This is a genomic window from Propionivibrio dicarboxylicus, from assembly GCF_900099695.1.
GTDB lineage: Bacteria > Pseudomonadota > Gammaproteobacteria > Burkholderiales > Rhodocyclaceae > Propionivibrio > Propionivibrio dicarboxylicus.
Genome location: NZ_FNCY01000014.1, coordinates 57672 through 115342, shown reverse-complemented (window position 1 = coordinate 115342; position 57671 = coordinate 57672). Strand labels below are relative to the sequence as shown.

55 protein-coding genes (1 of these 55 only partly in view) are annotated in these 57671 nt (G+C 57.5%); 21 read left to right on the top strand and 34 right to left on the bottom strand.

Annotation, left to right across the window (positions count from 1 at the left end):
* The 16 genes from BLR25_RS15330 to BLR25_RS15255 all read left to right on the top strand — a co-directional run.
* On the top strand, positions 1-235 hold the 3' end of the coding sequence (locus BLR25_RS15330) for a cytochrome C assembly family protein (protein ID WP_091938772.1). The gene continues 602 nt to the left of window position 1, outside the view; 235 of the gene's 837 nt are visible here — the last part of the coding sequence; its start codon lies beyond the left edge, outside the window; it ends in the stop codon at positions 233-235.
* A gap of 59 nt (positions 236-294) precedes the next feature.
* Positions 295-2010, top strand: coding sequence for a type IV-A pilus assembly ATPase PilB (gene pilB, locus BLR25_RS15325; RefSeq protein WP_091938771.1), 1716 nt, complete (start codon positions 295-297; stop codon positions 2008-2010).
* A 19-nt stretch (positions 2011-2029) separates the two neighbouring features.
* On the top strand, positions 2030-3262 hold the full coding sequence (locus tag BLR25_RS15320; protein WP_091938770.1) for a type II secretion system F family protein: 1233 nt from the start codon (positions 2030-2032) through the stop codon (positions 3260-3262).
* Positions 3262-4128, top strand: a complete 867-nt coding sequence (locus BLR25_RS15315) for a prepilin peptidase (protein ID WP_091938769.1) — start codon at positions 3262-3264, stop codon at positions 4126-4128. Before BLR25_RS15320 ends, BLR25_RS15315 begins: the two co-directional genes overlap by 1 nt.
* Before the next feature lie 105 nt (positions 4129-4233).
* On the top strand, positions 4234-4491 hold the full coding sequence (locus BLR25_RS15310) for an FmdB family zinc ribbon protein (RefSeq protein ID WP_091938768.1): 258 nt from the start codon (positions 4234-4236) through the stop codon (positions 4489-4491).
* Positions 4491-5090 carry a DUF502 domain-containing protein gene (locus tag BLR25_RS15305; protein ID WP_091938789.1) on the top strand — a complete coding sequence of 200 codons (600 nt, stop codon included), beginning with the start codon at positions 4491-4493 and terminating at the stop codon, positions 5088-5090. Before BLR25_RS15310 ends, BLR25_RS15305 begins: the two co-directional genes overlap by 1 nt.
* A 48-nt stretch (positions 5091-5138) precedes the next feature.
* Positions 5139-6932, top strand: a complete 1794-nt coding sequence (gene aspS, locus BLR25_RS15300) for an aspartate--tRNA ligase (RefSeq protein ID WP_091938767.1) — start codon at positions 5139-5141, stop codon at positions 6930-6932.
* 7 nt (positions 6933-6939) lie between these two features.
* Positions 6940-7353, top strand: coding sequence for a guanyl-specific ribonuclease (locus BLR25_RS15295; RefSeq protein ID WP_091938766.1), 414 nt, complete (start codon positions 6940-6942; stop codon positions 7351-7353).
* Entirely contained in the window at positions 7350-7742 is a 393-nt protein-coding gene (locus BLR25_RS15290) for a barstar family protein (RefSeq protein WP_091938765.1), read from the top strand. Before BLR25_RS15295 ends, BLR25_RS15290 begins: the two co-directional genes overlap by 4 nt.
* Before the next feature lie 2 nt (positions 7743-7744).
* Positions 7745-8191 carry a dihydroneopterin triphosphate diphosphatase gene (gene nudB / locus BLR25_RS15285; protein WP_091938764.1) on the top strand — a complete coding sequence of 149 codons (447 nt, stop codon included), beginning with the start codon at positions 7745-7747 and terminating at the stop codon, positions 8189-8191.
* A gap of 92 nt (positions 8192-8283) precedes the next feature.
* Positions 8284-9171 carry an acetylglutamate kinase gene (gene argB / locus BLR25_RS15280; protein WP_091938763.1) on the top strand — a complete coding sequence of 296 codons (888 nt, stop codon included), beginning with the start codon at positions 8284-8286 and terminating at the stop codon, positions 9169-9171.
* Between the two features lie 3 nt (positions 9172-9174).
* Positions 9175-9867 carry a pyrimidine 5'-nucleotidase gene (locus BLR25_RS15275; RefSeq protein ID WP_245715582.1) on the top strand — a complete coding sequence of 231 codons (693 nt, stop codon included), beginning with the start codon at positions 9175-9177 and terminating at the stop codon, positions 9865-9867.
* 108 nt (positions 9868-9975) lie between these two features.
* The gene (gene slmA / locus BLR25_RS15270; RefSeq protein WP_091938762.1) at positions 9976-10572 is read left to right on the top strand and encodes a nucleoid occlusion factor SlmA; all 597 of its coding nucleotides are present in this window, start codon (positions 9976-9978) and stop codon (positions 10570-10572) included.
* Positions 10573-10668: 96 nt separating this feature from the next.
* Entirely contained in the window at positions 10669-11763 is a 1095-nt protein-coding gene (locus BLR25_RS15265) for an acyltransferase family protein (protein ID WP_091938761.1), read from the top strand.
* 160 nt (positions 11764-11923) lie between these two features.
* Complete coding sequence (locus BLR25_RS15260) at positions 11924-12367, top strand: hypothetical protein (protein WP_091938760.1); 444 nt, start codon at positions 11924-11926, stop codon at positions 12365-12367.
* Between the two features lie 3 nt (positions 12368-12370).
* On the top strand, positions 12371-13168 hold the full coding sequence (locus BLR25_RS15255; protein ID WP_091938759.1) for a hypothetical protein: 798 nt from the start codon (positions 12371-12373) through the stop codon (positions 13166-13168).
* Between the two features lies 1 nt (position 13169).
* Here BLR25_RS15255 and hemB read toward each other — a convergent pair whose 3' ends face one another.
* Together hemB and yihA are read right to left on the bottom strand one after the other, a co-directional pair.
* Positions 13170-14189 (bottom strand): porphobilinogen synthase, encoded by a 1020-nt coding sequence (gene hemB / locus BLR25_RS15250; RefSeq protein WP_091938758.1) that lies wholly within the window; start codon positions 14187-14189, stop codon positions 13170-13172.
* 169 nt (positions 14190-14358) lie between these two features.
* Entirely contained in the window at positions 14359-15090 is a 732-nt protein-coding gene (gene yihA / locus BLR25_RS15245; protein WP_091938757.1) for a ribosome biogenesis GTP-binding protein YihA/YsxC, read from the bottom strand.
* 104 nt (positions 15091-15194) lie between these two features.
* On the opposite strand from yihA, the gene BLR25_RS15240 reads away from it, so the two are divergent.
* Together BLR25_RS15240 and BLR25_RS15235 are read left to right on the top strand one after the other, a co-directional pair.
* The gene (locus BLR25_RS15240; protein ID WP_091938756.1) at positions 15195-15827 is read left to right on the top strand and encodes a c-type cytochrome; all 633 of its coding nucleotides are present in this window, start codon (positions 15195-15197) and stop codon (positions 15825-15827) included.
* 31 nt (positions 15828-15858) lie between these two features.
* Positions 15859-16290, top strand: a complete 432-nt coding sequence (locus BLR25_RS15235; protein WP_091938755.1) for a CBS domain-containing protein — start codon at positions 15859-15861, stop codon at positions 16288-16290.
* Between the two features lie 74 nt (positions 16291-16364).
* On the opposite strand, the gene gpmI is transcribed toward BLR25_RS15235, so the two are convergent.
* Genes gpmI through bioB form a run of 3 tightly spaced genes read right to left on the bottom strand, consistent with a single transcriptional unit; the run spans position 16365 to position 19946 of the window.
* Complete coding sequence (gene gpmI / locus BLR25_RS15230) at positions 16365-17999, bottom strand: 2,3-bisphosphoglycerate-independent phosphoglycerate mutase (RefSeq protein ID WP_091938787.1); 1635 nt, start codon at positions 17997-17999, stop codon at positions 16365-16367.
* A gap of 60 nt (positions 18000-18059) precedes the next feature.
* Positions 18060-18956, bottom strand: a complete 897-nt coding sequence (bioC, locus tag BLR25_RS15225) for a malonyl-ACP O-methyltransferase BioC (RefSeq protein WP_091938754.1) — start codon at positions 18954-18956, stop codon at positions 18060-18062.
* 9 nt (positions 18957-18965) lie between these two features.
* The gene (gene bioB, locus BLR25_RS15220) at positions 18966-19946 is read right to left on the bottom strand and encodes a biotin synthase BioB (RefSeq protein ID WP_091938753.1); all 981 of its coding nucleotides are present in this window, start codon (positions 19944-19946) and stop codon (positions 18966-18968) included.
* 94 nt (positions 19947-20040) lie between these two features.
* On the opposite strand from bioB, the gene BLR25_RS15215 reads away from it, so the two are divergent.
* Together BLR25_RS15215 and BLR25_RS15210 are read left to right on the top strand one after the other, a co-directional pair.
* Positions 20041-20754 (top strand): ComFC family protein, encoded by a 714-nt coding sequence (locus BLR25_RS15215; RefSeq protein WP_091938752.1) that lies wholly within the window; start codon positions 20041-20043, stop codon positions 20752-20754.
* A 90-nt stretch (positions 20755-20844) separates the two neighbouring features.
* Positions 20845-23448: a PEP/pyruvate-binding domain-containing protein gene (locus BLR25_RS15210; RefSeq protein ID WP_091938751.1), complete on the top strand. Its 2604-nt coding sequence runs from the start codon at positions 20845-20847 to the stop codon at positions 23446-23448.
* 70 nt (positions 23449-23518) lie between these two features.
* Here the strand turns inward: BLR25_RS15210 and gdhA are convergent, their stop codons facing one another.
* From gdhA to BLR25_RS15085, 24 genes are all read right to left on the bottom strand, one after another.
* Positions 23519-24856: an NADP-specific glutamate dehydrogenase gene (gdhA, locus tag BLR25_RS15205; protein ID WP_091938750.1), complete on the bottom strand. Its 1338-nt coding sequence runs from the start codon at positions 24854-24856 to the stop codon at positions 23519-23521.
* A gap of 1066 nt (positions 24857-25922) precedes the next feature.
* Entirely contained in the window at positions 25923-26936 is a 1014-nt protein-coding gene (locus tag BLR25_RS15200) for a tetratricopeptide repeat protein (protein WP_176785925.1), read from the bottom strand.
* 147 nt (positions 26937-27083) lie between these two features.
* Entirely contained in the window at positions 27084-27917 is an 834-nt protein-coding gene (locus tag BLR25_RS15190; protein WP_091938747.1) for an ExeA family protein, read from the bottom strand.
* Positions 27918-27933: 16 nt separating this feature from the next.
* Complete coding sequence (mshL, locus tag BLR25_RS15185; RefSeq protein ID WP_245715580.1) at positions 27934-29679, bottom strand: pilus (MSHA type) biogenesis protein MshL; 1746 nt, start codon at positions 29677-29679, stop codon at positions 27934-27936.
* A 14-nt stretch (positions 29680-29693) separates the two neighbouring features.
* Complete coding sequence (locus BLR25_RS15180) at positions 29694-30110, bottom strand: hypothetical protein (RefSeq protein ID WP_091938745.1); 417 nt, start codon at positions 30108-30110, stop codon at positions 29694-29696.
* Positions 30095-30814, bottom strand: coding sequence for a type II secretion system protein GspM (gspM, locus tag BLR25_RS15175; protein ID WP_091938744.1), 720 nt, complete (start codon positions 30812-30814; stop codon positions 30095-30097). The genes BLR25_RS15180 and gspM overlap by 16 nt, the downstream gene beginning before the upstream one ends.
* On the bottom strand, positions 30811-31503 hold the full coding sequence (locus BLR25_RS15170; protein WP_091938743.1) for a hypothetical protein: 693 nt from the start codon (positions 31501-31503) through the stop codon (positions 30811-30813). The genes gspM and BLR25_RS15170 overlap by 4 nt, the downstream gene beginning before the upstream one ends.
* A complete protein-coding gene (locus BLR25_RS15165) occupies positions 31500-32375 on the bottom strand; it encodes a type IV pilus biogenesis protein PilM (RefSeq protein ID WP_091938742.1) in 876 nt (291 codons plus the stop codon). The genes BLR25_RS15170 and BLR25_RS15165 overlap by 4 nt, the downstream gene beginning before the upstream one ends.
* A 702-nt stretch (positions 32376-33077) precedes the next feature.
* Positions 33078-37865, bottom strand: a complete 4788-nt coding sequence (locus BLR25_RS15160) for a DUF6701 domain-containing protein (protein ID WP_143009882.1) — start codon at positions 37863-37865, stop codon at positions 33078-33080.
* 277 nt (positions 37866-38142) lie between these two features.
* Positions 38143-38619 carry a hypothetical protein gene (locus BLR25_RS15155; protein WP_091938740.1) on the bottom strand — a complete coding sequence of 159 codons (477 nt, stop codon included), beginning with the start codon at positions 38617-38619 and terminating at the stop codon, positions 38143-38145.
* A complete protein-coding gene (locus tag BLR25_RS15150) occupies positions 38616-39497 on the bottom strand; it encodes a type II secretion system protein (RefSeq protein WP_091938739.1) in 882 nt (293 codons plus the stop codon). Before BLR25_RS15150 ends, BLR25_RS15155 begins: the two co-directional genes overlap by 4 nt.
* Positions 39494-40054 (bottom strand): type IV pilus modification PilV family protein, encoded by a 561-nt coding sequence (locus BLR25_RS15145; protein ID WP_176785923.1) that lies wholly within the window; start codon positions 40052-40054, stop codon positions 39494-39496. Before BLR25_RS15145 ends, BLR25_RS15150 begins: the two co-directional genes overlap by 4 nt.
* Positions 40051-40536, bottom strand: coding sequence for a GspH/FimT family pseudopilin (locus BLR25_RS15140; protein ID WP_091938737.1), 486 nt, complete (start codon positions 40534-40536; stop codon positions 40051-40053). Before BLR25_RS15140 ends, BLR25_RS15145 begins: the two co-directional genes overlap by 4 nt.
* Entirely contained in the window at positions 40537-45333 is a 4797-nt protein-coding gene (locus BLR25_RS15135) for a DUF6701 domain-containing protein (RefSeq protein WP_091938736.1), read from the bottom strand. It abuts the gene before it with no gap.
* A gap of 3 nt (positions 45334-45336) precedes the next feature.
* The gene (locus tag BLR25_RS15130) at positions 45337-46053 is read right to left on the bottom strand and encodes a class I SAM-dependent methyltransferase (protein WP_091938735.1); all 717 of its coding nucleotides are present in this window, start codon (positions 46051-46053) and stop codon (positions 45337-45339) included.
* Positions 46053-48356, bottom strand: a complete 2304-nt coding sequence (locus tag BLR25_RS15125; RefSeq protein ID WP_176785922.1) for an O-linked N-acetylglucosamine transferase, SPINDLY family protein — start codon at positions 48354-48356, stop codon at positions 46053-46055. Before BLR25_RS15125 ends, BLR25_RS15130 begins: the two co-directional genes overlap by 1 nt.
* 167 nt (positions 48357-48523) lie before the next feature.
* Positions 48524-48934, bottom strand: coding sequence for a type II secretion system protein (locus BLR25_RS21815; protein ID WP_091938786.1), 411 nt, complete (start codon positions 48932-48934; stop codon positions 48524-48526).
* A gap of 239 nt (positions 48935-49173) precedes the next feature.
* Positions 49174-49578 (bottom strand): type II secretion system protein, encoded by a 405-nt coding sequence (locus BLR25_RS21810; protein WP_091938733.1) that lies wholly within the window; start codon positions 49576-49578, stop codon positions 49174-49176.
* A gap of 9 nt (positions 49579-49587) precedes the next feature.
* Positions 49588-49899 (bottom strand): hypothetical protein, encoded by a 312-nt coding sequence (locus BLR25_RS15110; RefSeq protein ID WP_091938732.1) that lies wholly within the window; start codon positions 49897-49899, stop codon positions 49588-49590.
* 76 nt (positions 49900-49975) lie between these two features.
* Positions 49976-50380, bottom strand: coding sequence for a type II secretion system protein (locus BLR25_RS15105; RefSeq protein ID WP_091938731.1), 405 nt, complete (start codon positions 50378-50380; stop codon positions 49976-49978).
* A gap of 46 nt (positions 50381-50426) precedes the next feature.
* Entirely contained in the window at positions 50427-51086 is a 660-nt protein-coding gene (locus tag BLR25_RS21805) for a type II secretion system protein (RefSeq protein WP_281245591.1), read from the bottom strand.
* Positions 51074-51523, bottom strand: coding sequence for a hypothetical protein (locus tag BLR25_RS15095; protein ID WP_091938729.1), 450 nt, complete (start codon positions 51521-51523; stop codon positions 51074-51076). Before BLR25_RS15095 ends, BLR25_RS21805 begins: the two co-directional genes overlap by 13 nt.
* Before the next feature lie 14 nt (positions 51524-51537).
* Entirely contained in the window at positions 51538-52764 is a 1227-nt protein-coding gene (locus BLR25_RS15090; RefSeq protein ID WP_091938728.1) for a type II secretion system F family protein, read from the bottom strand.
* Positions 52765-52766: 2 nt separating this feature from the next.
* On the bottom strand, positions 52767-54473 hold the full coding sequence (locus BLR25_RS15085) for a GspE/PulE family protein (protein WP_091938727.1): 1707 nt from the start codon (positions 54471-54473) through the stop codon (positions 52767-52769).
* A gap of 92 nt (positions 54474-54565) precedes the next feature.
* Between BLR25_RS15085 and BLR25_RS15080 the strand changes: the two genes are divergently transcribed.
* A complete protein-coding gene (locus BLR25_RS15080) occupies positions 54566-55030 on the top strand; it encodes a tRNA (cytidine(34)-2'-O)-methyltransferase (protein ID WP_091938726.1) in 465 nt (154 codons plus the stop codon).
* Here the strand turns inward: BLR25_RS15080 and BLR25_RS15075 are convergent.
* The 5 genes from BLR25_RS15075 to BLR25_RS15055 are packed head-to-tail and all read right to left on the bottom strand — an operon-like array spanning position 55027 to position 57659.
* A complete protein-coding gene (locus BLR25_RS15075; RefSeq protein ID WP_091938725.1) occupies positions 55027-56025 on the bottom strand; it encodes an NAD(P)H-dependent glycerol-3-phosphate dehydrogenase in 999 nt (332 codons plus the stop codon). The two genes, BLR25_RS15080 and BLR25_RS15075, sit on opposite strands and share 4 nt — an antisense overlap.
* A gap of 3 nt (positions 56026-56028) precedes the next feature.
* On the bottom strand, positions 56029-56460 hold the full coding sequence (locus BLR25_RS15070) for an SH3 domain-containing protein (RefSeq protein WP_091938724.1): 432 nt from the start codon (positions 56458-56460) through the stop codon (positions 56029-56031).
* Between the two features lie 30 nt (positions 56461-56490).
* Positions 56491-56946, bottom strand: coding sequence for a protein-export chaperone SecB (gene secB / locus BLR25_RS15065; protein WP_091938723.1), 456 nt, complete (start codon positions 56944-56946; stop codon positions 56491-56493).
* 45 nt (positions 56947-56991) lie between these two features.
* On the bottom strand, positions 56992-57267 hold the full coding sequence (grxC, locus tag BLR25_RS15060) for a glutaredoxin 3 (RefSeq protein ID WP_091938722.1): 276 nt from the start codon (positions 57265-57267) through the stop codon (positions 56992-56994).
* A complete protein-coding gene (locus tag BLR25_RS15055) occupies positions 57264-57659 on the bottom strand; it encodes a rhodanese-like domain-containing protein (RefSeq protein WP_218122766.1) in 396 nt (131 codons plus the stop codon). The genes grxC and BLR25_RS15055 overlap by 4 nt, the downstream gene beginning before the upstream one ends.
* Positions 57660-57671: the final 12 nt, after the last annotated feature.

Here is a 57671-nt window from a genome sequence, read left to right as displayed (position 1 = left end):
CGGAAGCGGCATTCTGTTTTCGGAAACCATATTCGGACAGGCTGTACGGATCGATCACAAGACGGTGTTCGCATTTGCCTCTTGGGCGGTCTTCGCAGCATTGTTGACGGGGCGCCACATCTACGGTTGGCGCGGACGGATGGCCTTGCGTTGGACGATGACCGGCTTCCTGTTTCTGCTGCTCGCTTACGTTGGCAGCCGCTTCGTCATCGAAGTCCTACTCGGAAGGCTATGAGAGAGCATGCCTTCTTGGGTCAGGCACCCCGCTCAGCGGTTGCTCCGACATAGACGCTCATGGCTGCCACCTCCGCCCCTCTGGCACTCAGCGGACTCGCCCGGGCGCTCATCCAGGCCGCTCGCCTCAAAGAGTCCGATGCCGAAATGATCGCAGCGCAGACAGCGGCAAGCAGGACTTCCTTCGTCGAACAGTTGCTCGCCTCCGGCAAGATCGGCGCTGCCGACTTGGCGCGCTTCGCTTCGGAAACCTTCGGCTATCCGCTGCTTGATCTTGGCGCCTACGACGAAGCCCATGTTCCGAAGTCTGCGATCGATCGAAAGCTGATCGCCAGCCATCGAGTCGTCCCACTGCATAAACGCGGCAACCGATTGTCAGTCGCCATCGCCGACCCGACCAACCTGCGTGCGCTCGACGAAATTCGATTCCAGACGGGTTCCGCCGTCGACCCGATCGTCGTTCGCGAAGACCAGTTGGCGCCGCTCGTCGCAAAATTTTCGGAGACAGCCGACGAAGCGCTGAAGAGCCTTGCCGGCGACGATATCAATCTCGAATTCGAAGAAGAGGCCGCCGCGCAAAAACGCGAGGAGGTGCCGACACAGGAGGTCGATGACGCACCGGTCGTCAAGTTCATCCAGAAGATGCTGCTTGACGCAATCAACGACGGGGCATCCGACATTCACTTCGAACCGTACGAAAAAAATTATCGCATCCGCTTCCGCGTCGACGGCGTCCTGCGTGAAATCGCAGCTCCGCCTCTCGTCATCAAGGAAAAGATCGCCTCACGTATCAAGGTTATTTCACGCCTGAACATTGCGGAAAAACGGGTCCCGCAAGACGGGCGCATGCGACTTGCGCTGTCGAAAAGCCGGGCCATCGACTTCCGTGTCAGCACACTTCCGACGATGTACGGAGAAAAGATCGTTCTGCGCATCCTTGACCCCAGCAGTGCAACGCTGGGCATCGAAGCGCTCGGCTACGACGCTGATCAGAAAGCGCTATTGCTGGACGCCATCCAGCGACCGTACGGCATGGTGCTCGTCACCGGCCCCACCGGCTCCGGGAAAACGGTATCGCTCTACACCTGCCTGAATCTTCTCAACAAACCCGGCATCAACATCTCCACCGCCGAAGATCCGGCCGAAATCCCGTTGCCAGGAATCAATCAGGTCAATATCGACGACCGGCAGGGACTCACCTTTCCTGTCGCGCTCAAAGCTTTCCTGAGACAGGATCCAGACATCATCATGGTCGGAGAAATCCGTGATCTGGAAACCGCCGAAATTGCGATTAAGGCCGCTCAAACGGGCCACATGGTGCTGTCGACGCTGCATACCAATGACGCTCCTTCGACCTTGACCCGCCTGATGAACATGGGCATCCCGACCTTCAACATCGCGTCGAGCATCCTGCTGATCACCGCACAACGCCTGGTGCGAAGACTCTGCACTTGCAAACAGGCCATTGAAGTCCCCACCGAAACCCTGCTCGACGCCGGATTCAGCAAAGCGGATCTCGACGGAAGCTGGACGCTTTACGGTCCCGGCGCGTGCGATCGCTGCAAAGGCAGCGGCTACAAGGGGCGCGTCGGCATCTACCAGGTAATGCCCGTCACCGAAGACATTCAGCGACTGATCATGTCGAGCGCCACTGCGCTGGACATCGCCGAACAGGCACGCCGGGAAGGCGTCAATGACCTGCGCCGTTCCGGCCTGCTCAAAGTCAAACAAGGACTGACCTCGCTCGAGGAAGTTCTCGGCAGTACCAACGTCTGATTCGCAAGGAAGAACACGTATGGCAACCGCATCGAGACCCTCCAGAAAACCGCCGGAACTCAAGGAAAGTACTTTCCTTTGGGTCGGAAAGAACAAGGCCGGAAAGGAAGTTCGCGGCGAAATCCAGGCCCCCAGCGAAACCGTCGTCAACGCGACGCTGCGGCGCCAGGGCATCCTTGTCACCCGCATTTCGCGCCAGCGCTTTCGTCGCGGCGGGAAAGTCACCGAAAAGGACGTGTCGCTGTTTACCCGACAATTGGCAACGATGATGAAATCCGGCGTCCCCTTGTTGCAGACCTTCGACATCGTCGGGCGCGGACATGACAACCCCGCGGTCGGCAAGCTTCTGCTCGACATCAAGACCGACGTCGAAACAGGCAGCTCGCTCTCGCAAGCTTTTCGCAAGTTCCCTCTGCTTTTCGACGCGCTTTACTGCAATCTCGTGGCCGCCGGAGAACAGGCCGGCATTCTGGAAACGCTCCTTGACCGTCTGGCCACGTACAAGGAAAAGATGATTGCGATCAAATCGAAGATAAAGTCGGCAATGTTCTACCCAATAGCAGTCCTCATCGTCGCCTTCATCATTACTGCCGTCATCATGATCTTCGTCATTCCGGCGTTCAAGGATGTATTCAAGAGCTTCGGCGCCGACCTGCCGGCTCCGACGCTATTTGTCATCGCCTTGTCGGATTACTTCGTCAGCTACTGGTGGGCGATCTTCGGTTCGATCGGCGGCGGCCTCTTCGCCTTTTTCTACACGTGGCAACGTTCGGAAGCCATGCAGATCGCACTCGACAGAATATTCCTGCGATTGCCTGTCTTTGGCGACATCATCCGCAAATCCGTCATCGCACGCTGGACCCGGACGCTCTCGACGATGTTTGCCGCGGGGGTTCCCCTGGTCGAATCGCTGGACTCGGTCGGCGGAGCAGCCGGCAATTACGTGTACAAGATCGCGACGCGACAAATCCAGGGAGAGGTCAGCACCGGCATCAGTCTGACCTCGGCCATGCAAAACACGCAACTCTTCCCCAACATGGTCGTGCAGATGGTGGCCATCGGCGAAGAGTCCGGATCGCTCGACTCGATGCTAAGCAAGGTCGCCGATTTTTTCGAGGCGGAAGTCGATGATGCCGTCGACGCGCTCTCGAGCCTAATGGAGCCCATGATCATGGTCATACTGGGAACGCTCATCGGCGGCATGGTGGTCGCCATGTACCTGCCAATCTTCAAAATCGGCGGAGTCGTTTGATGGATCTCCAGCCTCTGGCAACATTGCTCGCGATTCCCTGGGTGTTGGTAACAAGCAGCGCACTGCTGGGTCTGCTCGTCGGTAGCTTCCTCAATGTCGTGATTCATCGCCTGCCCAAGATGATGGAACACGAATGGCTATGCCAGTGCGCCGAATTCAGGGGAGAACCCGTGCCCACCAACGAGTCCGTCTCCCTCGTTTCGCCGCGTTCGCGCTGCCCGCAGTGCGGCCATGCGATCAGCGCGCTCGAAAACATCCCGCTCCTGAGCTGGGTGTTTCTAGGCGGCAAATGCGCAGGCTGCAACGCGCCGATTTCGCCCCGCTACCCGCTCGTCGAGGCAATTACAGGCATCATTTCGGCATCTGCCGCGGCCTACTTCGGCTTCGGCTGGGCACTCGCTGGCGCCCTGCTGCTGTGCTGGAGTCTGATCGCGCTCACTTTCATCGATGCAGAAACCCAACTTCTACCAGACTCGATCACGCTGCCTTTGCTGTGGGCAGGTCTCGGCTTTAACCTGAGCGGCACATTTACCGACCTTCCCTCTGCAGTCATCGGCGCCATGGCGGGCTATCTCGCCCTGTGGTCCGTCTACTGGGCCTTCAAGCTTGTGACCGGCAAAGAAGGCATGGGCTATGGCGACTTCAAGCTACTGGCCGCGCTTGGTGCCTGGCTCGGCTGGCAAATGCTGCCGCTGATCATTCTCTTGTCATCGTTGGTCGGCGCGATCGTCGGCGTCGCGCTGATCGTACTGGCCAGGCGAGGCCGTCAGGTTCCCATCCCCTTCGGCCCGTATCTCGCCACCGCAGGCCTGATCGCCCTCATCTGGGGGAAGATGCTCACGCAAGCGTATCTGCGCATGATCTAATCTCTTGAATCCAAGGCGATAAGCCCCATCTTGGCACGGCGAACCTCCCGAACGGAAATCGCGTTTCGGGTATAATCAACCGTTTTGCAGTTTAAGAGACTCATCATGCCGATTTACGCCTATCGTTGCGATTCATGCGGATTTGAAAAGGACCATTTGCAGAAAATGTCGGATCCGGTGCTGACGGAATGCCCTGAGTGCAACCAGGACACCTATAAGCGACAGCTGACTGCGGCTGGATTCCAACTCAAAGGGCAAGGCTGGTATGCGACCGACTTCAAAGGATCGGGCAAACCGGCCAAGAAGGAGCCCGCGCCTGCCTGCCAAAGCTGCCCGGGAGCCGAGGCGTGCGCAAGCAACTGATCCGGCGTTATTTCATCACCGGACTACTGATCTGGGTGCCAGTCGCGATCACCACCTGGGTGGTTTCGCTAATCGCCGGCACCGCGGATCGAACCCTGCTTTTGTTGCCGGAGTCGCTGCGTCCTCACGCGCTGCTTGGCTACGACATCCCCGGCATCGGCATCGCTGTCACATTACTCGTCATTTTCATTACCGGCGTGCTGGCGGCCAATTTCATCGGCCAACGACTTGTCCGCTGGTGGGAAAGCCTGCTGAACCGAATTCCGGTCGTCAATAAAATCTACGGAGCAGTCAAGCAAGTCTCGGACACGCTGTTTTCGTCCTCGGGCGAAGCTTTCCGCAAGGCCTTGCTGGTCCGCTATCCGCATCATGATTCCTGGACGATCGGTTTTCTGACCGGAACCCCCGGTGGCGATGTCGCCAACCACCTGACCGGCGACTACATCAGCGTCTATGTTCCCACCACCCCTAACCCGACCTCCGGTTTCTTCCTGATGATGCGCCGAAGCGACGTCATCGAACTCGACATGGACGTCGATGAAGCACTCAAATACATCATTTCGATGGGCGTCGTTGCTCCGACCCCACGAATCAGGTGACAATCGCGTCTTTGCCATTCCCTTTTCTCTTTCCGACACTGAACCAGCATGCGAACCCATTACTGCGGACAACTCTCTTCACAAACCATCGGACAGGAAGTCACCCTGTGCGGCTGGGCGCATCGGCGCCGTGACCACGGCGGCGTCATCTTCATCGATCTGCGCGACCGTGAAGGTCTTGCTCAAGTCGTTTGCGACCCCGACCGCCCGGAGATGTTCAAGGTCGCCGAGTCGATCCGCAACGAATTCTGCTTGAAAATTGTCGGCAAGGTCCGGGCACGTCCGGCCGGTTCGACGAATGCCAACATCGCCAGCGGTGAAGTTGAAATCCTCTGCCAGAATATCGAGGTGCTCAACCCGTCGGTCACGCCGCCGTTCCAACTCGACGACGAGAATCTTTCGGAAAACGTCCGACTGCAGCACCGCGTTCTCGACCTGCGTCGCCCGCAGATGCAGAAGAACATGATGCTTCGCTACAAGACGGCGATGGCTTTCCGGCGCTATCTCGACAATGCCGGTTTCATCGACATCGAAACGCCGATGCTGACCAAGAGCACGCCCGAAGGCGCACGCGATTACCTTGTCCCGTCGCGCGTCAATGCCGGCCAGTTTTTCGCGCTCCCGCAGTCGCCCCAGCTTTTCAAGCAGTTGCTGATGATTGCCGGCTTTGACCGTTATTACCAGATCACCAAGTGCTTCCGTGACGAGGACCTGCGCGCCGACCGCCAACCGGAATTCACCCAGGTCGATATCGAGACTTCGTTCCTCAACGAGGCCGAGATCACCGGCATCATGGAAAATCTGATCCGGACCGTCTTCAAGGAAGCGATCGACGTCGACCTGCCCAACCCGTTCCCGCGCATTTCCTACTCGGAAGCCATGCAGCGCTATGGTTCGGACAAGCCGGACCTGCGTGTCACGCTTGAACTCACCGAAGTCACCGATGCGGTCAAGGATGTGCCGTTCAAGGTCTTCGCCAACGTCGCCAACAGTGAGAATGGCCGCGTCGCTGCTTTGCGCATCCCCGGCGGAAACAGCCTGACCCGCGGTGAGATCGACGCTTACGCAAGTTTCGTGGGCATTTACGGCGCCAAGGGCCTGGCCTACATCAAGGTCAACGACGTTACCCAGATCAACGAAAGCGGCCTCCAGTCGCCGATCGTCAAGAACCTCAATGAAGCGGCGCTGAAGGCGATCATCGAGCGCACCGGCGCCCAAAGCGGCGACCTGATCTTCTTCTGCGCGGACAAGGCCAAGGTCGTCAACGATGCGCTCGGCGCCTTGCGTATCAAGATCGGCCACGAAAAGGGCTTCGTCAACGGCAGCGCCTGGGAACCGCTGTGGGTCGTCGACTTCCCGATGTTCGAATACGACGAGGAAAACAAGCGCTGGGCCGCGTGCCACCACCCCTTCACGAGCCCCAAGGACGAACACGTCGGCCTGCTCGCAACCGATCCCGGCAAATGTCTGGCCAAGGCATACGACCTTGCCGTCAATGGCTGGGAAATGGGCGGCGGATCGGTCCGTATCCACCGCGCCGACGTTCAGGAACAAGTGTTCTCGGCCCTCGGCATCGACGAAGAGGAAGCCAAGATCAAGTTCGGCTTCCTGCTCGACGCGCTCAAGTATGGTGCGCCACCGCACGGTGGCATCGCCTTCGGCCTAGACCGCATTGTCACCATGATGACCGGCGCCGAATCGATTCGCGACGTCATCGCGTTCCCGAAGACGCAACGGGCTCAATGCCTACTGACCGACGCGCCGAGCGAAGTGGACGAAAAGCAATTGCGTGAGTTGCACATTCGCCTGCGTCAGAAGGTCGAGCCGCAAGTCAAAGCCTAGGCGCGCCGTGGCACGCCTCGCCGCACACCTCCGGATCGCGCTGTTATTCGCGCTGGCCGGGTTGTGCGGCTTTTTTGCGCCGGCACACTCACGCGAAGCGGCTCCCGGCACCGCCGTCGTCCGCGCCGCGCTATCCGAACTCCCACCTGAAGCGGCGCAAACGCTGGAACGCATCCGTCGCGGCGGCCCGTTCCCGTATCCCGACAAAGATGGCAGCGTTTTCGGCAATTTCGAGAAGCGACTCCCGGCACGGGCACGCGGCTACTACCAGGAATTTACCGTCCCGACACCCGGCAGCCGGGATCGCGGCGCCCGACGCATCATCGCGGGCACTGGAAGAACCGGCAGCGCCGCCACTTGCGACGAGTACTATTACAGCCACGACCACTACCGCAGTTTTGTCTGGATTCGAGAGCCATGACCCAGACCTCTTCACCGGCCGGAATCTTCCGCCTGAATCGCAACGACCTTCCCGCCCTGAAAGCCGCCGCAACCGAATTGGGGCAGGCATTCTTCGTCGTCGATCTGAGTCGGGCACGCAATGTCCCCGGCTTCATCAAGGCGATGCAGCGGGACCTCGCTTTCCCCGAGTGGTTCGGCGGCAACCTTGACGCGCTGCTCGATTGCCTTACCGACCTTTCCTGGCACCCGGCGCCAGGCTACATCATCGTACTCAGTGAGAGCGACGCCCTCAAAGCGATGCCAACCAGCCTTGCCGCACTCAACGAGGTACTCTCCTGCGCTGTTGACGCGTGGAACAAACGCGGCATCGCCTTCAGGATCTTTTATCTTCAGGATGCTGCTGCCTGATCATGCCTCCGTTCAAACGCCCGATCTCCGTACTCGTCGTCATCCACACGCCGGCGCTTGATGTGCTGCTGCTTGAGCGGGCAGGCCATCCGGGCTACTGGCAGTCGGTCACGGGCAGCCAGGAAGAAGGCGAGACGCTGATTGAAACAGCCTGCCGCGAAGTCGCCGAAGAGACTGGCATTATCGTTTCGCCGGCCGATATCAGCGACTGGGGGATCAGCAACACTTTCGAGATTTTTGCCGAATGGCGCCACCGCTATGCGCCTGGCGTCACCCAAAATGTCGAGCACGTTTTCTCGCTTCTGGTCCCGGGGACGCAGGCGATACGCATCGCCCCCGACGAGCACCTCGCCTACTGCTGGCGTCCGTGGCGCGATGCGGCCGAGCAATGCTTCTCCTGGACCAACCGGGAGGCGATATTGCAACTTCCGGAAAAGCTCGCCACCTAGCGGTCCAAACACTGCGGCCCGGCTTTTTATTTGCAGCAGCGCCGCGTAGAATCGCTTCCTCTTCACTCCGTACCGCAACAGGAATCGTGACCATGACTTCATCATCACTTGCCCCGAACCAGGAAGCCGCCGTACTGGCCGAAGCTTTGCCCTATATCAAGCGTTTTCACGGCAAGACCATCGTCGTCAAGTTTGGCGGGAACGCCATGATCGACGAACAACTCAAGCAATGCTTCGCGCGTGACGTCGTGCTGCTCAAACTGGTCGGTATCAATGTCGTCGTCGTACATGGCGGCGGACCGCAGATCGAAAACATGCTGACCCGGGTCGGCAAAAAGGGCGAGTTCATCCAAGGCATGCGGGTCACCGATACGGAAACGATGGAAATCGTCGAAATGGTGCTCGGCGGGCAGGTCAACAAGGATGTCGTCAACCTAATCAACCAAGCCGGCGGTCGGGCGGTCGGGCTTACCGGCAAGGACGGGCGCATGATCCTGGCGCAGAAGCTCTTCCTGCAGGATCGCGATGATCCGACGCACCAGATCGACATCGGACTCGTCGGCGACATTACTTCGGTCGACACGACACTGATCAGCTATCTCGAGAGCGGCGCCTTCATTCCCGTCATCGCACCGATCGGTGTTGGCGAAAATGGCGAAACCTACAACATCAATGCAGACGTCGTCGCCGGCAAGGTCGCTGAAACCCTGAAGGCTGAAAAACTGGTGCTGCTCACCAACACGCCGGGCGTCCTGGACAAGGCTGGCAAGGTCATCACCAATGTGACGCCGACGCAAATCGATGCGATGGTTGCTGACGGGACACTGCACGGCGGCATGCTGCCGAAAATCAGCTCGGCCCTTGACGCCGCGCAGAACGGTGTCAAGAGCGTGCACATCATCGACGGCCGGGTTGAGCACGCCCTATTGCTCGAGATTCTCACCAGCCACGGGTTCGGCACACTGATCAATTCGGATTGAGCCGTGCCTCACGGGCACTGCGAGGGCCGCGGCGAGATCGCTGAGAGATCTCGCCGACTGGCGAAAACCACCTGGCTGTTCGATCTCGACAATACGCTGCACGACGCCAGCGCACACATTTTTCCGCAACTTGGCGCTGCCATGAAAGCGTACATGTGCGAGCACCTGGACCTCGATGACGCGGCGGCAACGCAATTGCGCCAGCACTACTGGTCGCGCTACGGCGCCACCCTGATCGGCCTGATGCGCCATCACGACATCGACCCGGACCATTTCCTCAAACAAACGCATCACTTCCCCGAACTGGAACGAATGGTCGTCGCACCGCCGGCGTTGAAAGCAATGCTCAGGCAACTTCCGGGCAATAAAATCCTGTTTTCCAACGCACCGCGCCATTACATTGACGCCATACTCGAGATATTGGGCATTCGGAGATGCTTCTCGGCAATCTATTCGATCGAACGCCTGCGCTATCGCCCAAAACCGGCGCGCTCCGGATTTCTTCACTTGCTTCGCCACGAGCGACTTGATCCACGCCGCTGCATCATGGTCGAAGACTCACGCGAAAATCTCCGGACTGCCCGCAAATTGCGCATGAAAACCGTGTGGGTAAGCACCAGCACTCGCCACAACCCCGATGCCGACGTCCAGATTCGTACCGTAGCCCTTTTGCCGAGACGACTTGGGCAGCTATAATCCCCCCACCGCACCGCTCGTCCATAGGCATTGCCAGACCGCCACCAAAGGATAACGCGAATCCCCCACAAGCTCCGCCGAAAAACCCTCTATCTGAACACACAGATCATGGCCAAATCAGGCGAAAGACGATTGCAGATACTGCAAACGCTGGCAGAAATGCTGGAAAACCCGAAAGGGGAAAAGATCACAACAGCGGCTTTGGCGGCGCGCCTGGAGTGTTCGGAAGCGGCGTTGTACCGGCATTTCGCCAGCAAAGCGCAAATGTTCGAAGGCCTGATCGAATTCATCGAAACCAGTCTGTTCGGCGTCATCAATCAGATCGCAGGGGAAGAACAGCAAGGGCTCCAACAAGTCGAACATATCCTTGCCCTGCTGCTCAATTTCGCCCAACGCAACCGCGGCATGACTCGGGTGCTGACCGGCGATGCGTTGGTCAACGAGAACGAGCGCCTGCAGGCGCGCATCAATCTCCTGCACGACAAAATCGAAGCGGCGCTTAAACAGGCCCTGCGCGTTGCCGCCACGCAACATCAACTCGCCGCTGACGCCGACTTTGGCGCGCTGGCCAATTTGTTGTTGTGTTTCGTTGTCGGCCGCTGGCAGCAATACGCCAAGAGCGGCTTTTCACGCGAACCGGCGGCTCACTGGCCACAACAATGGCCGATGCTGTTGCTTGCCTGCTTGAGCCAACGCGGCGCCTAATCTTGCACACACTCGCGAGACACGAAGAATCGGTGTAAAATCCGCAGTTTAGTCCATTCATTAGCGCCCGGAAAACACCGGACTGCAGAACACCGAATGCAAAAATCCAGTCCGCGTCTCCCCTTTATCGACGCGTTCAAGGCCGTCGCCTCGCAACTGATCCTGCTTCATCACCTGGCACTCTACGGCCCGCTATCGGAAGCCACGCATCGTGTCATCCCCGACATTTTCGGCTGGCTCGAGAGCGACGCACGCATCGCCGTTCAGGTTTTTCTGGTCATCGGGGGATTTCTTGCGGCCAACTCGCTCGCCCCGAACGGCATCCTGCAGATCGCGAACCCGCTGCAACAAATCAAGAAGCGCTATTTCAAACTGGTAATTCCTTTCTTCTCGGCAGTTCTCTTTTGCGTCGTCGCATCCGCCATCGCCCGGAACCTGCTCGTCGACGACGCGATTCCCGACCGTCCGACCTTGTCGCAACTCGCTGCGCACGCAACACTGCTGCATGGCATTCTCGGTTTTGACTCCCTTTCCGCCGGAGTCTGGTACATCGCCATCGATTTTCAGTTGTTCGCCTTGTTGCTCGGACTGCTGTGGCTAGCACGTTCCACTGCTACCCATCGGCAGAGCGCTGTCGCACTGCTTCTCGTCGGCACCTGGGTTGTTGCTTCACTTTTTCACTTCAACCGCAATGCAGACTGGGATAATTGGGCGATCTATTTCTTCGGCGCCTATGGTCTCGGCGCCCTGACGTTCTGGATGAGCCAACAAAACCGGCGATTCTTCTGGCTCGCCGGCATGGCACTCATCGTCACGATGGCCCTGGCGATCGATTTCCGTTCGCGCATCCTCATCGCCCTCGTCACCGCGCTGTCGCTCGGCCTCGGTCAGTGCACTGGCCTACTGTCGCGCTGGCCAAATTTTCGCCTGCTCGGTTGGCTCGGAAAAATTTCGTACTCGGTATTCCTGATCCATTTCCCGCTGATTCTGCTCGCCAACGCGCTATTTTCTCAGCTCACACCGGTTTCTCCAGGCATCGTCTTGTCATGGACGATTGGCACCTGGGCAAGCGCGGTGCTGGCAGGAGCGTTTTTCTTCCGTGCCATCGAAAGCCGCAGCACTCACTGGCAATCGCTACTCACCGCACCGCTGAAGGCTTTGTCGGGACACTTGTTCGCTTCCGAGCGTTAGGACAACGAACGGCGCAGGCTCCCCTTACGCCTGCATCTTCGTCATACCAGGCATCGGCGAGTTCGCCCTATAATGCTCGAGACATGAGTGCGATCCGGATGCCAATGGCTTGCGAGAGCGGCCGACCGTCCGCTGACGCCACGCGACCGAAGAAAGGATCATGATGCGCGCGATAACACTGCTGATCGTAACGGCCAGCATGGTTTCCCTGAACTCCGGGGCCAATGCCGCAACGCTGATTAACGACGCGGAAGCCCAACTACCTGCCGCCAAGGCAATCGCCACCCGATCGATCACTCGCGGCCCGGCAATCAAGGTCATCGCTCCCGACCCGTCAATAGAAAAGATTGCATCGCCGTTCAAACTCCACATTGCCTTTGAAGCCCGTGGCGGCGCCAGGATCGACCCCGCCTCGGTCAGGATGACCTATTTGAGAACACCGGCGGTCGATCTGCTCGAGCGTGTCAAGCCCGGATTGAGCGAACGTGGCATAGAACTGTCGAGCGCAGAGGTTCCCGCCGGCGAGCACCAGATCCGCGTCGTTGTTCAGGACAGCGAGGGACGCGAAACCAGCAGCATCATTAACCTGAACGTAGTCAAATAAGCCGTGCGCTGCCCGTACTGCATCAGCGACATTCATGACGATGCGCTGGTTTGCCCGATCTGCCGGCGCGATCTTTACTTGTTCAAGCCGCTACTCTCGCGTATCGATGCACTGGAGAAGCAGTTAACGGCGCACGAAGAACGCCTCTCGCAACTTGACGCCCTGCAGACCGCTCCGTCGCTCGATACGGCACTCGTCGCCCCCTCTTCGACAGTCGAACCTCAGGGATTTGATGCGACGCCCTCGAGTCAAAACTGGCTGTTGAACTGGATCACACCACTCGTTCTACTGATCGCGGCACACGGCTTGATCGTCATTCTCTATGACCTCAACACCGTATACCTGCGCGTCGTCTCACTCGTCATACCGCTGCCGTTCGGGGCACTGTTATTTGCACGCCGGCGCTATCCCGCTTTGCTGGCGGTAGTCTCTTCCTGCCTCTTGGCAAGCGCCGCCGTTCTGGCGATGAGTTCGCTCACCGCCTGGGTCGATCGCGTTCCGGTTCTCCCGCAAGACCTGCGCGAATGGAGAGAGTTCATCACCTACGCCGCCAGCATTGCGCTGAGTTACCTGACCGGCATGATCCTGGGGCAGATGCTGCGCCGGAGACGACAAGAAGAAACGCTACGCTCGCTCGGTGTCGCCCTCGCGCTCGCCCGCGTCCTGTCACAAGGTGCGGACAAAACGGAAAGAGTCGAGGCCGTTGCAAGGAAATTCCACAATCTGGGGAGTTCGCTGACGGCGGCAGCGACAACCGCCGCCGCCATCTTCACGGGACTGCAGGGACTGCTCGGCAAATAGCCTACCGCCCCTCGGCCCCGAGCCACTCGGCAACGTCAAGCGCGAAATACGTCAGGATACCGTCGGCGCCGGCCCGCTTGAACGCCAGAAGCGCCTCCAGCACACAGGCGCGTTCGTCGAGCCAACCATTCCGGGCAGCCGCTTTGAGCATCGCATATTCGCCGCTCACCTGATAAGCATAGGTCGGCACGCGGAACTCATCTTTGACGCGCCGCACGATATCGAGATACGGCAAGCCCGGCTTAACCATCACCATGTCGGCCCCCTCGGCCAGATCCAGCGCCACTTCGCGCAACGCCTCGTCGGTGTTGGCAGGATCCATCTGATAGGTGTACTTGTTGCCTTTGCCAAGATTCCCTGACGACCCGACCGCATCGCGGAAAGGACCGTAAAAACTCGAGGCATACTTGGCCGAATAGGCAAGAACTCGGGTATGAATTTGTCCGGCGGCGTCTAGTGCGGACCGGATTCTCCCGATCCGGCCATCCATCATATCCGACGGCGCCACGACGTCCGCTCCCGCTGCCGCGTGAGTGAGCGCCTGCTTCACCAGGGCATCGAGGGTTTCATCGTTCAACACATAAGCGCACGGATCCGCGGGATCGATCAGCCCGTCTTGCCCATGGCTGGTGTACGGATCCAGCGCGACATCAGTAATGATGCCGAGGGTCGGAAACGCCTGTTTCAGTGCTGCCACGACGCGGGGAACCAGCCCTGCCGGATTCCATGCTTCTTCCGCCCCTGGCGTTTTGAGCGATGCATCGATCACCGGAAACAGCGCGAGCGCGGGAATCCCCAGGGCCACGGCACGTTCCGCGGTTTCCATAAGTTTGTCGAGACTTTGGCGCTCGACGCCGGGCATCGATGCCACCGACTCGACACGCCCTTCCCCTTCCAGCACGAAGACCGGATAAATCAGATCGTTGGTCGTCAGCACCGACTCCCGCATCAAACGCCGCGAGAAATCATCGCGGCGCATCCGGCGCATGCGTGTCCCCGGAAAACTGGCATTGAAATTCATCGTCTCTCTCACCTCAATTGAATCGATCACTCGCGCGAACAAAGATTTCTCCCTCCCGGGGAACTTCATCGCCGCGATACACTCTTAAACCACAGATAGCTTGCGCTGTCTCCCGCTTCATCTCCCTGAGCGGGTGCCTTGCATCTAGGTAAGGCATTTGGCCCCCGGCTCATCCCTTTGCCGGGGGCTTTTTATTATCGGACTTTTTGACGGCGGATCGCGCACTCCAACCCATGGCCTTACGATTTCTCGCCCGAGCCACTTTCTCTGTCCGCAAGCCCGTCGGCGGCAAGACCTCGTCCTTGAGCGGCATGTCCAACCAATTTGCCAGTACGCGCTCGGCCTCGTCGATGCCCGTCCGTTTGAGACTGGAGAAGAGTTGCAGCGTGCAGCGCTCGCTGATCCGCGACAAGGCACTCTCCACCTCGCGCAAGACATTCGCCTGTTCCTGCCGGGTCAATTTGTCCGATTTGGATAGCAACACATGAATCGGCTTGCCGGTCTGCGCGAACCATTCGAGCATCTGCAGATCGAGATCGGTCAGCGGATGGCGGCAATCCATGATCAACACCAGCCCCGCCAACGGCAGGCGATAACTCAAATAGGGCGCCAGCAAGCCCTCCCATTGCGCCCTGATTTCCTCGGGTGCCTTGGCAAAGCCGTAACCCGGAAGATCGACAAAGTACTTGCCCGCATCCAGCGTGAAATAATTGAGATGCTGAGTGCGTCCGGGCGTTTTCGATACAAATGCCAAGCGCGTATGATTGGCGAGTGCATTGATCGCCGAGGACTTCCCTGCATTCGAACGCCCGGCAAAAGCCACTTCGCATATCGAATCACCGGGGAGATCATGCAGATTGGCGACGGTGGTATGAAACACCGCCTTGCGGAAAAGAGACATGGCAACACCACCGTAAGGCGCAAGAGCGCTGTGCTAAAGTGCTATAGAATATCAGCTTTGCGGCATGGCTTCTCTGACACAGACCCCACACTGGAGTTATTTTCATGATTCGCAATTCGGCATTCGCCCTCCTGATCTCGCTCAGCACAAGCCTGTATGCGGCACAGCCCGGCACTCCCGACCTCGCCAAGGCCAAGAGCACGGCTGAAACCATCTGCGTCGCCTGCCATTCGGCCGACGGCAACAGCACGATCCCGGCCAACCCGATTCTTGCCGGACAGCATCGCGAATACCTGCTCAAACAATTAACCGAATTCAAATCGGCAGACGGCAAGCCCCAGATTCGTAATAACGCCGTCATGCTCGGCATGACGGCCACGCTCAGCGCCGACGACATGCGCGGACTCGCCAGCTATTTTTCTCAACAGAAAGTCAAACCTGCCAAGGCAACCGACCCCAAACTGGTCGCCGCGGGCAAGATCCTCTGGCGGCGCGGCGATCCTGACAAAGGCATTCCGGCCTGCGCCGGCTGCCACGGGCCGGCCGGCGCCGGTCTTCCAGTGCAATATCCGCGCCTCGCGGGACAGCACGCAGAATACACGGAAACACAACTCAAGAACTTTCGCAGCGAAGAACGCTCCAATGATCCGGAGAGGATGATGCGAACCATCGCAGACAAACTTTCCGACAAGCAGATCAAGTCACTGGCCGACTACATTGCCGGCTTGCGTGGATAGTGGATGTTATTGACCTAAAGGGGAGCGCGCCATGAGAACACTCAAACAGCTGATCGAATCGAAAAACAAGCGCTTGGCTTTTGTCACGCCTGACCAGTCCGTGCTGCGGGCGTTGGAAATCATGGCGGAAGTCGATGTCGGCGCTCTGCTGGTCCTTGACGGCACGCAACTGAAAGGCGTTTTTTCCGAACGCGACTATGCGCGAAAGGTCATCCTGCAAGGGAAAGCATCGCGCAACACGGCTGTCAGCGAAGTCATGAGCGACAAGGTAATCAGCGTCACGACCGAACAGTCGATCGAGGACTGCATGGCCATCATGACGGAAAAACACATCCGGCATCTTCCCGTTCTTGATCGTGAAGGCGGCGTGCTCGGCATCGTGTCGATTGGCGACATTATCAAGGAAATCCTCAACGAGCAGCAATTCGTCATTACCCAGCTCGAAAACTACATTACGGGCTGAGCCTCGTTTTCGGTCCTCGGAAAAAGGAAGAGCAGGCCAAGCCTGCTCTTCCTTTTTTGTTACGTCATATCTGCTTACTTGATCTCGAGCAGGCTTTCGTCCCACTTGGCATGCTTCTCGAAGCCAAGCAGGTTGGCCGTCGTCGCAGCAATATTGGAGAGCCCTGCACCGGCGAGCGCTTTCAGGCCGAGTTTTCCGCCTGACACGTTGTCATAAAGGACAAGCGGCACCGGATTCAAGGTGTGGGCCGTTTTGGCCTTGAACGAGCCGTCCTTGTTCTGCGCCGGCAGCTTGGTTTTCTTGTCGAGTTCGTACATCTCGTCGGCATTGCCATGATCGGCCGTGATCAGGGCAATGCCACCCATGGCATCGATCACCGGCAACAAGCGCGCCAGCGCCAGATCGACCGCTTCGACGGCCATCGTCGCCGCACGGAAATTACCGGTGTGACCGACCATGTCGCCGTTGGCAAAGTTGCAGCGCAGGGTCTTGTACTTGCCACTCTGCAGCGCCGCGATCATGGCATCGGCAATTTCGGCCGACTTCATCCACGGCCGCTGTTCGAACGGCACGACATCGCTCGGCACCTCCTGATAGGTTTCACCATCGAACTTGCCGGAGCGGTTGCCGTTCCAGAAGTAGGTCACATGCCCGAACTTCTGCGTCTCCGAGCAGGCGAACTGGGCCACCCCCGACTTCGAGAACCATTCGCCCGAAGTATCAGTAATCGCCGGCGGATTGACGAGGAAGCGTTGCGGCAGCTTCAGGTCCCCGTCATATTGGAGCATACCGGCATAGGTGACCCTGGGGGCGCGCACGCGATCGAACTTGTCGAAAGCGAGTTCCTCGAAGGCCCGCGTAATCTCGATCGAGCGATCGCCGCGGAAGTTGAACAAGACCACCGCATCGCCATCTTCGATCGTTCCGACCGGCTTTCCGTCGCGCGCGACGACAAAAGGCGGCAAATCCTGATCGATGGTTCCGGGAAAACGCTCGCGCAAGGCATTGACGGCCTCGGTCGCACTGGCGAACTGATCGCCTTCGCCGAGCACATGCGTATGCCAGCCTTTTTCGACCATGCTCCAGTTGGCGTCGTAGCGATCCATCGTGATGTTCATTCGCCCGCCGCCCGAGGCGATCCGGGCATCGAACCCGTCCGTACTCAATTCCTGCAAGAAGGCTTCGAACGGCACGGTATAGTCGAGCGCGCTGGTTTCCGGCACATCCCGCCCGTCGAGCAGTGCATGCACACGTACCGTCTTGACCCCCTCCTGCTTGGCACGCGCCACCATTGCCTTCAGATGGTCGATATGACTGTGCACGTTTCCGTCGGAAAACAGACCGATGAAATGAAGCGTCCCGGACTTGGCGCCGGCAACGATCTGTTGCCAGGCCTCACCCGCCCAGATAGCGCCGGACGCGATTGCATCGGCCACCAGCGCGGCGCCTTGGCTGTATACCTGACCGGCGCCAATCGCATTGTGGCCGACCTCGGAATTTCCCATATCTTCGTCGGAGGGCATTCCGACGGCGGTTCCGTGAGCACGCAGAGAGATGTTCGGATAGTTGGCGAACAGACGGTCGAGCGTCGGTTTGCGCGCGGCAGCGATAGCACTGCCTGTTTCCGATTTGGCCAAGCCATAACCGTCCATGACGATCGTGACAAGCGGCCCCTGAACGCCGGCGAAGGAAGCGAGTTTCTGCAACATGATGTTTTCCCGCAACAAATTGAATAATCGAAAGAAGTTGAGCGGGAAATGATAACAGCTTCAGCCCCCCGGACGAAATCGCGCCTTCGGATCGAAGCGAACGATGTCGCGACCATCCGCGGTTGTCCGCGCGGGGGCTTTCCAGGCATGCCCGTACACCACCTCGATCGTCGCCGGCAAACGACCCTCCTGGCGCCAGGACTCATACCTCGTCTGTACCGCACCGAGCATATGGCGAGTCATCAGACCGCGCCGGCGATCCGGCAACGCGCAGGTCGCGCCGGTATGCCGCAAGTCGCGCAATAAATCGTCAAAATCGGCATAGGTCAAAGTCAGTCGTTCGACATCCATGACGGGATCCGAAAAACCGCACTCGACCAGCATGTCACCGAGGTCATGCATATCGGCAAAAAACTGCACGTGCGCATCCCTATCGACAAACGAGGCGCGCAATTCCTTCAGCGTATCCGGACCCAGCGTCGAAAACATCAGCAGCCCACCGACCTCGAGCACACGATGCATCTCACGGAACGCCGCCAGAGGATCTGGCAGCCACTGCAGCATCATATTCGACCACAGGAACCCGAACACACCGGATGCGAATGGCAAGTATTGGGCATCCGCCGCCAGCAACGGCGCACGTGCGCCACGCAGGAAAGGCATCAAGCGCCGCAAACGACTTTTCTCGCCATGCGCCTGCGCCAGCATCGCCTCGCAAGCATCTGCACCGAGCACCGTCGCATCGCGGTATCGCTCGCCAAGCGCTGTCAGGCTACCGCCGGTACCACAACCGAGGTCGAGAATTCGGTGCGGCGCGATCTTCACATAATCGAGCCGCGCCAACATGCGGCGATTGACTTCCTGCGCAAGAATCGCCGATGCGTCGTAGCGCCCCGCCGCGCGGGCGAAATTACGCCGTACCTGGCGCGAATCGACGAGCAAACGCGACGTTTCCATTGCGAGCGATCAGATCGCCTTCAGCCCAAGCTTCTCGAACATCGCCACATCACGATTGGTGCCGGCGTTCATCGTCGTCAGTAACTTCTCGCAATAGAAAATCGAGTTGGCCCCAGCAAAAAAGCACATCGCCTGCAATTCCTCCGACATCGACTCGCGGCCCGCGGAAAGGCGGATATAGCTCTTCGGCATCGTGATGCGCGCAGCGGCGATCGTCCGAACGAACTCAAAATTGTCGAGTTTCTCGGAAGCCGCCAGCGGCGTCCCCGGAATCGCCACCAGATTGTTGATCGGCACCGAATCCGGCGCCGGATTCAGATTGGCAAGCTGCGCCACCATCGCCGCGCGGTTACGACGCGACTCGCCCATACCGAGGATGCCACCGGAACACACCTTGATCCCGGCATTGCGCACCATCGAAATGGTATCCAGACGATCAGCGTGGGTATGCGTCGTAATGACCTTTTCGTAGAAATCGGCGTCGGTATCGACGTTATGGTTGTAGTAATCGAGACCTGCCGCCTTGAGTTGTTCGGCCTGCCCGTCCTTGAGCATGCCAAGGGTAACGCAGGTTTCCATGCCCAGCGCCTTGACCTCGCGAATCATCTCGGTGACGACTTCCATCTGCTTTTCCTTCGGACCACGCCAGGCGGCCCCCATGCAGAAGCGCGTCGCGCCATTGGCCTTGGCGTCCTTCGCCGCCTGAAGCACTTCCTCGACCTGCATCAGCGCTTCGCGATCGGTATCCGTCTGATAACGCGCCGACTGGGAACAGTAGCTGCAATCTTCCGAACATCCGCCGGTCTTGATCGAAATCAGCGCCGAACGCTGGATCGCGTTCGGATCGAAATTCGCGCGATGCACCTGATGCGCCTGATAGAGTAACTCCATCAACGGCAATTGATAGAGCGCTTCAACCTTCGAAACGGTCCACTTGGAAGCAGCAGCATCCTTGGCAGCGGCGACAGCGGAGGGAGAAATCGTATTCATAGGAACCTGCCGAAAATAAAGACATGCCCACACGGCGCAGGCACAATAACCACCGTGAGAAAACGAGAAACAACTCCCGGACACACGATCGGAAATGAGAATTCTACCCGATAACGAAAATCGCAAGGCCTTCGGAAATCCTCAACCAGGGCTCTTCGTTTTTCAGGACTGCCTCCTTTGCGAGGCCAGCACCCCGACGCTGCTCTGTGCCGACTGCATCGATGATCTGCCGCAACTCCCGAAGCAAAGCTGTCCTGTCTGTGCCTTGCCGACACCCACTGGCGAAATCTGCGGCCGGTGCCTGCGTGAGCCCCCATCCTTTGATAGCACCCGGGCGGCGTTTCGCTACGACTTTCCGATCGACAAACTCGTGCAATCTTTCAAGTACGGACACAGGCTCGCGCTCGGCCCCTATTTCGGCGCCCAGCTTGCCGCCCGGACGAAGGATTCTTGCGCCGACATGATCGTGCCGCTCCCCTTGCATCCAAACCGTCTCGCCACACGCGGATTCAATCAGGCAGTCGAACTCGCCCGCCCCATCGCCAGCACACTGGCGAAGCCGCTGGCCAGCAACATTTGCCGACGCATTCGCGACACCACGGCCCAAGCTGACCTTGCCTGGTCTGCGCGCAAGAACAATATCCGCAATGCCTTTCACTGCAATGAAGAACTGAGCGGCAAGCACATACTGCTCGTTGACGACGTAATGACCACAGGAGCTTCGTTGAACGAGTGCGCGCGCGTACTCAAATTGCATGGCGCCGCAACCGTCGATGTCGTCGTTCTGGCGCGAGCACTGCGCGACTAAGCTCAGGAATACGACGACATTTCCTCTATCCGCCGCCACCGAAGATAAAGACTGCTACACTCAACCATCGATTCAGCACAGGAGTCGTTCATGTCTGATTTCAGCACCGGGCTTCCTGGACTCGACCAGGTTCTGCAAGGAATTCGCCCCGGCGACAATATCGTCTGGCAAGTCGATGAGACCCGCGACTTCATTCCTTTTATCGACGCGCTCATCTACCACGCCGCTATCCATTCCGAACGCATCACCTATTTCAGATTTGCGCAACATCGGCCGCCGATCTCAAGCGCGCCGAATCTTCAAGTCGATGTGCTCGACCCCAGCCAGGGATTCGAGCGTTTCATGACGCAAATTCACACCCGTATTTATGAAGCAGGAAAAGGACGGCTCTATTTCTTCGATTTCCTTTCCGATCTCAATGCCGGCTGCTTCTCGGACCGCATGGTCGGCAATTTCTTCAAGCTGACCGCAAATCTGCTGCACGCAATGGACTCGGTTGCGTACTACCCGGTGCTGCGTGATCATCATTGCTACCACGCGACCCAACCAATCAACGAAACGACGCAGATTCTGCTCGACATTCACCGGGCGCGCGACTGCCTCTACATTCAGCCTCAGAAAGTCTCAGAACGCTTCTCCCCGACCCTGTTCCTGTTGCATGAATGGCGTGGCGAGCATTTCACACCGGTCAAGGAAAGCGGCCACATCACCGAGGTGCTCAATTCTCATTCCTGGCCAGGCTTGCCGTCGGCCAGCTATCGGTTGATCGGCGACTGGGACAAGCACTTCATGCGCGCCGAGGAAATGCTGGTCGCGCAGCGGCGCGGCAGCGTCACTGTCGAACAGGCGGCGGTGATGCTCGATCAGCTCGTCAGCCTGGCCATCTCAGGCGAAGAAAGGATTCAGGCGCTCTTTCGCAAGTACTTCAGCCTCGGCGATTTGATCCAGATATGGAAGCGCATGATTGGCTCAGGCCAGATCGGCGGCAAATCGCTTGGCATGTTGCTGGCAAGAGCAATCCTGCGCAAGCGCCTGCCAGCCACTTGGGAACTGCTGGAACCACACGACTCGTTTTACATCGGCTCCGACGTCTTTTACACCTACCTGATCGAAAACGACTGCTGGTGGGATCGCATGGAGCAAACGCGGGGCGATGACATTCTCGATGGCGCCGATCGCACGCGCGAAAAAATCCTGACCGGAGAGTTCCCGCCGACACTCGTCGAACGCTTCAAGGATATGCTGAAGTACTTCGGACAGTCGCCGATCATCGTGCGCTCCAGCAGTCTGCTCGAAGATAACTTCGGCAACGCCTTCGCCGGCAAATATGAAAGCGTATTCTGCGCGAGCCAGGGAACGCTGACCGACCGCCTCACCGAATTTCTCAGCGCTGTCCGCGTCATCTATGCAAGCACCATGAGTGCCGAAGCACTGAGTTATCGCCGGAAGCGCGGCGTTCTCGACAAGGACGAACAAATGGCGCTGCTCGTCCAGCGCGTTTCCGGCGCGCCCCACGGGCGCTACTTCTTCCCGCAAATGGCCGGGGTGGCATTCTCCTATAACTCCTACACCTGGAACCAACGCATCGACCCCAATGCCGGCGTCATGCGTATCGTTTTCGGCCTCGGCACGCGCGCCGTCGACCGGGCCGATGATGATTACACGCGGGTTGTTGCGCTCAATGCGCCGGAACTTCGGCCCGAGGCCAGCTTCGACGAAGTTCGGCGCTACACGCAGCGCCGCCTCGATCTCCTTGACCTGGCGACGAACCGCTTCGATAACGCTCACTTTCTCGATGTCTATCCGTTTTGCGACGACATCCCGATCGACACCTTCGCCGTCAAGGACAGACAACTGGAACGTTATTACGAAGAACGCGGTGTTGCAGCCGGTAACTGCTGGATTCTGACCTTTGACAATCTGCTCACGAACACCTACTTCAACCACGACATTCGCCAAATCCTCGGCGCTCTGCGGGACGCGTACAAGACCGAAATTGACATCGAATTCACTGCCAACTTTCAGCCAGATGGCAGTTACCGGATCAATCTCCTGCAGTGTCGCCCGCTTCAGGTCAAGGCCGATGACGCCGCACTGGCAGCATTACCGGAAATTGGCGACGACCAGATCTTGCTCAACGCCAACGGTGGCGTCGTCGGTCACAGCCGCGCGATCAAACTTGACTGGCTCGTCTATGTCGTTCCCTCAGCCTACGGCAAGCTCGGAGAACGCGATCGGTATCATGTCGCGCGACTGATCGGGCAAATTTGTCAGCACCCGGAACTCGCCACTGGCAAACAGATCATGCTGATCGGTCCGGGACGCTGGGGAACCGGAACGGCATCGCTGGGCATTCCGGTGTCCTTCGCCGAAATCAACACCGCATCGGTTTTCTGCGAACTCGACTCGATGCACGAGGGACTCGTCCCGGACCTCTCCCTCGGCACCCATTTCTTCAACGAAATGGTCGAGATGAATATTCTCTACATGGCCTATTTCGGTTCCCGGCAGGGCAACCGTTTCGACCCAAGCTTGCTACTTGCCGAGCGTAATTGCCTGACAGAACTCGTCCCAGACAGCACCGAATGGAGTTCGGTCATTCAGGTTGTCAATGCCAATGCACTATCGACCGAAGACAAGCTGATTCTGCACGCCGACTCTCCCGGCCAACGCGCGGTCCTCTATCGGCACTAGCGCCTACATTCAAGCAGGCACAAAAAAGCCCGCCGTATTGGCGGGCTTTTGGCAACATCAACCGGGATGATCAGACCACCCCTTGGTCAAGCATCGCGTTAGCGACCTTGCGGAAACCGGCGATATTCGCGCCAATCACATAGTTCCCAGCAAAGCCGTAATCCTGCGCGGCCTTGCGTGCCGTTTCGTGAATCGACTGCATGATGCCGTGCAACTTGGCGTCGACCTCTTCGCGCGTCCATGACAAAGCCATGTAGTTCTGGCTCATTTCCAGGCCCGACGTCGCCACGCCGCCGGCATTGGCTGCCTTGCCTGGGCCATAAAGAACTTCTGCCTTGAGGAACTTCTCCACCGCATCCGGAGTGGACGGCATATTCGCCCCTTCGGAAATCACGAAGCAGCCATTCTTGAGCAGCGTATCTGCATCGTTGGCGTCGAGTTCGTTCTGCGTGGCGCACGGGAAGGCTGCATCGCAGGGAATGCTCCACGGCCGCTGCCCCGGAAGATAGAGGCAGTCGTAGCGCTCGGCATACTCCTTGATCCGCCCGCGACGAACGTTCTTGAGTTCCATGATGAATGCAAGCTTGTCCGGATCGATGCCCTTCGGATCATGAATCGTTCCTTCGGAATCCGACAGTGTCACCACCTTGGCACCGAGCTGGTTCAGTTTTTCGGTCGTAAACTGGGCGACGTTACCCGAACCGGAGACACAGCACACCTTGCCACGCACGCTATCCTTGCGCGTCTTGAGCATTTCCTCGGCAAAATAGACGGCGCCATAGCCCGTCGCTTCCGGGCGAATCAGCGAACCGCCCCAGTTGCGTCCCTTGCCCGTCAATACAGGCGTAAATTCATTGGCCAAGCGCTTGTACTGACCGAACATGAAACCGATTTCACGACCGCCGACACCGATATCGCCGGCCGGCACGTCGGTACGCGCGCCGATATGGCGATACAGTTCGCTCATGAACGACTGGCAGAAGCGCATGACTTCCTGATCGCTCTTGCCCTTCGGATCGAAATTCGAACCGCCCTTGCCTCCGCCCATCGGCAAAGTGGTCAGCGAATTCTTGAACACCTGTTCGAACCCGAGGAACTTGAGGATCGACAGATTGACGCTCGGGTGGAAGCGCAGCCCCCCTTTGTACGGGCCAATCGCGCTGTTGAACTCGACCCGATAGCCGCGATTAACCTGGACATCGCCCTTGTCATCCACCCATGGCACACGGAACATGATGACGCGCTCCGGTTCCACGATGCGCTCAAGGACGCGTGCACGCTTGTACTCGGGATGCTTGTCGATGCAAGGCTCGAGGGACTCAAGCACTTCCCTGACAGCCTGGAGAAACTCGGGTTGATGAGGATCAGTATTGCTGATCGATTCCAGAACGCTAGTGACGTACGACATTGCAAACTCTCCTGAAATCCCTCGAACCGCATCCGGATGACACTATCGGCATCGAAACGATCCCATTCAACCAGAAAGCGTGTTGCCGGGAATAGTAATAATTATTCAACGATCATCAGACTCAACGGACGCGGCGATGACTTTTTGACGGCCAACCGCCAGCGCCCCTTGATTGGATTCATTTTTGCACCACAGCCATCTCACTCACAAGCGAAACCTATTCACGACTTTATTCCATTTAAGAATGACACCAACAGCATTCAACGAAGCCACAACAAGATCATCATGACGCCTGAAAGCCCGAAAAAAACCCTTGATTGCATCACAAAGATACTGAGTTGATGCACAGAAACAACCCCATTAAGAATAGACCAGGAAACATACCAGCATTCCAAGTGAGAACAATCGACTCATCAAATCGATGCCCATTACATATCGCAATACTGTCAATTGCCATTGAGAAAGAGACTTCGCCAACTATCCTGCCCCCTGAAAGCAGCGCCGATCTGTTCTGCGATAATGGCACTTAGTTCTGGAATTGCCCCCTGCATGCCTTAGGTCAACTGACTATCGGCTCAATCCTAGCGCTGGGTGTCGCTACGCTGCACTCGTTATTTTTCGACTAGCGACAACCCACAAAGGCAATGTACGCAGGCCTAGTCTCGGGAACAAAGACGCATATACCGGTATCGAAACGGGTCCGTGAATTGTCGCGCATGCATCGAGAGTCTCTATTATTCGATTACATGCCGCTGACTTATGCAATCCTACTTAACATTGATCGCGATTTTCTCCAGGACAAAATCACAGTCCGCCGCATGGCCACCCAGTTTTCTCCTGCTGACACTGTCGTATTTAAGCTTGTCTGGCTGTTAGCTCTCGACAACAAGAAAGAAGAAGCAGTTTTGGCACTTCGGCGCGCGGTTGCCACGCACCCAGGGTATATTCCAACCGCACAAGAAACGCTCGCCACGCTAGTCAGTACGTTCCCGAAAGTCAGTTGGTTAAGCACTGAGTTCAACTCGTGCAACAAACACCGCAAAGCGGTGATCGTCCAACCAACCAGTCAACGCAAGCGCTGCTCCACGACTGCCGTCAGTTCGGGCCCCAGATTACCGCATGCCTTCGCTTGCTGCAGAGCTTGACGCGCCTCGTTGGAACGCCCCTCGGCATCATAGGCAAGTCCCAGCCCCAACCACCAACGCCCATCCGCCGGGGCAATGCGAGTAGCGATCGCATAGTGATCGGCAGCTTCACGGTGACGTCCGAGACGATATAGCACATGTCCGGAAAATCCCTGGTAGTCGGCACTGGCAGCCCCCGCCGACATCGAATGCTCCAAGGTCTGAGCGGCAGCGGGTAAATCGCCTCGCTCGACCTGCATACGCGCCAACGTCATAGCCCAATTGCTCTGAGCGGGCAAGACTTTGACGCCTTCGTGCAGGATCGCCATGGCATCATCCCGCTGTTGCGCTTCCAGCAGCAACTTCACCAACAGTTGCCGCGCCGCAACATGCACGACATCCTGACGCAAGGACGCGCGCAAACCGGAAACCGCATCCCCTATGCGCCCTTGATTAACAGCGGCCAACGCTTTCCGATACTCACTCTCAGCGCGTTCACGCGGCGTTCCCACGGCATCGGTTTTTTCGATAGCTAACGAACCACTGTCTGCAAAGCGGCCCATCGTGGGCACGGCTTCTTTCTGCTGAGCTTTCCCCCCGTCCTGCGGCTTGCTCCCCATCGCGGCAGGCAAGGCATTGCTGGCACCAGCCACGTCATTGCCTGCCCGTTTTTTGGCTGCAGCAACTGGCAAGGCCTCGACGACACGAGGTGCTGCAGCGACTGCTTTCGGCGAAGGAACTGCTATCCCTTGCCCTGCAACGTGAACCTTGTCCTGAACCTTGTCCTGAACCTTGTCCTGAACCTTGTCCTGAACCTTGTCCTGAACCTTGTCCTGAACCTTGTCCTCAACAGCGACTGCATTTGACGTGGGGACGACCGCAACGCCGACAGGCGCAGGTTTTTCGCCAACGCTCGTCAAAGAAAAATACAGTGCGCCAAGCACAGCAAGGACCACGCCCCCGCCGGCTATAAGAAACTTGCGCCAAGGCACGACAGAAACGACGGGCAAAGGCCGAACGTCGTCGTGCAGGTCAACAGTTGGACGCGAGGCCACATGCCGCGCGTCAAGATCCTGAAGCATCCGGTTAAGTAGGCTCACAGCTTAAAACCAAAACCAGCGTAAAGACTTGGCACCTTCTGTATCCTTGGATGCCAATCGGATGTGTTTGACGTCGATACGACCGACCCCCTCGCCAAATGCCGAGAGCATCGCCTTGTGCGCCAGGATATTGATCAATCTCGGCATGCCGCTGCTCGCACGAAACAGCGCGCGCAACGCACCCGGCGTAAACAACGCATCGCCGCGGTACCCACCAACGCGCAGACGATGTTCCACATAATTACCGATTTCCAACTTTTCAACACCCTGCAGGCGGCAATGGAAGGTGATGCGCTGCAAGAGCTGTCGAATTTCGGGACGACGCAGACGTTCGTCCAATTCCGGTTGGCCGAACAAGACAATCTGGACGAGCTTGCGTTTCTCGGTTTCGAGATTCGACAATAGACGCAAGGCTTCCAGCGTTGGCAAGGGCATCGCCTGAACTTCGTCAATACAAACGACAACCCGCTTTTTGGCTCTCGCCACGTCAAGCAAGGCCCGATTGATGCGGCGCACCAGATGGAAGTGATCCAAACCAACGGCATCCTTGACGCCAAGTTCCTCGGCAATCGCCAAGAACAAGGTATCCGGATCAAGGCTCGGATTGGGCAAATAGGCTGTAGACCACTCGTTCCCCAGCGACTGCAACAAGCGACGACACAAGAGCGTCTTGCCCGACCCCACCTCTCCTGTAATCTTGATAAAGCCCTCGCCCTCCTGAAGAGCCATTAGCAAGGTATTGAGCGCTTCCTGATGTTGCCGATTCGCAAAGACGAAGCTTGTATCCGGCGTGATGCGAAATGGCAGTTCGCTCAGTCCGAAATGTTTCAGATACAAGGCCGCATCTCCCGCGTCACTGAATCAACGGCTGCTGCTGTCGCATCAAGCGAGGATCCAACTGTCGCAACCGATCCTGTGTTTCAGAAAGATCATCTTTCCAGCTTGAGTCGTTCCGAATAATTGTCGGCTTGATCAAGATCACCAACTCACGTTTCTTCAATACGCTGCTGCGCGTACCGAACAACGCGCCGGCCGCTGACCCTGTCGTTCCCGGCAATCCGGCAGCACCAGAAGATTGCTCCTGCTTCATGAGCCCGCCAATCGCCACTATGTTGGCATCCTGGACCCGAACGATGCTATCGGTTTCATTTACCGAACTACTGGCCAACGGCAAGGTAAACGTCCCCATTGAACCAAGATCAATGGTTTTCTGCTTTTCGGAAACAGTACTGATCGAGGGGTGGACATGCAGGATGATATTGTTGTCCTCATCGATCTGAGGCGTAATATCAAGTGCTATACCGGAGAAAAACGGTTGCAAAGTAATCGACGGCGTCGTCACGTTACTGGTGCTGGAAGTCGTCGTCGTCGAGCTGACGTTGGTCACATAAAATTCATCGGAACCAACTTTCAACACAGCCTTTTGATTATTGATACTGGCAATCCGCGGGCTGGACAGCACCTGCACGCTGCCCTGGCTCTCAAGGAAGTTCAGTAGCGCGGCAAAATTGGCGCTTTGGAAAGCCAGACCATACAAACCGGCACCGGTTGAAGCCGCCGAGACGATCCCGGCCGCCCCCGGAATAACGCTCGCCACACTGGAACTCACCCCGGACGAACTGCTACTGCTCGTTGTCGAATTAAGCGTCGTTCCGGCTTGAGCAGCGCCATAAGCATAACGATTACCACTGCCTCCAAAAGCACTCCAGTTGACCCCCGACTGAAACTCGTCATTCAACTGCACATCGAGAATTTTCGCCTCAAGCATCACCTGCCGTTCGACAATGACCTGGGTTGCACGCAGATAATTTTCCACGGCACGCAGGTCGGCCGGGTACCCTTTTACCAAAACAACTCCGGACGCAGGCGTGATAATGACCGCCCGCCCGCCCTCATTTCCAACGATCGCGGTCAGACCAAGGTTCAGTTCTTTCCAGAAATCGTTGTCGGATGATGTAGTAATTCGACTACTCGGTGCAACCGCATTGCCAAGCATGCCGGCTTGATTACCCGTTGCGCCGGTCGTCGTTGGCGCATACCCAGTTGCCGCCGCTGCCGTTCCTGCTGCCCCCGCCCCCGTTGCAGGCGTATTCGAAATGGAACTCGAACTCACACGCAGATCAGATTGGCCAAGACGGCGCCCCGAAAGATAGTTGATTTGGAAAATCCGCGTCTGAATGGTATTCGGCTGGATGTAAATGCGCGTGCCCTGAAACTTGAATTCGTAGCCATAAAGTTCGCGCAGTGTTTCCAATGCTTCGCGAACGGTCACGCTTTTCAGATTCACTGTGACATTGCCGCTGACCTCCGGCCCGACCAGCATGCTGTAACGCGTACCGCTCACCAGCGCCATGAACACCTGCGCGGCGGGTGCATTGTTCACCGCCAAATCGAAGTGCGGTTCGATGCTCTGCGCCGTCACCGGCAATTCCAACTGCATCGGGGGCATCATCGCCTGACTCAGCGCATCTTCCGCCGTTTTCGGTTTGCTAGCGATCGCGCCCTGGAGTTCCTTCCCTATCCGGTCATATGTCGCCCCCGGCTGTCGCGGCGGCGCGGCACAACCGGACAACAGCGCACCCAGCGCCAACAGCAACATTAACCATCCGCACTTCATTGCACACCCCCGCGCTGCACGCTTTTCGCGACAGACGCATTGCTATTTTTATTACCAGACTTGTCGTTACTCTTATCAACCAAGGGCGTCAACGACAGACGCTCCACGCCCCCCGGCCCCTCAAGGACCGCTTCACGTTCATTCAGCCGCACCAATCGGTTCTCGCCAATTTTCTCGCCGAGGCGAACCTGCTGCCCACCGATAATTGCGATCGGCTTACCCTTTGCGGGTACCACGACCGATTGTAACACTGGAGAGGCTGCCGCCTCTTTCCCTTCCACCGACACCGTCGGATCGACCCCGATCCCAACAGGAGGCCGCATAGGATCGGAAACGCTCCGCTGAGCGAGCGCACTAGAAGCCGCCAGCGACAGGCTTAATACCATCGCAACGCGAATCAGAACGTCATCCATGTACGATCCATACTCAGCGTAAAGACAGTCAACTTGAGTACCACTTTTGGATATTTCTCGCCCGACAATGAGAAACTGCTCCACAAGAGTTTCTGAGGCAATTGTTCAAGGCGCTCAAGATATTCGGTGATATCCGAATAACCGCCCTCCATCTGCAACTCGACGCCGTGCTTAAACAGACCGCCGGTTTCTGCAATTGCGCTGGCTTTTTCGCCAACGGACTGCGTTTTCCGCTGATCGGCTTGTGTCGCTCCCGGTTTTCCGCCCCCGTCCTTCTTCTCCAACACAGGCATTACGGGCAAAGTGCGCAAACTCAGCAAGCGCAGATTGCTGCGTCCGCCGATCATGCTTTCCAGCAAGCGACTCATGCGCTGTGGAGTCACCAATGCATTTTCCAGGGTTGCCAAACGCTCGCCTGTCTCGCCAACTTGCTTTTTTAAAGATTCTATTTCGCGACGCGCTATCGCTTCCGGCGATTGCGTTGGTGATGCCAACGCAGCCACTTGCGCTCGCAACATTTCGATTTGCCCCCGCTGCACCGCCACGCTTTGTTCAGCCATTCGACGTCGAAGCATCTGGGGATCAATCAACACTACCCAGAAAATGAATGCAACGCTCCCCAACAACGCCGCCGCAACCAAACCACGCTCGCGCGCCGATAACGCATCGAAGCGAGCGGTGAGTTGCGCCAGCGTCACCTTCATTTCTTCAACTCCCCCGATTTGGCAGAGTCACCTGCATTTTCAGTTCTCAGCACGAATTCGATGTGTCGCGGCAAGCGAAACTCCGGCTTGTCCTTGGACTTATCTGCGCCAGCAGCATCCTCAGGTTTCGCTTCAGAAGGATCCACACTGCTCATAGTAAGGGCAGCAAAGCGTCGCCCTTGAAAAGCCGAATCACCACTCAAACGCTGCACATAATTCGGCAATTTGCCGGCATCGAGCACTTTCCCGACAATCTCGATTTCCTGCCCGCCCAAGTCCACGGCAAAACGCGTGAGCCACCAGTCGTTTGTCGTATTGCGGGCAAAACCTCTAAACAGTTCGGAAAACCCTGCTGTATTGCCCAACCGTCCAGAGTCAAGCATGACCACAACTTCTTCCCGAACAGAAAGCATTGCGCGCATCTTGTCCAACTCGTTCTGCAAGGCATCTGAGAGTTTGCGCTCCATCACCTGCTTGTACAGCGCATCGTGCTTGCTCTGGACATCTTTCAGCACTGACTGGACTTGCACCAATTCTGCGCTGGCCTGGTCCGCCTGATGACGCGCCGCAACCGCCCAGCCACTGCCGAGCAACAGCACACTCACAAACGCTGCCGCCAGACGTCGCCCATTCAGCAGCAACTCCCGCGGCCGAAGACGCGATTCATATAAATTGATTTGCTGGCTCATGGCGCCTCACTCGTTCGCAATGCAGCGCCGATCGACAGCAGATATTTCGCTTGCACATCCGGATCTTTCAGCTCCGGAACTCCCGGGAAGTCGAGTACGCCATTCAAATTCAACGCCACAAGCGGTACATATGTCCCCTGGCTCAATGCATCGATCAAACCTTCAACCGGCGGAAAAGCCGCGACGACGACTTTGGAGATCGGGATATGGCTGTACTGCCGATCAAAATTATCAAGGCTGCGCTGCAACTCAAGCACAAGCCGCTCCAAAACGCGCTCCCTTTGTGTTGGCTCATCTCCGGTCAGCTGCAAGGATGTCATCTCGCTGCGCCGCACAGCCACCAATTCACCATGAAAAATGAGCGTCAGCATCATGCCGGTTTCGTCAACGCGCAGAAAAACCACGCCACGATTCTCATCCGCCACCAGCGCAGCAACATTTCGCTGAGCCATCTCCGGCACATCCACCACGTCAAGCCGTACCTTGGCGGCGACAAACGGTGCGACACAGTCCCGCACCGCCTGCTCGGATGCTGAAACAACGAGGACACCAGCCGACCGACCAGCCGGCAGACTCTCGCTCGGCAGATCGAGGATGTCGATGCATGCGGACTCAACGGGGAAACTCACCACATCCTTAAGTGCCCAACGCAACGCTTCTCTCCGCTCTTCAGGCTGAACCGGAGGCGCCTCCATCTGTGTCAGCGCATAATCGGGCGACTCAATCAAGGTCGTGCAAGCGTAACTGCCCAATTTGCGCGTGCCGCGCAAGCGTTGCAAGGCATCGACCGTTCCTTTGTCCGCCGCATAGTTGTCGAGCAGAAGTACCTCAGGCTTTTCCCCTGGCCGGCAAACAGAGTGAATAAGGACCACTCTACCACTTCGGTGAAGAATGGATAGCCAACCGGACTTACGCCGAGATCCGAATAAGGAACGCATCTCCATCATTATCTAGAAATTTGTCGAAGGATACACGCTAACCCACTAAAAAACAACGAAACACAAGTAAATATCACGCAAAAAGTGGGCCACCCCAAGAAATGATACAAAATCTCATGTCACGAGCGGGGACGATGCGTTGCCGCAACCAGCAGAACCTTCAAGACCGGCAGCCCGCGAAGCTACTGGCGGCAGCATTTCCCTCTCTGGCCAAGCCCGACATTTCGCGAAAGAACGCTCGTAACAACTCGCTGAGGCGGAAGGAAAAATCCCGTCGACTCCACCCCCCCCAAGGCGGCAATATTTGCCGCCGGCATGTACCCCATATGATTAGGAGAATCCCTGACGCGACAAACATCTTGACGTGAAGCGCCCCATGTACGCGAAAGCCCCCTGACTGACATGGATTCGTCCAGGAAGCTTTACTGACCCCTGATTTGGGTTTAGCCCTGCGCTAGAGAGGATGGGACGCGCCGCATCGGACGGTTGCCCTGTCACCAAACGGATGGCGCAACAGAGAATCATCGCAAGGGCAACCCGAAGAACAAGTGATAGGAAAACAGTCGTGTTGCTGAAAGCTGGTATCGCGACGATACGCAAACCCCGTGCGAGATCAGAGCGAAGCCGAGGACTCCCCTAATAGTTTTCGCGGCGGTACAGAAAACCCCAATTACCGCGGGAGTTTGCCGCCGCACCACCAAACAGGATTGATGCACTAGGATCGACCGTAAACGTGCTGACGCCCCCCCAGTTTCCCAACAAATAGCCAATATCCCCGGCCGCTGAGGCAGTACAACCATTGGCAGTCGCCGAAAGGTCCATGCAAACGGTTGCAGTGCCGCTGCTCGTTGGCTTGGCGAAGGTCAGCGTTCCATAACCGTTCTTGACGGACGTCGCCGCCGATACGCTGGTAATCGGCACGGTACTATTGTCCTTAGCATTGCTCACCGTATAGGTAGTGCAACTGTCGTCCAAATTGACCCGCCAGAAAGAACCATCCCAATACTGGGCTTCGGTCTTTAGAACATAAGGCGCCAACTCCGATCCCTGCCCCGAAATCAGGCGCAAGCGCCCGAAACGCAAGGCAGTCGCCACCGACTGCACCACCAACGCCGACGTCATGGTGACACCATCGCTATCGACCGGCAACGCCGTTACCGTTACTGCAGTTTCCCCTGCAAGGTTTGTGGGGCGGCTAACCTGATGCCTGGCAGAAACCGAAGCAGTTCCACTCGACCACGACCCAGACGAAGTTATCGCGCCGGGACCCAGCGAAGAACCGGTTGGCAAGACCGTACTGGTGGCAAAACCGAACCCCGGATTACTGCTCGACGCCGGTGCCAACCCCCAGGTTGTCAACCCGAGTTTGGCGTAGCTCCCCACATAGTTTTGCGTCGTCGTATTGCTCGCATTCTGTGCGGTTAGGGAAAACGGTGTCGTGAAGCCATCCTGTCCGAAATAGGTATAGGGCGACGCACCTACGGAGCAACCGGCAACCGGCGCCGCGGCCGTCACCACAAAATGATCGGGAATGAAGCGCCCAAAAAACGGAGTCGCAACGCTGCCAAAATAGCAGCCGAACATGCCATTTCCATCGGATGTATTGGGCGGCGCCGGCTCGATCGACGTCCCAAGTTTGGCATCAGAGAAGCATTCGGGCGTCGCCTTGCTACGATCAACGCTGGCAAACCCGCCGTCGTCATATACTCCCCAGGCCGACAGTTGGAAATTACCGACCTCGGAATAGGAAAACGATCCGCTCGACACGCCGCCTGTAGCACCAGAGAAAGCGCCGCTAAGCGTTCCCACTGTCACTGCTCCGTTATGGGCAAGCACCTTGCTATTATTGAGCGATGGCGTTCCCGTATAACCCGATGTCTGCACAGAGGACGTATTCAGCGCCGTCGCCGAAAGATCAAAAAGCGCCCCCGCCTTGACCACCGGCGTTCCGCTGGACCCAGCATTGCTTGCCGTCGTCGAACTCGTAGAAAAACTGGCCGGACGAATGGTGAAATTGTCCGACGAACACGCCGAAGTAGTGCTGTTCGACACAGCAACGCGGACATCCTTTCTGGCATCGGCACACACAATCGCCACGGATCTGCGTCCGTTCACAAACGTAATTGGCGATGCCGGCACCATCGTGCAGGCTAGCGGCGTCGTCCCACAAGACCCGGCCGCAACGCCGGACTGATCGACGATGCTCACCGAAGCGGTCCCGGCATACGCGGTATTGACCGCTCCGGCCGTCAACGCCAGCACATCCAGGGTAAACTGCGTTCCCGCCAACTTGGTATAAATCGGCGTCTGAGGGCTCTTGCCGGGCTCGACCGCATCGAAAGCGCAGGCATTCGAGGTATAGACCAGAGAACAGTCGCCACTCGTCGCCCCGTTGTAGCAGATACCGGCCGGACTGCTGATTGTCGGCGAAGTCACCGTCGAACCCGACAGGTTCACCGTACCGGCAGTCGTCTTAGTCAGCGTGACGGTCGTCTGCCCACCGGTGAAAGTAACCGACGACGACGACCACGTTGCCCCCGAAATCGTCGGCAGGCTGACCGTCACGCTACCGGTATACAAGGCGGAACACGCCGAATTGGCACACGCCTTGAGCGTAATCGTTTCGGCGGCACAGGTAAGCGCGCTCCCGTCGTGTTCTACACGCAGGTGGTTGAGCGTCGGCGTTATCAGTGGCTGCGCCGTGCAGATATTGATATTGTCGATCTCGTGAATGTTGGTAGCAGACCCGGTCGACGCTGTAAGCGAAAAATACCAGTACGGGGGCACGGCGGCTTGCGTGGGAATTGCCTTTGCATCATAGGCAGAAACGATCTTCGTGTAATTGGTACCGCCGGCGGTATCGCGCTCGACAGAGACCCAGGCATTGACGCCATTCGAGTGGTCAACAATCACACGATAGTGATGCGGCGCTAACGGCGTCGTCGTCACACTCGTCGCCGCGGCCGTAGTGTGCCAGTTATAGCCGGCGTAAGCGGAGCCCGAACCACGAATCGTCACTGCCTTGGCATTCAGCCCGGGACCATCGACACGCCCTTCGGTCGGGTTGGAGAAATTACCAAACTCATCGATGCCGATACCGATCCAGCCGCCAGCAAACCCGGGACACCCCGAGGGCGGACAGGCAGTCGCGTTCTTCTGAGCATAACCCAACGACCCGCCGAAAGCCCCGGCAACTGGCGCTATCGATGAATCGGACAACGTCAGGACTAGTCCGTCGCCACCCGCGGAGTTTGTATACGTGTAGTAATCAAACTCCGCCGTTACCTTATTGCCCGCCCCCGGGAACAGGCGGAACAGATGAACAGCGGTAGCACGGTTGTTCGCGGCATCGGTCAAGCGCAGTCGATTGCTAACGATATCGGCATCGTAGGTCGTCGTCGCGCCATGGGTACGCGTCCAGTAGCCAGTGCTCAACAAGGTCCCGTCGGCCCGGTTGAAATTATCGGTAAAGCACAGCGACGGCGCGGTAAACGTCACTTGCGCCACCTTGTTAAGGTCTTTCCCGTCTGTCGTATCCTTCGCCGTATACTTGATCGGCCCCTCGACCGTGCCATCCACGACCGTAAAAGTGGCTACCCCGCTCGAATTCGACGTTCCGTTCTGCGTCGTAATGATGGAGCTACCCAAGTCTGCGGACAGCGACACTGCCTTGCCCGGCACAGGCGTACTGTCCTTATCCATGAGCGTCACCGTGATCGTCGACGCAGTAAAGCTGTCCGCCGCGACGGAGCTTGGACTGGCGACCACCGTCGAAACATCCGGATCAACATCGCCGTAAGACTTGAACGTCCCGATACTGACGCCTGCGTCGAAATTGCCGGAACCGTCCTTCTGAAAAACTTTATAGGTATAGCTCTTGCCGGTGGCCAGAGCGCTCGTCTGACACCCAACGGTACCACCACTCCCGTCGACAAACGTCACCGCCCCCGTCGAGGAGACAACACAGGCGACCGTCGCCGTCCCATTTGTACTGCCAACGGTTGGCGACGACCCTTCGGCAGGCACCTCCGCAGTTGTCGACGCATCAGCCCAGCGATACACCACCGAGCCGCTGGTCAACGCGAAGTCCGACGACAGCGAAGTGGTCCACTTGAGCGTATTGGCAAGATACCCTGGACTACCGCTCGTCGACGTGGCACTGGTAGGCGAAAGATTGTCGATCGTCAACGCATTGACGTTGGTATCACTTCCGACATGCACATTCGGCCCAACCCACGTTGTCACCGGCGCCGTAATCGCATACGCCCCACCCGGCACCGCCGGCATATCCGCATGACTCGACGGCGTCACGCGCACCTTGAACTTGCTTGACGTCGTGGTCGCCGTCATCGTCCCCGCGGGGTTGATCGTAATCGTGTTCAGTCCGACAACTGGCGATGTCGTAAACCCCAGTTCTGCGTCAGCGCTATCCGTTATCGCTAACCTAGCAATACCGGAATTAGTGGATAAATTGACGGTGACGGAAATCACCGATTCGGTGAAACTACTGGTTTGCAGCCAAAAATAATTGACATCTGTCGCACCGGCACCAGGAGCAATGCTCGCCGCCCCCGGATCGACCCCCGTCGACAATGTCGTCGTCGATTGACGCAAGCGAAGGAACGAGGACGCTCCCGTCGGACTGTAGGTCGTCGCAAACCCTGTCGCCCCGGCCATTGAATACACCGGCACACCCGTCGCCGTTCCCGCCGTCGCAGTGAAGTCCGCAACGATCAAGCCCATGTCATTGCCTGTGCCGCTTGTCGTGTCGTTACGTTCGGCGACGGCTGAATACGTCACGCCCGCCGTCGTCAGCGCTTGCGTCCAATTCGTCACCTGGTTTCCGTTGAGCGCAGAAGCGACGAACACGATATCCCCGGCGGTAATACCCGGATTTGCCGCAGCGGTTATCGACCACGTCGTACCGGGCGTGTTATCGACGCCGCTCGTTACCGCAGTTTCCCAATAACTCCCTGGAGTTTTTGTGTAACGGAACATTCTGGCCATCGAAGTATTGGCCCCTGTCACGGCGACCGTCAAATTTCCGCTTTCGGTGCCAAGCGCTTGCTTGGTAAAAATCGTGGAATAGACCTGTCCCCGGTCGTTCCCAGTACCGGTGTCGATCCCGCCGCTCTGTTGAATTGCCAGCGTCCAGCCGGACGGGGTCACTGGCGCACTGCCGGTGGCATATTTGTTGCCCACGGCCAGGACAAGCATATCTCCCGCTGTTATCCCGGTAGGATAGGGAACGCTCAGCGACGTCGTGCCGGAAGTCGAACCGCTCGTCGTCAGCGTTCCGCCACCGGAGGACCCATAGGCGACCGCCGCATAAGTTAGGTTTTCAGCAGCGACGAACGCCAAAGCCGCACAATAGAAAACGACACGCGCGAGAACAAAGCAAGACGAACGAGACCATGACGACATGATTGCCTCGTAATCAGAGTTACAAAATCACCTGGCAAACCCGATTCTCAGGACCTTCGTTCTCAGGACATCCGCCGCAAACTGTGCTGGAGAAATACCGCCCTGCCAAAGAACCGCTCGGTGCCTTAATAATTCGCTATGCTAACAGTCTAGGCAATGTCAAAGAAATTTTACGAGCCATCGGAAATTTCACTTCCTCGCACGGACAGACCGACACACGTTCTTTCGCAAGGGTCACCCCTACAGCCTCAGCCAACAATCTGGTCGCACCACGCACCTAAAACGAAACCAAGCCCTGCAACTGCCGTTCGACATAGCCAAACGTCGCCGGAGCTCCGGGACAGCGCGGCTCGGCGGCGGCCGCCGGGCTGCACGCGGTAACCCGCGTTTCGAATACCCAGGTCGACACCCCAAGCACATTCGTCTGCTCGACCAGCCGACATTCGACCGTGGCGTAAAATCCGGTCAATGTCGTCGTCCCTGAGAAGCCCAGACTCGTTGTACTCGCCCCCCAGGCTGTCCCGGACGGGCAAGCAGGACTTGCGGGTGTCGCGGCCAGCTTGTAACGAGCCCATTCCATGCCGGCGTTGGCCGCCTGCCAAGCACGCTCCCCCTGGACGTCGAGCAACATGCCCTGTTGCTGGCTCGAATGCACATTGACGATATACGCCCCCAGCGCTGCCAGAACAGTCAGCAGGAAAATCGCCGACGGCAGGGCGAAGCCGCGTTTGGAATTAGGGCGATAAATGCTCATGGCCGATTCACAATGGTCACTCGACGCAACAATGTCACTGTTTCGCTGGCGCTATCTCTGAGCGTCAGGTTAACGGTCACCAGTTGCACGCGCGCCTTGGTCTGATCGCAGGCAATCTGACAGGCACTGACATGGCTGGGATCAACCAATTTCACGCCGGAACGCGTCACACCGCTGGTCGTGCTGCATGTATACTTCACGGAAGTCGAATTAACGACATAAAAGCGACCGAACTCCCTATCGTTACTCTCATTGATGCCGCTCGTACTCGAATCGTCCTGCGCTGCAGCCGACGCGAGATTGCATTCAACCGGATAGACCGCACTGGCAACCGTTGCGCTGCCAGTCGCCAGCGACGACATCACCGGCCCATTGGCAACGAAGCTGGCCGCCCCGTCCGCAGCCACCGTACTGTGACACGTCGGCACCCCTGTGCTCAAATTCCCGACAACGACCCGGCTGCTCGTCCCTGAAACAGCACCTCCTCCTGCGTCGGTTTGAGTGACGTCTGCCGCACCGCCGATGGTATCGAACCCCGTCGCCGCCGAACCGAAGACCAAGGGCGTCCCGGTCGAGGCTCCGGTTTGCGCTTCGCGGAAACGCCCGCCAGATCGAATCGACAAGAACTCCAGCGGATACGTTGCACCGTTGCAGGTAATACTGTTTGGCAATGCCGATTGCAGGTCCCGCGCAATCACCCGTAAGGCCGAATCAGCCTCCTCGGTCAGAACGGCTCGTCGCACGCTGTTGAAATATCCTTCGACTGGCGCTTTGATGAACACCGCAACCATTGCCGCAATAATGCCGGCAATGACGATCACCATGATCAACTCGATCAGAGTGAACCCCTCCCGTCGCCCACTCCATTTCCGTCTCATTGCGGCACCTGACGCGTCTTGAAGCCTTCGGCCACCGCCTTGACGCTGCCGGCAGTGACGGTCACTGTTATCAACAGTGCATCACCGCAAGCCGCCGATATGTCGCCGAGTTGAGCCGGACCGATCTTCACCGACGCGGCATACCCAGAAGGGGCAGAGATTGCGGACTCATTTGGCAACACCGACCCCAGCGGCGTATCCGAATTCGCTGCCGTTACATAATCCTTGACCGTATCATACGGTCGCGTTTCGCCGGCTTCAGGGCCATATGCATAATCACTGGCGCTACTCAATTCAGTACAAAGCGCCGCGGGTTTTGTGTATTTCAATGCAACATCCGCACCGTCAGCATAGGCGAAATACCCTGTCTGGATTTCCTCCAGCAAGCCCTCGGCCAACGCCTGTGCCTGCTTCTGAACGACGGGATCGGAACTCCGGAACACCGTCACGTTCAACACCGCCAGAACACCAACGAGCGCAACAGAAACGATGACAATAAAGACGATCAACTCAATCAGCGTCATGCCGGCGTGACGGCTCGGGAGGACTGTGGTCATTCGCATGCCGTCACCGGATTGCAATGCACATACCCCGTCGTTTCGACGACGATGGTATAGGTTTGGTCGCCGAGAATCGTAAACGACAAAGCGGTTCCGCTCGCCGAACCGTCACCAGCGAACACCGCGCCAAGCGCGCCACCGTAGCTGACGCCGCTGAACGTTCGCCACTTCAGCGACGGATTGGTCACTGTCGTTGTACAGGTTCCGGAACTTCCACGAGCCGAAGCCATTGTCATCGTCAGCGCATTTCCGCCCACACTTGCCGCCACACAAACCTTGCGCCCGGTCGCCACTGCCAATTTCCGCGCATACTGCACCGCCGCCAGGGTCTGGTCGGCAAAACCGCGCGTTTCAAACGCCGAGCGATCGACGAACTTTGCCATCGCGGCAACCGACAGGATTCCGAGCACAACGATGACGACGACAAGTTCAATCGTCGTAAAACCGTCGGTTACGGAATGTCGTGATGCGTTCGTCACCTAGAAATTCTCCCGCCGGTAGAGAAACCCCCAGTTGCCTCGCGAATTAGCGCCACCCCCGCCGAAAAGTACCGTTGCCGAGGGATCCCTGTCATAGGACGACGAGCCCCAATTCCCGCGCAGATACGCCAACCCTGCCGCCGAACTGCCCGAGCATCCATCCGAAGACGTTGCCAGATCGAGACACACCGTTGCCATTCCCGATGCCGTTGGCTTGGCGAGTGTTAGCGTACCATATCCGCCGGCAACCGCGCCGGCTCCGACCGCGCTGGTTCCCGTTGCGCCGGTCAAGGCGGCGTTTCCGACAACATACAAGGAGCCGCTGTCATCGACATTGGTCCGCCAGTATGACCCATCCCAGTATTGGGCTTCCGTTTTCATCACATACGGCGCCAACTCCGACCCCTGTCCTGAAATCAAACGTAATCGACCAAACCGGGATTTGGTCATGAACACCAGCTTTCGCTCGGCCGTACCGTCCGGGTTGCTCGCCAACGTACTGCCGGTCGTCGCATCGAGATCGACCTTATGCACATCCGAAGACGTCGGCCCGGGCAGGCTGATGCCATCTGCATCGCGTGGCATCGCGCCAACACTGAGCGCCTCGTACGAACCATCCGGGGCCGAAGCACGCGCCAACGCGACATGGGCGATGAAGGTTCCCACACCGGCTGTCCAGCTGCTTGATGGACTGGAAATATTCGAGAAATCCGACGCCGTCTTGACCGCCAGGCGCCCGGACAAGCCAGTCGTGCCGCCGAGTGCGCCCAAACCAAAGCATTGAGAGGTGGCGCTGCACCCCGTGTTGAACCAGCTGCTGCCGGTCCCGAGTGTCGCTGCGTCGAGCTTGGCAAAGCTGCCGGCATAGTTGGTTGTGACGCTATCGCTGGCCGAATACGCGGTCACCGTCAGCGTCATCTTCATCGGCTCGTCCATATAGGTAAAGCTCCCTCCGGGACTCGCCAGGTCGCTTCGATTGACAACCGAACCGGAGACTCCGAAGTGATGCGGCGTAAAGCGCCCGATCGCGCCGCTGACCCCAGTTGCGGCCGGAGACAGGCTGACGCCTTCGAACGCACCATTCATCGCCGACAAGCTGATCACCCCAACCTCGCTCCAGGTCAGATCGCTCAGATTGGCAACACCATTTGTGAACGCACTGCGATAGAGCGTCGTCGTTCCGCCCAGCGCTCCCGTCGCACCACTGCTCGGCGCAACGAGGGTTCGCGCCAGCGTCACCACCTCGGTGCCGTTCGCGGTGCCAAGACCGAAACTCGGGGTCACCACACTACCGCCATACGCGACGGCACGAACTGTTGCATTGAACGCCGTCCCGGCGGATGTAAACACCGACCCCGATCCGTCCGTCGCCGAAGCATTCGCGGAGGAACAAGGCGTCGATCCGGTACAGGCGATGACCGAGAAGCCATAGGGCCGGACAAGAAACGTATTGCTGTTCCCGGACACTATGCTGACGCTCGTCCCCGTTGTCGCATCGGCAATCGATCCAGAGGCATACACCTTGAAACTTCCGACATCCCAGGACTTGAGGTTGATGCTGCCATAACCTGATGCGTCGAATGCCACCGCGACACTGCTGGCCGGAGTCGGCGCGCTCCCGGAACCGGCAACGGCCGTGCCGTTCACTTCAAACCCAGCGCTGGCAGCATTGCAGCTACTCGGATCGACGCATTGGTAGGCAAACTGGATTGTCCGGGTGGTGCTGCCAAGCAAGGACACGCAACGCGCAGGCGTCGTCTCGGACGTTTTCACTGCCCGGATTGTCAGTGTCTGCGGACTTGGCTGATAAGTCGAATCAGCGACGTCGGAGCGCAGCCCGGCCGTCAATGAGGCCAGCGCGTCGACCACCCCATTGGCATAGAAGCGGAACCCGGTAGTGCTGAACACAAGATTTGCGTCCTCCGTCGCGCTTTCGACCGCACCGCTGCTATCGATCACGTTAACGTTCTCGGTGATCGCGCTGCTTTGCTTCAGACACAGGCGAATTCCTGTTTCGCCCGACGCAAAAGTATAGGTTGCCACCCCGTTGTTACCGGTGGTATTGGAAAAGCTGTTGACGCAGGTCTGCGCGGTGCCGGCCGCGTTGTAACAAATACGACTGCAACTGTCGGCTGACGCCACCCAGCTACCAATCGCCGCACCACTACTGACATTTCGCGCCGTGACCGTCACGGTCCGCCCTCCCGCATCGGTACTGGCATGGTAACTATCGTGCGCGGTGACCGTCACTGGCTCGGCCTCGCAGGTCAGCCCGGTACCGCTATGGCTAATCGCATAGTGCGCCAGTGTTGCCGGACAACTGTGAGCGTTATCCATCAACTGTGTGATCTGCGTCGCCGTCAGTGCACCACTGTAAATGGCGACCTCATCCATAACGCCGTCAGCCGAGTTACCTCGGTTCGAATTGATCACGGCATTGGAATTCAATGTATCCCCGAGGAACAACGTCCCATAAGAAGACCGAACCGGCAGTGTCACCGCACCGCTCGTCGCGGCCAACGCCCCATTGACATAAATAAGCATGTAACCGCTGGTACTGCTGCTGAAATTCCAGACGACCGCAATATGAGCCCAAGTTCCAGCCCCCGTCGTCTGCGCTGCCGTAGTTACGGTCCTGACACTTCCGTTCGCATCACGTATTACAAACTGCAGGGTTCCCGACTGCGTCAACACCACATAAAAACGATCGATTGCCAAAATACCCGTACCGCTACCATCGATCAGCGTTCGATCGTCGACGTTTCCGCCAGCAGCGTTCCACGCTTGGTTCCCGTTGTACCAAAAGGCAATTGTCCCGGCATTGCCAAGGCTGTTCACACCAATCCCGGTATTCACGCCCTGGACCGTCGACACCGAAGTATTGGTCGGAATCATCACCGCTTTGCAGGTATCGCCCTTCAAGCCCGACGCAGGAGCAAGGGTCGTCGCAGCCACACCGTTTCCTTGCGCTGTCGCCGTTCGCCCATTACCACTACTATCGGAGAAGTCTCCGTCGAGTTTGTAGTACGCATAGGCCGTGGGCAAGATCGTATAGCTGTCGGTCGCAGTATTATTGGCGCTGTTATCGTCATACTGAGTGCCGGCGACCGTCGCAGAGTTGGTGATCGTCCCGGTCGTTCCGGACGCAACAGCCACCGTCAACACAACCGCGGGCGCCGTCGCCCCGCTCGCAAGACCTGCAGAATAGGTACACGTCACGCCGGTCCCACAGGTCCACCCGGAACCGACGGCTGACACCAATGTCAGTCCGCTCGGCAAGACATCGCTGACGGTAATTGTTCCCGTTTCGTTCAACGGCCCGTTGTTACCGACAACCAGCGTATAACTGGCATTACTGCCGGCGGTCAGCGTACTGCTGCGGATGATGCTGATCGACAGATCGGCGGCCGCCACGTCCTGGCTATTTGTCGCAGTATTGTTCCCGGAGTCGTTGTCGAACAAGGCCCCGGCAACCGTAGCACTATTCGTCAGCGTTCCGGTTGCGGTATTTGCAACGGTTGCCGTCACGGCAATGGCATTGGCTGAGGCTCCCTTGGCGAGGCTGCCAGTACGCGTGCAAGTCACCACCTGACCCGACGCACCGCACGACCATCCGGCTCCGCTGGCCGACACGTACGTGAGCCCCGTTGGCAAAGTATCGGTCACCGTAATCGGCCCGGTCTCGGCGCTCGGGCCGGCATTGCTCACGTTCAGGGTGTAGTTGACGGTCGTACCACGTTGCATCGTGCCGCTATACCCCATGGTAATCGCCAGATCGGCGACCGGCACATTCGGGACGGCAAATATCTCTGCCGACAGAAACACCAGATCCTGACCACTCGAGTACACCGTGGTCGCCGTTGTTTGCCCGGCGACAATTGTCGGCGACGCGATCGAATAAACGTCGAAATCGACCCCGTACGATGCGAAATCGACGGTCGGAGAAATGGTGCTGACCGAGTTGAACTGATTGTTCACCGGATTGTTAGTATCCGACAGCGTATACCCGTTAAATGTCAGGTTTTCCGAAGTACTCGATATCGTTCCGTCCCCCTCCCACGTAAGGTGCCCCGCCTTTCCGCTTGTTGCACCGAGCGGAGTAGGTATCTTGAAGTTGGAGAGATTGATGGTAATGCTACTGTTCTGAAACGAAGAAAACCCTTCATAGAGGTTCAATACGCGGTTCGTGCTGTCTGCGGTCGGATTCGAGTAAATGACCAGCAAGGCCCATCCGGCCAGCACTGCCTGCGTGCTGCAATAGGTACTGCTGGTATCAACCGTCAATCCTGAAAAACTGTAGCTCCCGTTACCCTTGGCGGCAACGACGGAAGTGACGTCGGCGACACCGCTGAAATAAGCTTCTCCAGAATTTGTCGAGGTGTATTGCCGCGAAGCGGTTATTGAGTTGCTCTCAAACGTCACCGTATAGTCCGGCGTCGCCCCTGAACCGGCCCAATACAAATATGCGGCGAGAACGGTGTTCGTTCCAGTCGAAGGCAGGCCAGACAACGTTGCCGACGTCACCCCGGTGGTAACCGAGCAGGCGTTTACGTCATTGGAATTGGTACGCAGCGTCTTTTGCATACCAGTGAAATTGACGGTACCGGCCCAACTGTCGAAAAGGGCTATGCCGGTGTCGGCGATCGCGTTTGTTAAGAAACACGACGAGATAACGAACGATACTAGAACAAGCAGTAACCGTCTTAGCAAAGAGTGGAACTTCAAATAGACAATTTCGTCACGTATGGCCACCTTCAATCTCTTTCCGTCGTGCAAGGCAGGCTGGTAAAGCGCCAAGTTCTATGCCCCCCCCCACATCGGCAGATGCATTTTTGCCAACGCTTCTATTTCCTGAGCACTGCGATCACTTTTGTTGGCCAGCACCCATAAACTGAAGGAGCTATCATCAACCTTGCCAATAGCCGATGCAAACCCCGCCGCAATCAATGCATTCGTCAATGAATCCAGACAAAACCCCATGTGATGTGCCATATACAAGCGCCCCTCCGCCAACGCCGGCCTGAATCCATACAGGACATCAAGTGGCGCAACAGGACCAGACGGCGATTCATAGATGGGTTGCTCCAGACCACTCTGAACGATCGCCTTTGCAACAGCCAACAAATCCGGACACGTAATCACCAATATGCCCTCACGATCGAGAACGCGCAGAAATTCCTTGAAAACCGAAGCCACTTCGTGCGGGTATAGGTGCTCAATGTTATGCGACGAATAGATCGCATCCATAGAACCATCCGCAATCATATTCATGTCGAGCATACTTGCCACGATGTCGGGTGAAACATCGGCATCGATATCCAAGCGTATTTCGCGCCAATCATCCGACAAGAAGCCAGGACCAACTCGCGGCTTACAATTGGGGCCGCAACCAACGTGCAGGAATTTCTTGGAGGGGTGAACATGAAAAGGCAGTCTCGCTGATGCGGCGTCAGCCGAATCAATCCGTGCAGCTTTCCACCAAGCAATCAGCCGACTAACGATGTTTCCAGCGTCCATTACTCTGTTTCCAAAGCGTGGTTTTCACGAACGACAATATCGCTGGGCAGCTTCTCTCCCCGGAGATGGGCGTCCCACATGCGTTGATAGAGCAATTCAAGATCTCTGGCAAACAATTCGGACTGCAGCAAAGGACTGGCCTTCATGCGATCTCGCAAGCCTTTGCGCAAGCAGGACAACCGAGTTAAGTCATGCGCGAGTTCTACGACACCTCGAACATAAGATTTCACGTCTGGATACGCCAACTCTGATAACCCGATGTTTTTCAAGGCGGAAATTGTCTGCCTCGATACGACATCCGAACCAGCAACTGTCACTACGGGCACCCCCATCCATAGCGCTTCAAGCGTCGTCATCCCTCCGTTAAACGGGAAGGGGTCGAGCGCAATATCAACCTCGGAGTATTCTGATAGCATTAGCGGATGAGAGGACGGGCCGCGTAACACCAGACGTTCAATATCAAAACCATGGGCGAGGAAACGGCTGCGAAGTTCGTCACAAACGCGCTCGTTGTTCAGGTGCCCAGCCTTAAGCAATAACCTGCTGCCGGGGACCATATCCAGCACACATTTCCAGGCTGCAATTACAGGATCAACTAACTTCTCGATACGATTGAAGCAGCCGAAAGTCACGTACCCGGTATTCAGGCAGGGCAGTGGTGCAACATCAGGCGAGTAACTCGGTGGCGAATAGCAGAAGCGCGAATGAGGCAACCAAACCGGCGTCTCGGAAAAGAGCTGGCCACACCCAGCAGGAGACGTAGATGGATCTGTAATGAAATAGTCAATACTTTCAAGGCCGGTCGAATGAAAGTAGCCGATCCAGGTCACCTGCACGGGAGCGGGCTTCATGACAAAGGTCGGCAAACGGTTGTATGCGGTATGCCCAGAGAGATCAACAAGAATATCAATCCCGGTTTCGTGCACCAGATCTGCCAGTTCATCGTCGCTCGTCAGCAATACGTCGTGCCACGCAGAAGCACTGCCACGTATCGCCTGTGTAATTTCGTCTCCTTCACTCCGCATCATTGAGAAACAGTGGATCTCAAATGATCGCGAGTCATGGTGACAAATGACATCGCGCAGAAGAAACCCAACGGGATGCGTCCCAAAGTCCCCTGAAACATAACCGATCCGAAGCGGCTGCTTCCCTTTGCGGGCGGAGTTTTCAAAGCTTCTGCTTTTCTCGGTACGTTCGAAACGCCGCGCCCATTCACGATGAAAATCGTACACCTGCGCCGAACTCAATTCGGGCATATAGGTGGAATTAAATGCGATATTAGAATAAATTGAGGGCATATCCGGGTTAATCACCAACGCTTTTTCCTGCATTGCGTTGGCGCCACGGTGATCCGCGCGGGCACTCAGACATCCAGCCATGGTAATCAGCGCAGAGACATTTCCTGGTTGCATTTTCAGCACTTTACTGCAACTCTCTTCTGCCCCTGCCATATCACCCTTAGCCTGCTGGGCCAATGCCAATGCCGCCAAGCGTTGCGCGCTTTCTCCCTTGATCGCAATTTCGCGCTCAAGAAACAACAGAGATTCCCCCAGGTGGTGCCTTTCTCCAAACAGCGTCGCCAAATTCAAGTGCGCTTCTAGGCAAGCCGAGTTACATTCCAGCGCACGCTGGAACGACTTCACCGCTTGACGCGCTTTTCCAGTGTGCAACAGAACGTTACCCATATTGACGTGTAACGCTGCCTCGGTCGGATGCAGCTCAATCGCACGTCGCGCAGCTTCTTCGGCATCAGCAAACCGGCCCAACTCATAAAGTGCCGCAACACGGTTATTCGACGCCTCCAGCAAACGAGGATTAAGGACTAGCGCTCGCTCACATCGCGCCAAAGCATCTTGCGCATTCCCTTTAACAAGAAACCATTCACCAAGATTGCTCCACGCCTGGGCATAGCCAGAATCGAGCAGAATAGCTTTCTCGTAGGCATTTTTGGCGAGCTCCATCTTTGCCAACCGCCGATACGCAGCCCCGAGAGCACACCAAACACCCGCATGCCCTTCGTCCTTCTCAATTACTTGAAGACACGCCTCAACGGCATCCTGATTTCGATCTCTGTCGAGCAGCGCTTTAGCCAAAAGAAAGCCTGCTTCAGCAGCTGGCCTACCGTTGCCTCCAGTGCCATTACGAAAACAGGAAATCGCCAAGTCATGCAGGCCTTTATGCCCGAGCCACTGCCCCAACAACACCCATATGCGCGCGACAAGAGCACGCCAAACCACATTCAGAGAGAGCATACTGATGTTATTGAACGTAGAAAACAGGATCACTAACTGATAGACCCGCATACTGCGTGAGACAAACGCCAAGACACAGCACAAGCCAGTCATCTAGCGCCAGCCACCTCGCCAACAGAGCCGGAGGATCACCCACCAAGCACTTGCTGCACAATAGACGAAGTCGCTATGCACTAGTTGCTTGAGCAAGGCTCCTACTAAAGGCTACTAAGGTTCGACTAACCGGTACAAATCAGCGTCGCCGGCGCTGTCACGTTTGGCGAGGTAGTCTTGCTGACGGTAATGTCCAGCGTCGTTCCTGCCGAAGCCGATCCACCGCAATCCAGACCTGCAACCCCCGTTACCGAATAGCCGGACGGCACTCCCCCTTGCATGACCGACCCCGCAACAACCATCAAGTCAAACGCATTACCTGAAATTTGAACGCCACTGGTTGAATTCACCAGCCTAGCTGCATAATTTATCGCGAATGCAGAGGTCAGGGATCCGGCGACACCTTGTGTCGCCGCTCTGGCTGCATCGGTTTGCAAATCAATGAATTTCGGGAGAGCCATGGCAGCCAAAATGCCTAACACGACCATCACGATCACTAGTTCAATCAGGGTAAAACCGCTTTGTCTGTGCTTCACTTTCTGCTCCCCGAAAAACGCATTACGGCCGCACTCTCCCGTTTGCCAACTTCGCAAATTAAGCTCACCTTGCCATTCAACGAAGCGTGCAGACCAAACCTCGTAAAAATACGCAAATGCCGCACAAATAAACACTGTCGGCACAGCTTGTTAGCATCTACGTGCGAAAAGTATTGCACTACGCACATTCATTCAATACGAACAGACCAACGCCCATCATCAAATGACACGCCAAGCGACTAGCCTGTACAAATTAATGTAGCTCCCGCAGTCGCCGTCGGAGATGCGGTCTTACTGATAGTTATCGCAATATTAGATCCTGCGGTTGTTCCACACAAAACCGAAGACCCTGCGGCAGGAATCGCGTATCCAGCAGGAAATCCTCCTTGCAACACTGATCCTACGGCCGATGAGACCGTTACGGTTCCGGAAACCTGCACCCCCTTGGTTGAATTAACCATGCGTCCCGCAAGGTTGACAGAAAACGCAGAGGAAATGCCCCCCGCAATTCCCTGCGTTGCTGCGTTGGCTGCATCAGTCTGCAAATCAACAAACTTGGGAATTGCCGTCGCCGCCAAGATTCCCAGAATGACAATTACCACGACTAACTCTATTAGGGTAAACCCCTGTGCCTTGTCGCCCATCTCTAATTTCTACTTTCCGACGAAGGAGGAAACGAGTAATGCAAAGAGCACTTTCTTAACCAACACTGGCGGGTATCCTTGTGCCAGGAGGCGCTCTTGCAAGCCAAACGCCACCCGCGCCCGGCCAATGACACCAAGCCGATGCCGTTCACGCTCAAGGCGAGCCTCTTCGTAGAATCGTTGCAAACCGCTCTCGACCTTGGCCGCGACCAACTTTTCCGATGGCTTCTTTCCGCCCTTCGGCCCAACATCGCGGGGAACCGAAGATGCGAACGCATTGGTCAGGCGCTCACATATATCCTCAATTTGTTTTTTTGCCATCTGTTTTCCAGTCGCAAGAGTGCCGCAAAAATCATTTTTTGCGGCACCTGCAAACAATAATTCCGGTCAACAGCAATCAACCCGTACAAATCAGCGTAGCTCCGGCAGTCGCCGTCGGAGTAGCTGTCTTACTCACGGTAATGGGAATATTCGTGCCTGCAGTCCCGCACGACACCGTTGCCGCTGCTGCGGTTACAGCATACCCGGACGGAATCCCGCCCTGCAATACCGAACCGGCCGCCGCCGACACCGTCACGGCTGTACCTGAAATCGCCGCGCCTTTTGTCGCATTGACAATCACGCCAGCATAGTTGAGTGCAAATGCCGAAGAAACCGCACCTGCAACGCCTTGGACAGCCGCCGTGTTGGCATCCGATTGAAGATCAACGAACTTCGGAATGGCCGTCGCCGCCAAAATACCCAGGATAACGATCACCACCACCAGTTCGATCAAGGTAAAACCGCCTTGAGAACGTTTCATAACTAACCCCCTTTAAAAAAACCACTAATAAACAACGCCAAAAAAATCAACATCCGGAAATTTCCAGCCCACTGATTGTGGCGGCAATATTTGCCGCCGTCGGTTGCGTGTACGTAAAGAAACACATGGTCGGACTCGGCGCCCCGACGACCCCGAAGGTAGCGATGTTGCTGCTTTGCGAATACGTATATCCTTCCGCCTCCAACTGCGCCTGCGTTGGGTTAAAGACCCCGGTCAGCCCTGCCGCAGACAGAATTCCGGGACTTGTTCCCGCCAAGGCAGTTACTGCCGGATAGCCGAACACGAGGCCAACCAAACCACTCTCCGTACACACCGTCCCGGTCGCTGCCGGACTATTGCTCGCCGTCCCCCCCCCCGCCGGACATGCAACCGTATCAGGCACCCCTCCGCGCGACAACGTCGTCGCATGAATCAGCGCCGACGCTGCCGAAACACTACCGCGCGCCGCCTGTAATTTGGCAATGCGCGCGTCGCGCTGCAAACTGGTGAATCGCGGCAAGGCGACAGCCGCCAAAATGCCGAGAATAATGACAACCACAATCAGTTCAATCAGCGTGAAGCCTTGTTCGCTGTGTCGCCAACTAGATTTTCTTCTCTGATTATTGCAATTCATCACTACTTCCAAAATTTCGCGATCGCATGATACATCAATAAACGCCGGCATCCGAGGCTCTATTTCACACATTTACCGACCTCCCCGAGTTGACGCAAACCAATCCCCGACAACTGGCCGAGCGCACTTGGCGCCTCGCCCCCTCGTACCAATTTATAGCAAGATTCGCGCCCGGAACGAAAACGATAAACCAGCGCCTGCCGCGACCGGTCGAAATACCAGACACCGCCCTCCACCGGTACTGTATCGATTTCGCCAAGATAACCTGCTGGCCGACGCGCTACCCAAAGCATTGGATTGCGGCTGTCCGGCACCATTCCGCCATACAACTCGCGATGGGTCAGCCGATCCAGCAATTCGACACGCAGGGCCGCCACTTCGGTCTGAACAGCGGAGGACTCTACATCTTCCCGCGTTCGCTCGAGCGCTGTAAGCAATACGAAAACCAAGCCACCGACGATGGCCACCAGCAGGGCAAGCTCGAATTTTCGCGGTCGAACCCAGTCCATGGCGCGTCATATCCTCACCGTTTCATTGCCACCTGGCCGAGGTCCCACATCGGCAGGAAAATACCAAGTGCCAGAATCAGCACCATGATTCCCAGCAGCACGATCAGGATCGGCTCGATCTGCTGGCCAAGCGTCTTGAGTTCGTACTCGACTTCCTGCCGATACATGTCGCCGACCTCGTCCATCATGTCATCGACGGCCCCCGACTCTTCACCGACGGCAACCATCTGCAAGACAATCGGCGTAAAAATACCCGCGCTGATCGTCGCCCGCAGCAAACTCTCGCCACGCTCAACATTTTCGCGCATGCCTTCAACGCGTTGGGCAACATAGACGTTATCGACGGTCTGTGCGGCATTGGACAAAGCCTGCATCACCGGCACACCACTACGGGTACCGAGCGCAAAGCTGCGGGCAAAGCGAGAAAGTGCCGCTTTGTGCAGGATTTTGCCGGCAATCGGAATGCGCAACGACCAGTGGTCCCACGCGCAACGCCCACTCGCCGTCGCAACCCACGAGCGAAACCCGACAGCGCCGCTGGCGACGCCCACCAACAGCGCCGGCCACCAGGCCACCATGAATCCCGAGAAACCGAGCAACAACCGGGTCATCAAAGGCAACTCCGTGCCAAACCCGGCAAATACCTTGGCGAACGCGGGAATGACGAAGATATTGACGATGACGATCGCCACCGCCATCGCCAGCACGACGAATGACGGATAGCGCAGCGCCGATCGCACCTGTTCGCGCATGAAGCGCTCAAACTCCAGATGTTCAAACAACCGGAAAAAGACCGTTTCAAGCAAACCAGTCGCTTCACCCACTCGGATCATCGACAGATAGAACGGCGAGAAGACCCGCGGATGACGTGCCAAGGATTGCGACAGTTCGCGACCAGCCTCCAGGCTCTCGCGAATTTCTCCGATCACGCGCTTCATCTCGGTGTTGATCGCGGCATCCTGCAAGCCATTCAGGGCGCGCATGATCGGAACACCCGACTTCAGCAGCGTATGCATCTGGCGACTGAAGAGTAGCAGATCAATGTGCGTGATCTTCGGCGTAAAGAGCGAAAGGCTGCTCCCCACCGCCTTTTCCGCCTTCGCCTTTGTTTCGCGGATATCGACGGGCATGAGCCCCTGTCCGCGCAACACATCGACCACCGCACCAACGCCAGCGCCTTCCAGCACGCCTTCGACAAGCTGGCTTGAACCGTTTCGCGCTTTATATGAGAAGGTCGGCATGATCAGTCTTCAAACTGGTTGCTGATGCGCATGGCTTCCTCAATCGTCGTTCGTCCCCGCACGACCTGCCGCACCGCGTCGCGACGCAAGGTTTCGCCAGCCATCTGGCGGCGTGCCGCCTGTACGAACACCCCGGTATCGTCGGAGTTGATCGCTTCGACGATTTCGTTGGTCATCTCGAGCATTTCGAAGACGCCGGTACGTCCGGAATATCCCGTGCCACCGCAACGGGCGCAACCACGCCCTTGTCGGTAGGTATATTTATCGACTGCATCGCCCAACTCGAAGCGCAACCACTCATGCTCACTCGGCGAGGGCGTGACGACCTCGCCACAATTTTCGCAAATGACGCGAACCAGGCGTTGCGCCAACACGAGTTGCAGCGAAAGCGCGACCATATAGCGAGGGACGCCCATGTCGAGCAGGCGAATCGGCGTCGACACCACGTCGTTCGTGTGCAGCGTTGACAGCACCATGTGACCGGTGATGGCCGCCCGCATCCCGATTTCCGCGGTCATCTGGTCTCGCATTTCGCCGACCAGGACGATATCCGGGTCCTGACGCAACGCCGAGCGCAAGACGCGCTCGAAGGTCAGATCGATCTTGTCGTGTACCTGCACCTGATTTATCCCGGGCAAGCGGTATTCAACCGGGTCCTCGACGGTAATGATCTTCTTCTCGGTCGTATTGAGCTCGGTCAACGCGGCATACAGGGTCGTTGTCTTGCCGCTACCGGTCGGCCCGGTCACCAACACCATTCCGCTCGGACGGCGGACAGCATTACGCAGGCGATCGAGAACGCGCGGCGCGATATTCAGACGATCAAGTCCCAGCAAGCCGGTGTTCTGATTGAGCAGACGCATGACCACCGACTCGCCATACTGCGTCGGCATCGTCGAGATACGCACATCGATCGGCGCATTACGCACCTTGATGGCGAACCGCCCGTCCTGCGGCAGCCGCTTTTCGGAGATATCCAGGCCCGACATCAGCTTGAGACGCAAGGACAACGCCGAAGCGATCTTCAGATCCGCTTCCATTTGCACATGGAGCACGCCGTCGATGCGGAAGCGAATACGTAACTGGCTGGCCTGCGGCTCGATGTGAATGTCCGACGCGCGTGAGCGCATGGCTTCCTCGAACACCGTTTGCAGGAGCTTGACGACCGGGGCCTCCTCGGCGCCCGGTGAAACACTGAGCAACTCGCCGAATTCGACCGGCACATCCCCCAGATCCGCCGTCAATTCCTTGGCCAAGCCGCTGATTTCTTCAGTACGGCGATAGACGCGATCGATCAGCGCCAACAACTGGCTTTCGGCGACAACAGCAACCTCGATGTCGCGCTTGACGAGCCGGAAGACATCGTCGTACGCCTGCAAATCGGTCGGATCGACAAAACCGACGCGCAATACGCCGTTAACTTCTTCGAGCACCACCGCGCGGTAACGTCGGGCCTGCGCCTCGGGCAAGAGATTGATGAGTTCCTGCTTCGGATCGAAATGCCTCAGATCGACAAACGGCACCTGAAGCTGATTGGCCAAGGCCTGCGAAATTGCCTCTTCCGTACAGAAGCTGCTTTCGACGACAATACGCCCGAGTTTGCGGCCGCTGCGTTTCTGCTCATCGAGCGCGAATTTGAGCTGTTCGCCGGTCAACAGCCCCTGCTGGATCAGCAAGTCGCCGAGTCGAATTTTTTCCGGCCGAGCCATGCAATCTCCAGTTGTTTTTGAGGAAGTCCTTCTAATGGACTGATTCTAACCATTTTTTGTTTCAATAAAAAGAGATATTCCGGGAGTAGTGCGTGACCACTGTTGTTTTATTCCAACCCGAAATCCCGCCCAACACGGGCAACATCATCCGGCTGTGCGCAAATACGGGGTGTGAACTGCGGCTCGTCGAACCACTCGGATTCCCGTGGGAAGACAAGAAACTGAAGCGCGCGGGACTGGATTACCACGAATTCGTCCGAGTCATTCGTCATCCCAACTGGAGCTCATGCCGCGAGGCGCTTGCCGGGCGGCGGTTTTTCGCCTTGACGACGAAGGGGAGCAACCGCCATGACGCGCCGACATTCTTGCCGGACGATGTTTTCGTCTTCGGGCGCGAAACCAGCGGTTTACCTTCCGAAGTTCTATCCGACATTCCGGAACCTCAGCGACTGAGGTTGCCGATGCGGGAGGGTCAGCGCAGCCTGAACCTTTCCAACGCCGTCGCCGTCATGGTTTTCGAAGCCTGGCGACAACAGGGATTTAGCGGCGGAATTTAGCTCCCCCTCAAACTTTCCGGTTTAGGGTCACGACTCAACAACTGCGTCACCGCCTCCGCCGCCGGCATGCCCTCATGCAGGATGGCATTGACCGACTGCGTGATTGGCATGTCGATCCCCAATCGATCGGCAAGTTGCGCCACTTCCCGCGCCGTGCTGACCCCCTCGGCCACATGCCCGAGTTCCGCCAGAATCTGTGTCAGCGTCTTTCCTTCGGCCAGCGCCAGACCGACCCGACGATTGCGTGACAAGTCGCCGGTACAGGTCAATACGAGATCCCCCATACCGGCAAGACCCAGGAAAGTCTCGGCACGTCCGCCCAGCGCCACGCCGAGCCGGGCAATTTCGGCAAGCCCGCGCGTCATCAGCGCCGCCCGTGCGTTGTAGCCGAAGCCCAGGCCATCGCAAATGCCGGCGGCGATCGCCATGACATTCTTGACCGCACCGCCGACCTCGGCCCCTGGAAGATCATCGCTGGCATAAATCCGCAGTCGCGGCGAATGCAACTCAATCGCCGTCCGTCGCGCAAAATCCGCATCGTTGGCCGCCAGAGTCACTGCCGTCGGCAATCCACGCGCAACTTCCTCGGCAAAGCTCGGACCGGTCAATGCGCCGTATTGCGCGCCATCCCCGAGTTCTTCGGCAACAATCTGATGCGGTAATTTCGCCGTTTCGGCTTCAAGCCCCTTGCACACCCACAACAAAGGCCGCAACTGACCGTTCTGCTGCAAGCGCCGTACCCCGGCGCGAAACCCGACCAGCGGCGTCGCCAGCAACAAGAGATCGGCATCCGACACCGCCACATCGAAATCCGCTTCGACCTTCAACGCTTCCGGGAAGGGAAATCCAGGAAAAAAACGCTTGTTTTCGCGCTCGACCTGCATCGTTTCGGTCACGTCGGCCTCGCGCGTCCACAAGGTCACCGCGTGCCGCCCGCAAAAGGTAATGGCCAGCGCGGTTCCCCAAGCGCCGGCCCCAATAACCGTGATATTCACGCCTTACTGCCCCCAGATCTGATTGGCGCGCACATACCCAGACGCGCCGTCACGGTGATGAACCTTGACCCAGCCGCCCGGCGCTGTCTCAAGATAGTCGAGCGAGACCTTTCGATCCGCCTCGAATACCAAGGGCGCAGCTTCATCAGGCTTCTGACGAATCTCGGCACGCGCTGCCGTGACAATCACCGTGCGCCGCTCGGCGAGGTTTTTTTTCTCGATCCAGGCCAGGCCGCCCTCGGCATCACGGACCTTCACCCAGCCTTCGAGACTGACGACCACCTCGACCGGCGTATCCTTCCGGATGACAAACAACTTGTTGCCGCGCAACGACGGGCCGTCGTAGAGCACCGTTGCCGAATCGACGGTCCGATAATCGACGGCCAGTGCCGGCATGGCCAGCACAATTGCCCCAAGGAACAGCCAACGTTTCATGCCGAGGCTCCGAAGAGAAACCGACGTGGATTATTGCACCGTCTGTTCGGCGCTCGCAGCCTGCTCCTGCTGGCGCGCGGCATAGAGCGACTCGAAATTGACGGGTTGCAGCACCACCGGCGCGAAGCCGCCGCGCGACACGGCATCTGACACCACTTCGCGCGCATAGGGAAAGAGGATGTTCGGGCAGGCGATCGAGAGCAGCGGGTCGAGATTCTCCTCCGGTACGTTGCGCACGCGGAAAATGCCCGCCTGGCCGACTTCAACGAGGAATACCGTCTTCTCGCCGAGCTTCGCCGTCACCGTCACCGTCAGCGTCACTTCGAAAGCATCTTCGGTCAGCCGTTGCACCCCGGTCTGCAGTTGCAGACCGACTTCCGGCGTCTCGCTTTCGACATAGATCGCCGGCGCATTCGGCACTTCCAGCGACAGATCCTTGACATAGAGCTTTTCGATGGCAAACAACGGCGTTTCTTGTTCGGTCATGATGAATTATTTCCTGACAGGTAAAAATACGGCGACAAGCGGCACTCAGGCCGACTGACCGCCAAGCAGAGGCAGCAATTTGCCTGCCTTGTCGAGCGCGACCAGATCATCGCAACCACCGACATGAAATTCGCCGATGAAGATCTGCGGCACGGTCCGACGGGCGGTCTTGGCGATCATCTCGTCAAGACGCGCCGGGTCAAGATCGATACGGACCTTTTCGATCTCGGTGACGCCGCGCGCGCGTAGTAGCTGCTCGGCGCGGATGCAGTACGGGCAGACCGCGGTCGAATACATCAACACATGCGGCGTTGCACTCATTTTTTCGCCCCCTTGCGCAACGGCAAGCCAGCGGCGCGCCACGCGGCAACGCCACCGTCGAGATTGTGCACGCGCGTAAAACCGAGCCCTTCGAGTTTCTTGCAGGCATCGCTCGAGCGAGCACCGGTCTGGCAAACCAGAATCACCGGCACTTCCTTATATTTCTCGAGTTCCCCCTGGCGTTGCTCGATCTGTGCCAAGGGAATGTTGCGCGACTCGGGCAGATGGCCTTCGACGTATTCGAAGGGTTCGCGCACATCAATGACAACCGCATCCTCGCGATTGATCAGCATCGTCGCCTGGGTCGCGTTGAGCAGATGCTTGCCATCGGGACGGCGCAAGGTCAGCACCAACAGCAGACCGCCGCTGACCGCAGCGGCGAGAACCAACATGATATTTTGTTG

What these genes read in the sequence shown, in the direction of transcription:
- secB (WP_091938723.1), bottom strand. Translation starts at nt 56,946, where the DNA reads ATGACCGAACAAGAAACGCCGTTGTTTGCCATCGAAAAGCTCTATGTC.
- BLR25_RS15125 (WP_176785922.1), bottom strand. Translation starts at nt 48,356, where the DNA reads ATGCGGGTCTATCAGTTAGTGATCCTGTTTTCTACGTTCAATAACATC.
- BLR25_RS15145 (WP_176785923.1), bottom strand. Translation starts at nt 40,054, where the DNA reads ATGACCACAGTCCTCCCGAGCCGTCACGCCGGCATGACGCTGATTGAG.
- BLR25_RS21810 (WP_091938733.1), bottom strand. Translation starts at nt 49,578, where the DNA reads ATGGGCGACAAGGCACAGGGGTTTACCCTAATAGAGTTAGTCGTGGTA.
- BLR25_RS15260 (WP_091938760.1), top strand. Translation starts at nt 11,924, where the DNA reads ATGATGCGCGCGATAACACTGCTGATCGTAACGGCCAGCATGGTTTCC.
- BLR25_RS15215 (WP_091938752.1), top strand. Translation starts at nt 20,041, where the DNA reads ATGAGAATTCTACCCGATAACGAAAATCGCAAGGCCTTCGGAAATCCT.
- BLR25_RS15155 (WP_091938740.1), bottom strand. Translation starts at nt 38,619, where the DNA reads ATGAGCATTTATCGCCCTAATTCCAAACGCGGCTTCGCCCTGCCGTCG.
- yihA (WP_091938757.1), bottom strand. Translation starts at nt 15,090, where the DNA reads ATGTCTCTTTTCCGCAAGGCGGTGTTTCATACCACCGTCGCCAATCTG.
- BLR25_RS15105 (WP_091938731.1), bottom strand. Translation starts at nt 50,380, where the DNA reads ATGAAACGTTCTCAAGGCGGTTTTACCTTGATCGAACTGGTGGTGGTG.
- gspM (WP_091938744.1), bottom strand. Translation starts at nt 30,814, where the DNA reads ATGAAGGTGACGCTGGCGCAACTCACCGCTCGCTTCGATGCGTTATCG.
- BLR25_RS21805 (WP_281245591.1), bottom strand. Translation starts at nt 51,086, where the DNA reads ATGTGTGAAATAGAGCCTCGGATGCCGGCGTTTATTGATGTATCATGC.
- bioB (WP_091938753.1), bottom strand. Translation starts at nt 19,946, where the DNA reads ATGAATACGATTTCTCCCTCCGCTGTCGCCGCTGCCAAGGATGCTGCT.
- BLR25_RS15055 (WP_218122766.1), bottom strand. Translation starts at nt 57,659, where the DNA reads ATGTTGGTTCTCGCCGCTGCGGTCAGCGGCGGTCTGCTGTTGGTGCTG.
- BLR25_RS15095 (WP_091938729.1), bottom strand. Translation starts at nt 51,523, where the DNA reads ATGGACTGGGTTCGACCGCGAAAATTCGAGCTTGCCCTGCTGGTGGCC.
- BLR25_RS15210 (WP_091938751.1), top strand. Translation starts at nt 20,845, where the DNA reads ATGTCTGATTTCAGCACCGGGCTTCCTGGACTCGACCAGGTTCTGCAA.
- gpmI (WP_091938787.1), bottom strand. Translation starts at nt 17,999, where the DNA reads ATGTTGCAGAAACTCGCTTCCTTCGCCGGCGTTCAGGGGCCGCTTGTC.
- BLR25_RS15160 (WP_143009882.1), bottom strand. Translation starts at nt 37,865, where the DNA reads ATGTCGTCATGGTCTCGTTCGTCTTGCTTTGTTCTCGCGCGTGTCGTT.
- argB (WP_091938763.1), top strand. Translation starts at nt 8,284, where the DNA reads ATGACTTCATCATCACTTGCCCCGAACCAGGAAGCCGCCGTACTGGCC.
- gdhA (WP_091938750.1), bottom strand. Translation starts at nt 24,856, where the DNA reads ATGTCGTACGTCACTAGCGTTCTGGAATCGATCAGCAATACTGATCCT.
- BLR25_RS15090 (WP_091938728.1), bottom strand. Translation starts at nt 52,764, where the DNA reads ATGCCGACCTTCTCATATAAAGCGCGAAACGGTTCAAGCCAGCTTGTC.
- BLR25_RS15150 (WP_091938739.1), bottom strand. Translation starts at nt 39,497, where the DNA reads ATGAGACGGAAATGGAGTGGGCGACGGGAGGGGTTCACTCTGATCGAG.
- BLR25_RS15085 (WP_091938727.1), bottom strand. Translation starts at nt 54,473, where the DNA reads ATGGCTCGGCCGGAAAAAATTCGACTCGGCGACTTGCTGATCCAGCAG.
- bioC (WP_091938754.1), bottom strand. Translation starts at nt 18,956, where the DNA reads ATGGAAACGTCGCGTTTGCTCGTCGATTCGCGCCAGGTACGGCGTAAT.
- BLR25_RS15070 (WP_091938724.1), bottom strand. Translation starts at nt 56,460, where the DNA reads ATGAAACGTTGGCTGTTCCTTGGGGCAATTGTGCTGGCCATGCCGGCA.
- BLR25_RS15235 (WP_091938755.1), top strand. Translation starts at nt 15,859, where the DNA reads ATGAGAACACTCAAACAGCTGATCGAATCGAAAAACAAGCGCTTGGCT.
- BLR25_RS15310 (WP_091938768.1), top strand. Translation starts at nt 4,234, where the DNA reads ATGCCGATTTACGCCTATCGTTGCGATTCATGCGGATTTGAAAAGGAC.
- BLR25_RS15290 (WP_091938765.1), top strand. Translation starts at nt 7,350, where the DNA reads ATGACCCAGACCTCTTCACCGGCCGGAATCTTCCGCCTGAATCGCAAC.
- aspS (WP_091938767.1), top strand. Translation starts at nt 5,139, where the DNA reads ATGCGAACCCATTACTGCGGACAACTCTCTTCACAAACCATCGGACAG.
- BLR25_RS15180 (WP_091938745.1), bottom strand. Translation starts at nt 30,110, where the DNA reads ATGGATGACGTTCTGATTCGCGTTGCGATGGTATTAAGCCTGTCGCTG.
- grxC (WP_091938722.1), bottom strand. Translation starts at nt 57,267, where the DNA reads ATGAGTGCAACGCCGCATGTGTTGATGTATTCGACCGCGGTCTGCCCG.
- mshL (WP_245715580.1), bottom strand. Translation starts at nt 29,679, where the DNA reads ATGTTGCTGTTGGCGCTGGGTGCGCTGTTGTCCGGTTGTGCCGCGCCG.
- BLR25_RS15240 (WP_091938756.1), top strand. Translation starts at nt 15,195, where the DNA reads ATGATTCGCAATTCGGCATTCGCCCTCCTGATCTCGCTCAGCACAAGC.
- BLR25_RS15170 (WP_091938743.1), bottom strand. Translation starts at nt 31,503, where the DNA reads ATGAGCCAGCAAATCAATTTATATGAATCGCGTCTTCGGCCGCGGGAG.
- nudB (WP_091938764.1), top strand. Translation starts at nt 7,745, where the DNA reads ATGCCTCCGTTCAAACGCCCGATCTCCGTACTCGTCGTCATCCACACG.
- BLR25_RS15315 (WP_091938769.1), top strand. Translation starts at nt 3,262, where the DNA reads ATGGATCTCCAGCCTCTGGCAACATTGCTCGCGATTCCCTGGGTGTTG.
- pilB (WP_091938771.1), top strand. Translation starts at nt 295, where the DNA reads ATGGCTGCCACCTCCGCCCCTCTGGCACTCAGCGGACTCGCCCGGGCG.
- BLR25_RS15265 (WP_091938761.1), top strand. Translation starts at nt 10,669, where the DNA reads ATGCAAAAATCCAGTCCGCGTCTCCCCTTTATCGACGCGTTCAAGGCC.
- hemB (WP_091938758.1), bottom strand. Translation starts at nt 14,189, where the DNA reads ATGAATTTCAATGCCAGTTTTCCGGGGACACGCATGCGCCGGATGCGC.
- BLR25_RS15320 (WP_091938770.1), top strand. Translation starts at nt 2,030, where the DNA reads ATGGCAACCGCATCGAGACCCTCCAGAAAACCGCCGGAACTCAAGGAA.
- slmA (WP_091938762.1), top strand. Translation starts at nt 9,976, where the DNA reads ATGGCCAAATCAGGCGAAAGACGATTGCAGATACTGCAAACGCTGGCA.
- BLR25_RS15110 (WP_091938732.1), bottom strand. Translation starts at nt 49,899, where the DNA reads ATGGCAAAAAAACAAATTGAGGATATATGTGAGCGCCTGACCAATGCG.
- BLR25_RS15130 (WP_091938735.1), bottom strand. Translation starts at nt 46,053, where the DNA reads ATGGACGCTGGAAACATCGTTAGTCGGCTGATTGCTTGGTGGAAAGCT.